The organism is Tenacibaculum bernardetii (genome assembly GCF_029125915.1).
In the GTDB taxonomy this organism is placed as follows: domain Bacteria; phylum Bacteroidota; class Bacteroidia; order Flavobacteriales; family Flavobacteriaceae; genus Polaribacter; species Polaribacter bernardetii.
Window position 1 is genome coordinate 1 of sequence record NZ_JAQJCU010000016.1, and the last position, 46,238, is coordinate 46,238.

Annotated in this window: 26 protein-coding genes and 1 pseudogene; 14 read left to right on the forward strand and 13 right to left on the reverse strand. The window is 33.0% G+C overall.

Annotation, left to right across the window (positions count from 1 at the left end):
- The 3 genes and pseudogenes from P2G10_RS11425 to P2G10_RS11435 form a co-directional block, all read right to left on the reverse strand.
- Positions 1-11,435, reverse strand: a pseudogene (locus P2G10_RS11425) (hypothetical protein); the annotation flags it as partial.
- Between the two features lie 41 nt (positions 11,436-11,476).
- The gene (locus P2G10_RS11430; protein WP_275316695.1) at positions 11,477-13,306 is read right to left on the reverse strand and encodes a PorP/SprF family type IX secretion system membrane protein; all 1,830 of its coding nucleotides are present in this window, start codon (positions 13,304-13,306) and stop codon (positions 11,477-11,479) included.
- Positions 13,307-13,315: 9 nt separating this feature from the next.
- Positions 13,316-15,541, reverse strand: a complete 2,226-nt coding sequence (locus P2G10_RS11435; RefSeq protein ID WP_275316696.1) for a T9SS type B sorting domain-containing protein — start codon at positions 15,539-15,541, stop codon at positions 13,316-13,318.
- 230 nt (positions 15,542-15,771) lie between these two features.
- On the opposite strand from P2G10_RS11435, the gene cmk reads away from it, so the two are divergent.
- Positions 15,772-16,458 carry a (d)CMP kinase gene (gene cmk, locus P2G10_RS11440; RefSeq protein ID WP_275316697.1) on the forward strand — a complete coding sequence of 229 codons (687 nt, stop codon included), beginning with the start codon at positions 15,772-15,774 and terminating at the stop codon, positions 16,456-16,458.
- A 39-nt stretch (positions 16,459-16,497) separates the two neighbouring features.
- Positions 16,498-16,920: a thioredoxin family protein gene (locus P2G10_RS11445; protein WP_275316698.1), complete on the forward strand. Its 423-nt coding sequence runs from the start codon at positions 16,498-16,500 to the stop codon at positions 16,918-16,920.
- 65 nt (positions 16,921-16,985) lie between these two features.
- On the opposite strand, the gene P2G10_RS11450 is transcribed toward P2G10_RS11445, so the two are convergent.
- Both P2G10_RS11450 and P2G10_RS11455 read right to left on the reverse strand, forming a co-directional pair.
- Positions 16,986-18,026, reverse strand: a complete 1,041-nt coding sequence (locus tag P2G10_RS11450) for an RluA family pseudouridine synthase (RefSeq protein ID WP_275316699.1) — start codon at positions 18,024-18,026, stop codon at positions 16,986-16,988.
- A gap of 15 nt (positions 18,027-18,041) precedes the next feature.
- The gene (locus P2G10_RS11455; RefSeq protein ID WP_218772744.1) at positions 18,042-18,617 is read right to left on the reverse strand and encodes a PASTA domain-containing protein; all 576 of its coding nucleotides are present in this window, start codon (positions 18,615-18,617) and stop codon (positions 18,042-18,044) included.
- 143 nt (positions 18,618-18,760) lie between these two features.
- Between P2G10_RS11455 and P2G10_RS11460 the strand changes: the two genes are divergently transcribed.
- From P2G10_RS11460 to P2G10_RS11485, 6 genes are read left to right on the forward strand one after another with little or no spacing between them, the layout of a single operon-like run.
- On the forward strand, positions 18,761-19,738 hold the full coding sequence (locus P2G10_RS11460; protein WP_275316701.1) for a D-alanine--D-alanine ligase: 978 nt from the start codon (positions 18,761-18,763) through the stop codon (positions 19,736-19,738).
- Positions 19,739-19,742: 4 nt separating this feature from the next.
- The gene (gene coaD, locus P2G10_RS11465) at positions 19,743-20,195 is read left to right on the forward strand and encodes a pantetheine-phosphate adenylyltransferase (RefSeq protein ID WP_275316703.1); all 453 of its coding nucleotides are present in this window, start codon (positions 19,743-19,745) and stop codon (positions 20,193-20,195) included.
- A gap of 6 nt (positions 20,196-20,201) precedes the next feature.
- A complete protein-coding gene (locus tag P2G10_RS11470; RefSeq protein ID WP_275316704.1) occupies positions 20,202-21,947 on the forward strand; it encodes a M14 family metallopeptidase in 1,746 nt (581 codons plus the stop codon).
- Between the two features lie 48 nt (positions 21,948-21,995).
- Positions 21,996-22,514, forward strand: a complete 519-nt coding sequence (locus tag P2G10_RS11475) for an RNA polymerase sigma factor (protein WP_275316706.1) — start codon at positions 21,996-21,998, stop codon at positions 22,512-22,514.
- Positions 22,515-22,574: 60 nt separating this feature from the next.
- Positions 22,575-23,498: a FecR family protein gene (locus P2G10_RS11480; protein WP_275316708.1), complete on the forward strand. Its 924-nt coding sequence runs from the start codon at positions 22,575-22,577 to the stop codon at positions 23,496-23,498.
- A gap of 31 nt (positions 23,499-23,529) precedes the next feature.
- Complete coding sequence (locus P2G10_RS11485) at positions 23,530-25,860, forward strand: TonB-dependent receptor plug domain-containing protein (protein WP_275316710.1); 2,331 nt, start codon at positions 23,530-23,532, stop codon at positions 25,858-25,860.
- Between the two features lie 30 nt (positions 25,861-25,890).
- On the opposite strand, the gene P2G10_RS11490 is transcribed toward P2G10_RS11485, so the two are convergent.
- Positions 25,891-27,066 (reverse strand): GlmU family protein, encoded by a 1,176-nt coding sequence (locus P2G10_RS11490; RefSeq protein ID WP_218772751.1) that lies wholly within the window; start codon positions 27,064-27,066, stop codon positions 25,891-25,893.
- Between the two features lie 114 nt (positions 27,067-27,180).
- Between P2G10_RS11490 and P2G10_RS11495 the strand changes: the two genes are divergently transcribed.
- The 3 genes from P2G10_RS11495 to P2G10_RS11505 are packed head-to-tail and all read left to right on the forward strand — an operon-like array spanning position 27,181 to position 28,801.
- The gene (locus tag P2G10_RS11495) at positions 27,181-27,564 is read left to right on the forward strand and encodes a 6-phosphogluconate dehydrogenase (protein WP_218772752.1); all 384 of its coding nucleotides are present in this window, start codon (positions 27,181-27,183) and stop codon (positions 27,562-27,564) included.
- A complete protein-coding gene (locus P2G10_RS11500; RefSeq protein ID WP_218772753.1) occupies positions 27,557-28,105 on the forward strand; it encodes an acyl-CoA thioesterase in 549 nt (182 codons plus the stop codon). The genes P2G10_RS11495 and P2G10_RS11500 overlap by 8 nt, the downstream gene beginning before the upstream one ends.
- 3 nt (positions 28,106-28,108) lie before the next feature.
- Positions 28,109-28,801 carry a cyclase family protein gene (locus P2G10_RS11505; RefSeq protein WP_275316712.1) on the forward strand — a complete coding sequence of 231 codons (693 nt, stop codon included), beginning with the start codon at positions 28,109-28,111 and terminating at the stop codon, positions 28,799-28,801.
- Between the two features lie 57 nt (positions 28,802-28,858).
- Here the strand turns inward: P2G10_RS11505 and P2G10_RS11510 are convergent, their stop codons facing one another.
- The 6 genes from P2G10_RS11510 to rpmH all read right to left on the reverse strand — a co-directional run bounded on the left by P2G10_RS11510 (position 28,859) and on the right by rpmH (position 38,206).
- On the reverse strand, positions 28,859-30,181 hold the full coding sequence (locus tag P2G10_RS11510) for a TolC family protein (protein WP_275316714.1): 1,323 nt from the start codon (positions 30,179-30,181) through the stop codon (positions 28,859-28,861).
- 15 nt (positions 30,182-30,196) lie between these two features.
- A complete protein-coding gene (locus P2G10_RS11515) occupies positions 30,197-33,355 on the reverse strand; it encodes an efflux RND transporter permease subunit (RefSeq protein WP_275316715.1) in 3,159 nt (1,052 codons plus the stop codon).
- 3 nt (positions 33,356-33,358) lie between these two features.
- Positions 33,359-34,489 (reverse strand): efflux RND transporter periplasmic adaptor subunit, encoded by a 1,131-nt coding sequence (locus P2G10_RS11520; protein ID WP_275316717.1) that lies wholly within the window; start codon positions 34,487-34,489, stop codon positions 33,359-33,361.
- An 11-nt stretch (positions 34,490-34,500) separates the two neighbouring features.
- Positions 34,501-34,956 (reverse strand): MarR family winged helix-turn-helix transcriptional regulator, encoded by a 456-nt coding sequence (locus P2G10_RS11525; RefSeq protein WP_218772758.1) that lies wholly within the window; start codon positions 34,954-34,956, stop codon positions 34,501-34,503.
- A gap of 130 nt (positions 34,957-35,086) precedes the next feature.
- On the reverse strand, positions 35,087-37,939 hold the full coding sequence (carB, locus tag P2G10_RS11530; protein WP_275316718.1) for a carbamoyl-phosphate synthase large subunit: 2,853 nt from the start codon (positions 37,937-37,939) through the stop codon (positions 35,087-35,089).
- Positions 37,940-38,044: 105 nt separating this feature from the next.
- On the reverse strand, positions 38,045-38,206 hold the full coding sequence (rpmH, locus tag P2G10_RS11535; RefSeq protein ID WP_058884776.1) for a 50S ribosomal protein L34: 162 nt from the start codon (positions 38,204-38,206) through the stop codon (positions 38,045-38,047).
- Between the two features lie 229 nt (positions 38,207-38,435).
- On the opposite strand from rpmH, the gene P2G10_RS11540 reads away from it, so the two are divergent.
- Positions 38,436-40,049 (forward strand): CTP synthase, encoded by a 1,614-nt coding sequence (locus P2G10_RS11540; RefSeq protein WP_275316722.1) that lies wholly within the window; start codon positions 38,436-38,438, stop codon positions 40,047-40,049.
- Positions 40,050-40,237: 188 nt separating this feature from the next.
- Positions 40,238-42,109 (forward strand): membrane protein insertase YidC, encoded by a 1,872-nt coding sequence (gene yidC / locus P2G10_RS11545; protein ID WP_275316724.1) that lies wholly within the window; start codon positions 40,238-40,240, stop codon positions 42,107-42,109.
- Positions 42,110-42,165: 56 nt separating this feature from the next.
- Here the strand turns inward: yidC and P2G10_RS11550 are convergent, their stop codons facing one another.
- Positions 42,166-43,173: an isoaspartyl peptidase/L-asparaginase family protein gene (locus tag P2G10_RS11550; protein WP_275316725.1), complete on the reverse strand. Its 1,008-nt coding sequence runs from the start codon at positions 43,171-43,173 to the stop codon at positions 42,166-42,168.
- A gap of 225 nt (positions 43,174-43,398) precedes the next feature.
- Between P2G10_RS11550 and P2G10_RS11555 the strand changes: the two genes are divergently transcribed.
- Positions 43,399-45,861: a TonB-dependent receptor gene (locus P2G10_RS11555; RefSeq protein WP_218772763.1), complete on the forward strand. Its 2,463-nt coding sequence runs from the start codon at positions 43,399-43,401 to the stop codon at positions 45,859-45,861.
- The last annotated feature ends 377 nt before the right edge of the window (positions 45,862-46,238 follow it).

Consider the following 46,238-nt stretch of genomic DNA (forward strand, 5'->3'; position numbering starts at 1 on the left):
ACTGCTTCACAATTTGCACTATCTACAATACGTACATAATAACTACCGCCTGCAAGATCGCTTATTGAAAATTCATAAACTGGTAATGTTACCGTTACGGTGTTTACTAAAACATCGTCTGCTGTGTTTGATAAATTATCTGCCGAGTTATCTGCATTTACATCTTGGTATAATTCTACAGTTGTATAAGTACCTGTTCCTCCTGAAACTCCAAATGTATCTTCTGCTCTTATACTTAACGTAGCATTGTTTACATCGTTACCTGTTGTACATCCAAACTGAACTGCTGTTGGTGCAGTTACTGTTAAGGCTGGATTATCATTTACTGTTTCTGTTTCTTCTGAAAAACACCCATTAGCTCCTGTTACTCTTACTGTATAGGTATCTGCTGGCAAGTTAATAAATGAATTGCTTGCTGCATCCCATGTTCCTGCTACTGGAGCTATACTATATGTTAACGGTGTTAATCCTGCGGTTACATTAACTGCGATACTTCCGTTGGCTGCACCATTACACGTTGCATCTGTTTCAGATATTGTAAATACGGGTACTACAGCTGGTGCAACTGTAAACGTTTTTGTGTTTGTACAGTTTTCTGCAGTATCTGTAATTGTTATGGTGTATTCATCTGCAATTGCAGTGCTAAATACAAATGGTGTAGCTGGTAAAGTTGTACCTGCAAGCACTATGTTTCCACTTACAGCACCATTTATTTCATAGGTATAAGATCCACTACCTGTTACATTCTCTATTCTGTAGGTTGCTTCTGTTGGTGCAGGATCACAAGTTAAATTTTTAGTTAAATCTAAGGTGTAATCTAAATCTGGTTGAATAGTTGTAGTACCTGCGTTATTTACTTCACATCCGTTAGCATCGCTTACCACTATATCATAGTCTCCAGGTGACAACCCTGTTGCTGTATATGTTGTGTTAGTTGTTGGTGCGCTAAATGTTACTCCGTTATCTATTGAGTAACGGTAGGGTGACGTACCACCGGCTGCAACTATTGTAATAGTGTTATTAACTCCACAACTACTTGGCGTTACACTGGTAATTGTTGGTGGTTGACTTACTGTTAAATCTACCGTACCTATACTTACAGGGCCACAACTATTAGAATCTTGTGCAAAAACTTCAACAGTTACTGGTGTTCCTGTAACAGTACTCTCAGCAACAGTAATAGTATTTCCTGATAAAACACCAGTACCATTTGTTACATTAAATGTATAGGTATAACCAGGAAAACCTCCTGTTACATTCTCTATCCTAACCTCACCATCTACACTACATGTAATATCTCTTACTTTAGATACTTGACCTGTAATCTCTGTTCCTTCATTAATTAAAACATCTGTACTACCAAAATCACATGTTCCAATATCATTTGTTAATACAATATAATACGTACCTGCTGCTAAACCATTAACAATAATATCTGCAAGACCTGTTTGAGATATATTTGTATAAGCAGCTACTGCATTTCCTAAATTAGTTACCAGGTCTCTTTCATATAGTGTCCAAGTAAAATTATTAGATAAATCCATACTTGTATTATCTATTGAAAATGTTATTTGACCAGCATCTACACCAAAACAAGATTGATTATCTACTACACTCGTAATTGGTACTGAAGGAGTATAAGTTATATAAAGATCTTCATTATTTTGTTCAATACACCCAGTAACTGTATCTCTTACGTAAAATTCATACGTTAAACCAGGAGTTAAACCTGTAAATGTATGAGTTCTATCTGGATCACCTGAAGTTCCATTATTACCATTGTTATCTGGCCCTACCCATCCTGAAGGTGAATTTATAGCAAATTCAAAAGGCCCCGCACTATTAAGAGCTTCAACAGTTACTGAAAAACCTACCGCACAGTTTCCTGGGTTTGCAACTGGATCTACAATTAATCCTGTTACATTATACAATATTTCATATTCACCATAAGCTACTAAACAAAGTTGGTTAGCTGAACCGTCAATAGTTCTTAAAACGGGTTCTACTTTATCTCCAGAATTTAAATTTCTTACTTGACCATTTGTTGATGTAAAATCTATCCAATTTACTCCATTATCAATACTATATTGTAAGGTATTTGGTAAATAATCATTAGGATCAATATTGATAAAATTAAAACCTGTTAAAGAAGGGTCTACAGCACAACCTGGAGGTAAAACCCCTTCAATATCCATTACAATAGCTGGTGGATTCGCTAAAGTTAATGGAGTTACAGTACTTATACATCCTAAAGCATCTGTAATTTCAACCGTATATGTTTCGGCTGGTAAATTATTAAAGCTAAAAGTACTTGCTGTATAATTTGTTAATGTTTCTGCTCCTATAATACCTCCGCTATTTGCAAGGGTAATTGTGTAGGGAGCTTGTCCTGTATTAGCTGTTACTATACCATCAATACTTCCGGTATCTCCATTACATGTTGGCTCATTGGCTGTTGCTGTAATAGCTACTGGTGTTATAGCATTTACAATAACATCTTGTACTATATATTCACAGCCGGCATCGTCTTGCACATACACATCGTATGTACCTGCAGCTCCTGCCGCAATTACAATAGGGTTTGTTGCTGAAAATGCTCCTGCAGCATTACCATCTGGCACTGCTGAGAACACATACGTACCAGAACCACCTGTTGGGTTTACTAGTATTTGACCGTCTGCGCAACTTATATCAGTTGGTGTTGCAGAGGCAACTAAAGCATCGTTTATAGTAACGTTAGCAGTTTCTGTACAACCAGCAATATCTCTAATAGTTACCGTGTAGGCAATACTAGATAAACCTGTAATACTAAATGTTATAGCATTGGCTGGTGCAAATGGCGTAAAGTTAGTACCGTCTAAACTGTATTCGTAAGTTCCGTTACCATTAGTAACATCTAAATCTATAATTCCGTTAGCCCCGTCGTAACATTGCGGAGTTGCCGTAAATACAATTGTTTGCCTTGGTGGTACATTTACCAATACTGGATCTGATGTACAACCCTCTGCATCTGTGGCTACTACCCAGTAATCTCCTGCGGTATCAATATCTGTAAAAGGTGCGCCTGTTTGAACTGAAGTTCCTGGTACTCCTGCGTTATCATCAAACAATTCGTAGGTATAAGGGCCTCCATTTCCACCTGATGTTGTTGGTGTTATGGTAATTGTTGCTCCGTCTAATGTAGGATCAGCATCACACGTAATTTGTTTGGTTACTGTTGCTGCTACATTTATTACTGATGGATCTGATAAAGTTACCGGATCTAACGTGATATTACATGCTGCTGGTGAGCTATTATCTGGTCGTACCGATATATTATGGGTTCCATCTGCTAAATTTGGTATTGTAAACGGATTTGTTGCTGCTGGATTCCAAGTTGTTCCTCCATCTAATGAATACTCAAAACTTGTTGGTGCTACTGATGGAAATGCTGCTGTTATTTCAATACTTCCGTTAGTATCATCAATACAAACAGGATTCGATTGGTCGGTTACTTGTGCTGTAAACTCTTGATTGTCTAAAACATCTATATTAGTCGCATCTATTTCACAATCGCTTCCGTAATCTACAGTTACTGTATAATTACCAACTGGTACATTTGTAAAAATGTTTGCATTTGCTCCATTTTGTACAACTGGGGTTCCTGTATTTAGTGTGTATGTATATGAAGCATCAAAAGGACTTATTGTTATTACTCCTGTACCGTCGCAATTATAAGTTACCGCACTTGTTAAGGTTGGTGCTGTTGGTAATGGTGCTATTATTATATCTGGCGTTACCGTAAAACTACACGTATTTACATCTGTTATTGTTACGGTATAAGTTCCGTCCGTTAAATCTGTAAATGTATAAGTGTCATTTGTAGTTGTAAATGTTGTAGCAGTAGTTCCATCACTTAATGTATAGGTATATGGTGCTGTTCCTCCTGCTACATTTTCTATTGTAATTTCTCCTAATTGAGCACACGTATAATCTTGCGATTGCGCTGCTGTCCCTGACAATGCATTTGGTGCAGCAATTGTAATTTCTGCTGTATCTGAACATCCATTAGCATCCGTGGTTACAATATCATAGGTTCCGTCAACTAAACCATTAAAAGAAACGCTAACATCTGATGATGTACCTGATGTTAGTGAAGTACCTGGTGCTCCTCGTAAGGTTATGGTGGTTGTATAATCTGCTGTTCCGTTACTGATAGCAATACTTACCGAACCTGTGTCTCCACTACAATCTGGTTGTGTTTCGGTAGCTACTATCGTAGGATCTGCTATTCTTGTAATGGTTACATCTTCTGTGTACTCACAAAATCCTACTGCTCCGTTTTGATCTCTTACACTTACTGTATAAGTACCTGCGGCAACATCAATTGGACTTGTAGTACTTGTTATTACTGCACCTGCTGTTGGAGCAATTGGTGTTACTACATATTGGTAATTACCATCTCCTCCTGTTGGTGTAATTGATATTTGACCTAAAGCGTTACAATGCTCGTTGGTAGTTGCAATAGTAGCATCTATTTGCGGATTAATTACGGTTCCTGTTACTGTTGCCGTACAATTAAAGCCATCTGTTACAGTTACATCGTACGTACCGTCTGTTAAACCAGTAAATATGTTTGATGTTTGCGTGGTCGTTCCTCCATCTAAACTATATAAATAGTTACCGTTTCCTGTTAGAATATTAACTGTTAGCGTACCGTTATTGCTAGTCGCATTATAACAAACTTCTGGCGTTACAGTAAATGTTACAAGTATTGCATCTGGCACATTTACTGGTACTGGTGCTGATGTACAACCTCGTGCATCTGTAGCTACTACCCAGTAATCGCCTGCGGTATCAATATCGGTAAAAGGTGCGCTTGTTTGAACTGGTGCGCCTGTTCCTGCAGCATTATCAAACAATTCGTAGGTATAAGGGCCTCCGTTTCCTCCTGATGTCACTCCATCTATACTTATTGTTGCTCCATCTAATGTAGGATCAGCATCACACGTAATTAGTTTCGTTACTGTTGCTGCTACATTTATTACTGATGGATCTGATAAAGTTACCGGTGCTAATGCAATATTACAATCTGTAGTTGCTCCTGATGGTCTTACTACAATATTGTATGTGTCATCTTCTAGATTTGGAATTGTAAATGGATTTGTTGCTGCTGGATTCCAAGTTGTTCCTCCATCTAATGAATACTCAAAATCTGCTGGTAAGGTTGTTGGTGCAGGGAAATAAGCGGTTACTTCTATACTTCCGTTGGCGTCATCAATACAAACAGGATTCGATTGGTCGGTTACTTGTGCTGTAAATTCTTGATCTGCTAATACATCAATATTTGTAGCGTCTATTGTACAATCGCTTCCGTAAGCTACACTTACTGTGTAATTACCCGCTGGAACATTTGTAAAAATATTTGCATTTGCTCCATTTTGTACAACTGGTGTTCCTGTATTTAATGTGTATGTATAAGAAGCATCAAAAGGACTTATTGTTATTGTTCCTGTTCCGTCACAATTATAAGTTACCGCACTTGTTAAGGTTGGTGCTGTTGGTAATGGTGCAATGATAATATTTGGCGTTACTGTATAACTACAGCTATTTGCATCTGTTATTGTTACCGTATAAGTTCCGTCCGTTAAGTCTTCAAATATATGATCAAAAGTTACCGTGTCTGTTGTAAATGTTGTAGCAGTAGTTCCATCACTTAATGTATAGGTGTATGGTGCTGTTCCGCCTTCAACATTATTTACCGTAATTTCTCCTAATTGAGCACACGTATAATCTTGCGATTGTGCTGCTGTACCTTCTAAAGCATCCGGTGCTGCAATTGTAATTTCTGCTGTATCTGAACATCCATTGGCATCGGTAGTTAAAATATCATACGTTCCATCAGCTAAAGCACTAAAAGAAATGCTAACATCTGATGATGGACCTGATGTTTGTACTGTACCTGGTGCTCCTTGTAATGTTATAGTGGTTGTGTAATCTGCTGTTCCATCAGTTATAGCAATACTAACCGAACCTGTGTCTCCACTACAATCTGGTTGTGTTTCGGTAGCTACTATCGTAGGATCTGCTATTCTTGTAATGGTTACATCTTCTGTGTATTCACAAAATCCTACTGCTCCGTTTTGATCTCTTACACTTACAGTATAAGAACCCGCGGCAACATCAATTGGACTTGTTGTACTTGTTATTACTGAACCTACTGTTGGAGCAATTGGTGTTACTACATATTGGTAATTACCATCTCCTCCTGTTGGTGTAATTGATATTTGACCTAAAGCGTTACACGTTTGGTTTGTTGTTGCAACGGTAGCATCTATTGGTGCGTTTATTGTTGCAGCTATTGGTGGTATTGTACATCCTAATCCGTCTTGAACGGTTACATTATAAGTACCTTCTGTTAAATTAGAAAATACATATTGATTTGGTGTGGTTACATCTGGAGTTTCCCACGTTGCACCATTATCTATACTAAATAAATAATCATCGTTTCCTCCTGTTACATTTACGGTTAAAGTACCATTATTACCATTGTAACAAGTTTCTGGAGTTACGGTAAATTCTACTGCGTCTGGTTCTTGTATTGACACATTTACTGGTACACAATTGTTTCTTAGAATAGTAATTTTAACGTCATCTATAAAATTACCTACACTTAAACTACCTGTTGCTGTAGAAAAAGCATCAAAAGCAATAACTGTGGTTGATTGTCCTACAGGTACAGTATATGTTCCACTGTAATCTCCCCAAGCTGAATTACCGTCTGTCATTGTTTCCACAATACCTGCTGTTGCTAAATCATCTCCTATTTTAACAGTAGCAACATCTACCCCCGATCTTCCTCTATGAGAAACCGACCAATTTATTTCATCGCCTGGTTGCGTACAATATTCTTGAAACAACGAACCTGGATTTCGTGAGTTTAATTCGGCAAAAGCAACCCCCTCTTTAGCAGGCACTCCTTGAAAATTATTATACCATATTTCTATTGTATTTGAAGGATCTGTAGTATCCCAACCAGGTACATCATCTTCATCTCGTTGGTTAAAACCTCTTGTTGCTCTTGTTGGTTGCTCGAAACTACCATTTTCGAATAAATTTGAAGTACAACCACATTCGTTACAGTTTCTACTATCACGAATCATTACTATGTAGTCTGTTACTCTTCCTGGTACGTCATTAAATATATTAGATGATTGCCATGTAGCACCATCATCTATACTAAATTCATAAGGTGGTACCCCACCCGAAGCTGTTGCTATAATGGTTCCTGTTGGTGGGCCTGAACATGTTGGTTGCTGATCTACGGCTGCTGTTAATGTTAACTCATCTGGCTGTGTGATTGTTACATCTCCTAAATCTATTACACAAGTTGTTCCGCCATCTACTTCTCTAATAAAAACATCGTAAGTATCTGCAGCTAAACCTACAACTCTGTAAGGGTTGTCTGCTGTAAAAGACCAAGTAGTTCCGCCATCAACTGAATATTCAAAACTTGTGCCTATAACATTACTTGCTCCTATTGTAATACTACCATTATCAGAACCAAAACATTCACTATCTGAAGTTGCTCTTATATCTCCAGAAAAAGCATTACCTCCTGCAACAGTTACCGGAATATCTTCTCTACAGTTTCCGAAATAATTTACTCTTACTGAGTGTGCTCCTACTGCTACCTCTGTAAAAACGTTTGCATTTGCACCTGTTTGCACTACTGTACCGTCTAAGGTATAGGTGTACGAAGCATCAAATGGAGTTATTGTTATAGCTCCTTCTCCTTCACAATTATAAACTACTGTGTGGTTAAATGTTGGTGCACCCGGAATTGGGTCTATAATCACATCAGCTAAATCTCTTGGACATCCGTTAGCATCCTCTACTCTAATATTATAGGTTCCTGCTGCTAAATTAATTACTGGATTACTTGTAGCTGCTGTATAGCTTGCATCTGTATCTAATTTATAATAAAAAGTATACGCTCCTGTACCCCCTGTTGGATCTGTAAAAGTTATGCTACCCCCTATAGTATTACCGTTAGCATTACAACTGTCATCGGTATGTGTTGTGCTACCACCTGTTAATGCAGCTGGTTCTTGAATTTCAATATTTTCGATATCATATATACATTGATATCCTGTTTTAGATGCTCTAACCCTTACTGTATAAGATGGGTTTGCTGCAAGGTTAGAAAACACCCCTGTTGCGTTCCAATTAGCACCTGCATCTATGCTGTATTCAAAAGTATACCCTAAATCTGGCCCATTAATACTTACCGCTATTTGTCCGTCCGTTAAACCATTACACGAAATATCGGTTGTATTGGTTGTAAATTGAACTTCAGGTTCTACAACAACTGTAGCAGTTGCTGTTGTAGCACAATCATTACTATCTATTACTTCAAAAACATAAACTCCCTCATCACCTAAAGCCACATTATATGTTGTATCAGAGGTATATACTTTCGGCGTAACTAAGTTACCATCAATTGAAACTAATGCAAACGAATGTGTTTGTCCTGCGTCTAAAGTTCCTCCGCCTGGGGTTAACGTAATAATACCATCAGAAGATCCATCCACACATGAAATATTTTTTGTGGTGGTTGCTGTTAAAGTAACTGGTGGTGGTTTATTTATGATACGTGTTTCTTGCGCTGTACAACCGTCTACTGTAGTTACGGTGATTACAAAAGTACCTCCGTCATTAAAATCATAGGTTTGACTACTGTTTGCTATAAAACCACCTGAACTAGCTTCAGGAACACCGTCTCTAGTAATTTCATAAGAATACTCCCCTGGAACGCCACTAATGCTTGCTGTTATTTGTATATCATCATCTGAACAATCAGGAACTACTTCTGTTACGTTTAATTGTATTGATGGCGATTGAATGTTAATATTTTCTTGTGTGTACGTACATGAACCGGCTGGCGCACCAATTAAACGTATTGATAAATCATAATCTCCAGCATCAGTTATTGAAAAAGTAGCATTTGTTGAAAATGGTTCATTAAAACCTCCTGGGCCAGTTAAACTGTATTCGTAACCATCAGGAACGTTGGTAATAGCTATACTACCTGGTGTATCACAAACAATATCTTGGGTAGTTATTGTTGGATTTAACGTAGCCTTATATACGTTAAAGTAATAAGTTTGCGGACATCGACCATCGTATAATACCTCTAAACGGTATTCACCTTCGGTATCGAAGTTTTTATCTAGCTCTGTTCCTATATTTGTCCAATCACAATCTGTATCTAAGTTAGCACACCCTTCAATTGCATTAACTGCACAGTTAGATGGTTCGTCTAGCTTAAACCAATTTACTGTAGTAGCACCTGTAAATGGCAAATCTATATCTACAGAGCTATTAATACCACATAAATAAATCTCTGCTAATTCAAACCCATTACATTCAGGTAAAACTTGTGATGCAAAAGGTGCTAAAGGATTTGGTTCATCATTAAAACTAACAACATTTACTGTTTCGGTTGCATCAATACAACCCACTGGTGCTATTTTAGTTACAATATATGTTCCTGCTTGTGTTACTGTTAATGTTTGCGCTGTTCCGATAACAACACCAGGATTACTTGCTTCTTCCCAAGAATAAGTTGCAAAACCATTACCTGCAACAATATCTATACTTGCACCACAAAGCACTTCTGATCTTTCGAAAGTACAACCAGAGGTGTCAACCAAAAAGTTTGAAGTACCTGCAATTCCAAAATTACAACTATCAAGACCAGCAAAGCTTTCTTCTCCATTAACACGAGGTGCACCACCTACATCACTTCCGTAATTTGCAAATGCCTGATTTTCAATACTATTAGAACACACATCTCTTAGTTGATTACAATCACTTACTACCTGAACTTTTATTTTTATGTCATAAAGATCTCCACCTTCTTCTACAAGATTATCTGGAATTTCGAATATTAAACGCCCCCTAAATCCATTACCTGCTGATGGTGGCTCATAATTATTTAAAATATCTGTTCGTGTACTTTCTAATTCCTCTGGTAAGATTAAATCTGCTGGTAAAAAATCAACATTTTTTGGTAACACATCTATAATCTCTGTATTTGTTGCACCATCTGTTCCTACATTTTGAAAACGTATATTATAAAAAAGTTCAGAGCCTAAACCAACCGTTGTCCCTGAAATATCATTACCTGCAGCATCCTCAATTGTTTTAATTAATTGAACTTTTGGTTCTATAATTTCAACAGTCATTGCATTTAAGAATGGAAAATAGGCATCCTGAGCTGTTGTAAACCTAAGATCAATTGAGCTCTGTCCATTACCGATAACCGAATTTGAAGGATTACTTAGGTTAAATAAATCAACATCAAAGCCTAAAGTATTTGTACTTGTTGGTGCTCTATCATTAACAAAATTATTAAATTTGGTTATAGAACTATTAAAAAAGTTATTAGTTTGATTATTGTTACCTGTAGTTATGTCTACATAGTTGTTTGATTGATTTAATATTTGAAAACTATCCCCAACAAAAGGCTTATCACCTTCTAAGGCTGCCGTTAGTAACTGAACCCTAACAGGACCTGAAGGAATTGTAGTAAATCCAGAAAATGTTACATCTGTACTTACAACTCCATCAATAGTAGAAAAACCATCAAATAACGAAATATTTTTACTCGATTGCCCTTCATTTTCATAAATAATTACTAAAACCCAACCTGCTGAAGAACCTAGTCCTTGACCAACTGAATCTTGTCCTAGAGTAGCTTTAATATTCGCACCAAAATAATCTCCATTATAATTAGTTCCTAATGATTGCACTATTGAAGTCACATCACTGTAACATACGTAAGGTAATTGAGTAGCTTCTCCATCATCATAAAGTACAGTTCCTGTTATATCTTGATACGGTTGACCAGGAGCTTTAAACTTCATGGTATTAAAATCACCATCTCTAGTGTTTATAGCATCAGACTCATCACTCCATTCATCATATGGATAAATAGAAGCCCAGTATAAACCTGCATATACAACTCTTGAACAACTAGGTAGGTTAAGTGAAGACATACTTGATGAAAAAGTAGTATTATTCCCAGGAATACCTAAATCATCATCAATATCAATATAGCCTAACTCGAAATCAGTGTTACTATTTCCTCCAAAATTAAAATCATCATTAGGTCCAATAAAATTAAATCTTGAATCGTCTATACTTAATATATTATTACCAACAAAGGTTATATTACCTCTAACATTAATCCCACCAACACCTAATCTGTTGGTAAAAGGAGTATCAGCTTTTTTATTAGCTTTAGATACCTCTTGAATTCTAGATGCTTTTTTTGCTTCTAGCTTAAATTCATTTGATACTCTTGAGTCATCGAATAAGTTAAGTTTCTCTTGGGAAAAAGTAATATTGGCAAAAAATAAAATTAGTATTATAAGTATTTTTTTCATCATCTTTTCTCGGGGATTAATTGCTTTAGAGGCTTACAAATTAATTATTTTATACGTACTATCGTTTTACGATCGTAAAACGAACCGTTTAAATTATTATTATACAACTTAATAGCTTCTTCTCTTGTTTCTGTTTTTGCTATATATGTATGCATATATCCAGTCCTAGGATTTATAAAGTATCCTGCTTCTATACCATCATTTCTTAATTCATCAACATTTCTGTCAGCTAATGCTTTATTACCATTTACATAAACTTGTAAATAGTATCCAGGTGCAACTCCTTGCATGTTAGACATGGTTCTTACTCTTGCTTTAGGCTGTGTTTTAGGTTCTTTGTAACTCTCGCCACTTGTACCTATGGTTAATTTAACCACATAAACTACGTCCTTACCACTTTTCTTTATTACTATTGATGACTTATCATTTTTATCATCACTCTCGAACATTCGTGTTTTATCTGTCAGCTCTTCTACTTTTTCAACGGCATCTTCTTCTTTTGCAAACCTATCTATATATACATAATAATATTTTTCTTTTGGTTCGAAAATATATTTTGCTTCAACATCCGATCTTTTCCATTTATCAATTAAAGGAAAAACATTTTCTTTATTCTTATACCTATCTGAAACAATATAATACATGGTACCTCCACCGCCACTACCTACAGTTGTAATAGTACTTTGTCTCCATGGTTTATCTGACCTTCTTCTTAATGATGTGTCTTTTGCTTCAGTAGTGTTCTTAACAGGAGCTGGAACTATTACTTTTTGTGGCGCTGGTTGATTTTTTAACAAGCGTAAAACCTCATCTACTTTTTTATTTAAAATATCTATTGAGTCTTGCGCTGTTTGAATTTCATCTGATAAATCGTTATGCTCTTCATTTTTATATTCATTTTTAGGCGCTCTTTCTGGTAATGTTACCTTTACATTACCAGATCGTCTTGTTGGTCTTTCTCTTGAATATGATTTTTTACCAAAATTGTAAATCAATCCTATTTCATTCGTTGCTGCGAAAGTGCTTTTCTCATAACTAAAGCCAACGGCTAGTTTATCTGAAATATTTACACCTATTCCAGCAGAAACACCATACGTTTTATCGTAACCTGCTTTTACCCAACCTGCTTTTGGTAAATCTAATATTACATTACCACCAACACTAAACTCATTTTCACCTGGCTTTCTTGCCATTACTAGAGTTCTTAAATCTGCTCCTTCAAAAATTCCTGAAGCGTAGGTAAATTCATATGAATACATTGCGTGTGCAGAAAATGTTTTTTCTCCAAAAGAAGTAGCCGTTTCGCTAGTCTTTAAATTAAAATCTACTAAATTCTCAAAAAACACTCCAACATCAAACTTACCAAACGATAAGGTAACTGCTGGTTGTAACATTACTAACGGTACATCCTGAAAGTTTGCTACTTGCGGATCTGGTACTGTTGAATTTACCTTTACTGCATCGGCACTTCTTCGGCTATATAAAAAATTAAATCCGAAAGTTAAATCCAAGTTTTCATTTAATTGTAATCGTTGTGCGTAGTTTATTAAGGCTCCAAAATCTTTAAACACGCCTACTTCTTGTTGATAAATAGCAACACCTGCGCCTACATTTTCTCGCATTTTGCCAGAATAGGTCCCAACATATAATCTTGGGTTGTCTTCAAAATCTACATTACTATTACGTACAATAGCAGTCATCTCTGTTTTACTTTCTCGTAAGGCCGAAAAAGTAGGAACCGTTAAAAAGCGGTTAAACTTCATAAAATTCCTTGAAGTAAAACTATTGTATTGCTGTGCATCATCAGACAATTGTGCTTCTACTGAAAACACACTTACTAATAACGCGATACATAATGTAATTTTTTTTATCATCTTAAATCTTTAATCTAATACAGATATTGTTCCTGCTTTAATTAATACATCTTCTTTTATAATTTTATAATAGAAGATTTTTTGATTTCCTAAACTTTCTAATGGCCAATCATTTTTATAATCGGTTGTATTTAAAATTTCTTTTCCACTCGAATCATACAATTGTATTACTACAGATGGTTGAAATGCGTATTTGTTTGATAATTGCCAAGTATCGTTTATTCCGTCTTCATTAGGTGTAACAATATTTGGTACGATAACCTGATCGTCTTGCTCTACAACTTCAACAGTAAGTATTACACTACAAGCACCTACTGAAGCTTCAACGGTATAAAAACCTAATGTAGTTACATCTAAAGTTTCGTTTGTTGATAAAACAGTTCCGGCAGTATCATCACCCAAATGCCAAACATAAGATTCAGCCCCCGATGCTGTTACAGTTACTGTTTGCCCTTGTATAAGTACTACTTTTTCTGATGGTGTTACCATTACTACCGATTCATCAAACAATACAACATTGATTGGTGCGTATGTTTTTTCACACCCAAATCCTGTTATTTTTAATGTATATTCACCAATTTCTGTAACAGCAAAATCTTTAACATCTGTTGCTGTTGCCGTAGTATCATCGTCTTTAAACCATTCGTAGGTATAACCTGCAACTAAAACATCTATTGTATATATGATATTGCCACCTGGGCATAATGAATTAGAAGATGATGTTGAGGTAATTTCTGGATCTTCAACAATAAGTTTTATAGCTAACTCATTAGAGTCTGTAGTTAATGTTCCTACACCTACTTGCAAGGTATAAACTCCATTATCTTGATAAGAACCAACATTATAGGTGGTTTCTGTAGCACCTGTAACAGCTACTCCATCTTTTTTCCATTGATAATTTAACATATCTATCTGATCAGCAGACAAATCATATTGCTCATCATCCTGACCTATAGCTGTAACACCTACAATACTTAAATCGGTTGTAACCGTATTACACTCTTCATAAGCTGTTTCGGTCCTAATAGTTACATCGAACGATTTTACAGCAATTAACTCATATTTTTCCGAATCGACGATAAGATTACACGAAGTAGCTGAAGTTTTGGTTACACGTGCAAAATACGTACCTGCCTCTGTAGCATTCATACACAATTGCGTTCTCGAAGCTAAAGGAGCATCATCTTTATACCATTGAATAGTAGCTGAAGTAGCATCATGTGTTATACAAAGCTCTCTTGTTTCTCCCGGAAGAAGAATAGTTTTTAAAGCACCTACTGTATTTACATTAAAATCGGGCGTTGTTTCTTGTGCCAATACAACATCGTTAGATTTTACTTCACAGTCGCCTAACTTTACTATCAAATGATAGGTACCAAACTGACCCGCTGTTGGTGTTGTGTACGTATTTGAATTAGATGTTTGTTTTAAAACATCATCTTGATACCATTCGTAGGTATAATTTGTATTGTTTGAACTAGCCGTAAACGTATGCGCTTCATCTCCACAAATCTCAACAGTAGCCGTACCTGTTATTTGCGCGTCTGAATTGCTGATTCCAATTGCATTAATAAATCTTGATTTTGGTCCACCACAACTTCCGTAGTCAATCACCACAAAATAAGTTCCTGCTTGTGTTATTGTAAAAGTAGGGTCTTGTGTTGTTGCTACCAATGTATCAACAGAGCCAACTCTTCTAAACCACTGATATTCTCCAACAATTGCTGTTGTTAGTGATACTTCTTTACTTTCGCCATTACACAATGCGAAATCTTCGTCATTATTAATTCCTAATTCCGAATCGACTACCATATCATGGTAAGCTTCAAAAGAAATTGACTCAGAGGTCATTTCTGGAGCAGTTGTACGAATTCTTATTTTATAATTTTTACCAAAAGTGCCATCTGGCAATTGTATTGTTGTGCTAATATTAAATGCCTGATTAAAATTATTAGCTGCTGTACTCTCTAATCTCCTTAATTCCTTCACTAAAGAAGCGTCTGCAAAGCTTCCGTCGACATCAGAAAGCTCTATAAAAAAAACATTCTCATCATCAAAAACACTACCACTAAAAGAAAAATCGACAGGAAAATCTGTTGCTCCAGAAGTATCACATGCAGAGCCACCACCTGCAATAACAGGGGTATTTAATGTTTGTGCTAACATTGTATTGCATTGAATACAAATAAGTAATATACCTAAAAGTATTTGTATGCTTCTAGTTATTTTGTTCATTTATAGAGGTACTTAAGGGGCGCTAAAAATACACTTTTTTTAAAAAAAAGCAGCATTAACACGATAATATTATAAGTGAATATATAAAAACTATATTAAACGAACAACTAAAGGCATAAAACTAAGGTAAAACACTTATTTACAAGCTCTTTAAACTTGCCTTAATTTTGAAGTTATTGACCTAAAAAAATAGATTTCTAATGTATATTTGTATTTTATCTTTATCATTTATGAAACAAAAAATCACCATTGCCATCGACGGATTTTCATCTACAGGAAAAAGCACTATCGCAAAGCAACTTGCAAAAAAACTAAGCTATATTTATGTAGATACTGGTGCTATGTACAGAGCTGTTACTTTGTATGCAATGCAACAAAATTACATTTCAGGTTCGCACTTTAATCCGGAAGAATTGGTTACAGATTTACATAAAATCTCACTCTCTTTTAAGTTTAATGAAGAACTTGGTTTTGCAGAAATGTATTTAAATAATACTAACGTTGAAGCCACTATTAGAAGCATTGAGGTTTCTCGTTTAGTTAGTAAAGTAGCCACTATTTCTGAAGTTAGAAAGAAACTCGTAAGCGAACAACAAGAAATGGGAAAAAACAAAGGTATTGTAATGGATGGACGTGATATTGGTACGGTTGTTTTTAAAAATGCTGAATTAAAATTATTTATGACTGCCTCTGCCGATAAAAGAGCTACACGTCGTTATAAAGAATTATTAGATCGTGGTGATAAGGTTAATTATGCCGAAATATTACACAATGTTCAAGAACGTGATCGTATTGATTCCACCAGAGAAGATTCACCTCTTGTTCGCGCCGATGATGCTATAGAATTTGATAATTCTGATATGGGCTTGAAAGAGCAGTTTGATAGAATTATGAGTTTAGTTAACATGCGACTATAATAATTTACCTATTTTTATAGAAAAATAAATTCTATGAAAATGAAAAAAATTATTTTAACCATTGCTTTTTTCACTTGTCTTCAATCTTTTTCTCAGGGTATTGATTGGCAAACAGATATTGACAGCGCCATAATGTACGGCAAAGAAAACAATAAAGATATTTTTATATATTTAGGAGAAAAAAAATGTGTGCCTTGCAGAGCTGTTCAGAAATACGCCTATGACACTAAAAAATTTCAAGATTTTTCTAAAAAATTTGTCATGGTAAAAGTTTACAACGATTTAGATAAAAGTAAAAAAGAAGCACTCGCCTATTTTAATAAAGCAAAAAAACGATTTAACACAAAAATGGTTCCTCGTTTTATTTTAATACGCAACGAAAAAGAAATTGCTAACTTTTTTGCTTATGTAAAATCACCCGAAGATTTAATTGATAAAATTACTCCTTATCTAAAAAAATAATTTTCTTAAACCGAAAACAAAAAAACCAGCTTCATGAAGCTGGTTTTTTTGTTTTATAATATATTTTAGACTTGTTCTTCGTGTTTCGAATTCTCTGAATAGGTTCTCCATTTTGCCAAACACGCTTCAATATCTGCAGGTATTTCTGTATTAAATCGCATAAACTCTCCTGTTGTAGGATGCGTAAAACCTAATGTCTTTGCATGTAACGCCTGCCTTGGCAATACTTTAAAGCAGTTATTTACAAATTGCTTGTATTTTGTAAACGTTGTACCTTTTAAAATGTCATTACCTCCATAACGCTCATCATTAAAAAGTGTATGACCTACGTATTTAAAATGTGCTCTAATTTGGTGTGTTCTTCCGGTTTCTAATTTACATTGTACCAAAGTAACATACGTAAGACGTTCTAAAACTTTATAATGTGTAACTGCATGCTTACCATAATCTCCGTCAGGAAAAACAGCCATTTGCAAACGGTTATTAAAACTACGACCTATGTTTCCTTCTATAGTTCCTTCGTCTTCTTTTACATCTCCCCAAACCAATGCGTAATACAAACGCTCTGTAGTTCTATCAAAAAATTGCTTAGATAAATGTGCCATTGCAAACTCTGTTTTTGCAACGACTAACAATCCACTTGTATCTTTATCAATTCTATGAACTAAACCTGGGCGTTCATTAGAGTTTGTTGGTAAGTTTTCTATATGATGAATTAATCCGTTAACCAAAGTCCCAGAGTAATTACCGTGCCCAGGGTGAACCACCATTCCTGCTGGTTTATTTACAACCATAACAGTATCATCTTCATAGACTATATCGATAGGAATATCTTCAGCAACCAATAAATTTTCGGCTGGCGGATACGCTAAAACGACACGTACAACGTCTCTAGGCTTTACTTTATGATTAGGTTTAACAATCTCGTCATTAACCAAAACATTTCCTGCTTTTGCTGCTTGCTGAATCTTATTTCGTGTTGAACCTTCAATAAAGTTCATTAAAAATTTATCTACTCTTAAAGGCTCTTGCCCTTCTGTAGCTACAAACCTATGGTGTTCGTATAAATCGTCGTTTTCAATTGCTAAATTTGCGTCTTCCTGCATGAATCAATTATATAATTAGTTACCATCACCTAAAATAAGGTTGATAGTTGTTTTCTTCGGTAATTTTGTTCCTGGTGTAATTCTTTTTCCTTCGTGCTTTAATCCTCTAACAACATCTTTTCCTATATCTCTTACATAAGTAACATCTCTTCCTACAATAAAACCTTGAGATTGTAAATGTGTCGTTGCTTGCCTTTTTGTTCGTCCGTTTAAATCAGGAATTATAATATCTCTGTATTTAGATGGATTTAAAGTTAAGTATATTTTACGGTTTTCTTTTACGAAATCTCCTACTTCAGGATCTTGTTCTATAACCGATTTTTTTGGATATGCAGGATTATATGTTGCACTATCAATTATAATAAAATCTAAATTAAGTGTTTCTAATTTTTTCTCAACCTCTTCTAAAGACATTTCATGCAAATTAGGCACTTGTATTTTTTGATTGTGGTTCGTTGTGGTTCCTAGCCACCATTGCAGCACAAAAACAACTATAAACAACGAAGCAATCGCTATTCCTATTTGAATAAAGAAGGTTTTACTTTTTAAAAATTGAAATAAATTTTTAAGCTTTTCAGAAAAATTACTCATATTATTTTTTTGTAAGGTGGCGCAAATTTACAGTAAAAATATTACTATTTTTAATTCATTAACTCTTAAACGAGTTTTTTTGGTAAGTTTGTATAAACTTAGACAAACAATTTTACATTATAAAACAATTCAAAAGCAGTAAAGTGAAAAAAAACATAGCTATTATTATGGGAGGATATTCTTCTGAAGTAGAAATATCTTTAAAAAGTGGTTCGGTTGTTTACAAGCATCTTGATAAAGAAAAATATACGGCTCACAAAATTCATGTTTTAAAAAACAAATGGGTTTTGGTTGATGAAGAAAATAATGAATATCCTATAAATAAACATGATTTTTCTGCGGATGTAAATGGCCATAAAATTGTTTTTGATTGTGTTTTTAATGCAATACATGGTATGCCTGGTGAAAACGGACTCATACTAGCTTATTTCGATTTAATCGGATTAAAACACACCTCTGCTCCTTTTTATCAAATGGCTTTAACCTTTAATAAACGAGATACTTTAAGTGTTATTAAAGAATATGGTATTGCTACAGCAATTTCGGTATATTTAAATAAAGGCGACCACATAAATATTGATGAAATTATTACCAAAGTTGGCTTACCTTGTTTTGTAAAACCAAACAATGCAGGCTCTAGCTACGGTATTTCTAAAGTTCATACGAAGGCTGAATTAATTCCCGCATTAGAAGTTGCTTATAAAGAAGATTCTGAAATTTTAATAGAAAGTTTTTTAAACGGAACAGAAGTTTCTGTTGGTGTAATTCAATACGAAGGTAAAACCAAAGTTTTACCAATCACAGAAATTGTTTCAGAAAATGATTTCTTTGATTATGAAGCTAAATACGAAGGTAAATCACAAGAAATTACACCTGCACGAATTTCTAAATTACAAGAAAAAAACGTTACCGAAGTAGCAAAACGCGTGTACGAAGTTTTAAATATGAAAGGTTTTACGCGCGCCGAGTATATTTTTATAAATGATGAGCCTCATTTCTTGGAAATAAATACCGTACCAGGATTAACAGAAGCAAGTATTTTACCACAACAAGCAAGTTGTGCCGGTATCTCTTTAACAGCACTATTTGGCAACGCTATAGAAACAGCATTAAAAAACTAAACTTATGAAAAAAGCAGTTTTTCCAGGATCTTTCGATCCGATTACATTAGGACATGTAGATATTATTGAACGTGGTGTTACCTTGTTTGACGAATTGGTTATTGCCATTGGTATAAATGCCGATAAAAATTACATGTTTTCTTTAGAGGAACGCAAACGTTTTATAGAAGAAACTTTTAAAGATCAGCCTAAAATTAAGGTAGTTACTTATAGCGGCTTAACAGTTAATTTCTGTAAAGAACAAAATGCTGAATTTATTTTAAGGGGTTTAAGAAATCCTGGTGATTTTGAGTTTGAAAAAGCCATCGCGCATACCAACCGTAAACTTTCAGAAATAGAAACCGTTTTTTTACTAACATCTTCTGGTAAAAGCTATATATCATCCTCTATTGTACGTGATGTTATTAGAAATAATGGTGATTATACAGGCTTAGTTCCCAGTACTGTAAAAAATTAAATTTTAATGAAAAAACTACTTATTCTACTTTGTTTAATTGCTTTCTTCGGATGTAAAAAAGAGCGCATCAATACGGATGATTTTACAACACTTTTCGAAAAATCAAACGGAACAGAAACTCCAGAATATAAAGACGTTATTTCTTTTTATGAAGATTTAGCGGAAACCTACACTGAAATATCTTTATTTGAAATAGGCAAAACAGATTCTGGAAAACCGTTACATTTAGTAGTTTTTAATTCAGACGGAAAAACGACTTTAAAAAACATAAAAGATTCGTCTAAAAGCAAAATACTTATTAATAACGGAATTCATCCCGGAGAATCCGACGGAATAGATGCTTCTATGTTGCTTTTAAGAGATATCGTTCAGAATGATTCTTTAAAAAAATTGTATAAAAATTCTTTAATTTCTGTAATTCCTGTATATAATATTGGCGGAACATTAAACCGTAACTCACATACTAGAGCCAACCAAAACGGGCCGAAAGAATACGGATTTAGAGGAAATGCTCGTAACTACGATTTAAATCGTGATTTTATAAAACAAGACACTAAAAATGCCGCTGCTTTTGCAGAAATTTTTCATTTAATAAATCCCGATGTTTTTATAGATAATCATGTAAGTAACGGTGCCGATTATCAATACGCGATTACACATTTATTTACACAACACAATAAACTAGGTGGTAAACTTGGTGCTTTTTTAGAAACAGAAATGCGCCCGTTTATAGAAAATTCTTTATCAGAAAAACAAATTCCCATTACTCCATATGTAAACGTTTGGGGAAATACTCCCGAAAAAGGATGGTCGCAGTTTTACGACTCGCCAAGATATTCTACCGGATATACAACCTTATTTAACACTTTAGGTTTAATGGTAGAAACACACATGTTAAAACCATATAAAATTCGTGTAGAGCAAACCTATGAATTGTTATTTTCTACATTAGATTTCACGGAGAAAAACACTCTTAAAATTAAAGATTTACGTAAAAAAAATCTTAAAGATATTTTAAGTAAAAAAACATATCCTATTACTTTTAAAGTTGATAAAAACAATCCTAGTTCTTTAGATTTCAAAGGCTATGAAGGTTCTTATATAGATAGTGAAGTAACCAACGGAAAAAGGTTATTTTATGACAAAAGTAAACCATATACTAAAAAAGTAACCTATTACAACAACTTTAAAAGCACCAAAGAAATAACAATACCCAAAGCATATATAGTACAAAAAGGTTGGTATAAAATTGTTAAAAGACTACAGCAAAATAAAATAGCTTTTACACGTTTTAAAAAAGACACACTTCTAACATTAGAAACACAACATATAACAAATTTTGACATTCGCAAAACAGCCTATGAAGGACATTATTTACATTATAACACTTCTGTAGCAAAAGAAACTAAACCTGTTAAAATTAAAAAAGGAGATATTTATATTTCTACGCAACAAGAAGGCCTTAGATATATTATTGAAACATTAGAAGCCGAGGCTACCGACTCTTTTTTTAACTGGAACTTCTTTGATACCATTTTACAGCAAAAAGAAGGTTTTTCTGCCTATGTTTTTGAAGATGCTGCGGCTATATTTTTAAAAGAAAATCCGTTAGTAAAAGAAGCGTTGATGGATAAAATAAATAACGACACCCTTTTTGCAAAAAACACCTATGCACAATTATACTATGTGTACAAGAAAACACCTCATTATGAAGAGGCGCATATGAAATTACCTATTTATAAAAAATACTAACTTAGCTCCCCTATTTTACGGCTTTGTTTGTATTAGAAAAATAACCCAATGAGTAAAGACCTTTTAAAATCTGTTTGTGAGCAAAAAAATTTCGAAGAAATTTTTAACAAACACTCTCAAACCCTAAGAAACTACATATATTATAAATGTGGTAACACTCAGCAGGCAGAAGATATTGTTCAGGAATCTTACATAAAACTTTGGGATAATTGCTCTAAAATAATCTTTGAAAAAGCGAAATCCTTTTTATATACTGTTGCCAACAATCGTTTTTTTAATGAAGTAGCACATAAAAAAGTGGTCTTAGAACATCAAAGAAGAAGTATTTCTACAGATAAAACTAACGAAACTCCACAATTTATTTTAGAAGAGGAAGAGTTTTATCAAAAGTTAAAAAAAGTAATTGCCGATTTACCTGAAAAACAACGAGAGGTTTTTCTTTTAAGTAGAATCGACAAGAAAAAATATGCTGAAATTGCTGAAATTGTAGGTGTTTCTGTAAAAGCAGTAGAAAAAAGAATGAGCAAAGCGTTGCTGATTATCAAAGAAAAAATTGGTAAAATATAATAAAAAGGTAGGGTAATTAGTAAATTAATTGTTCTTAATATAAATAGCAAGAAAACGAAAATGAAACAAGAATATAACGATGAAACATTTTTAGCTCGATGGATTGCGAATGATTTGTCGTCGGATGAATTAAATAAATTTAAAGACTCTGAGGATTATCATCAATATAAAAAAATTAATGATGCTTCTCAATTACTAAAAGCTCCTCATTATAATAAAGAGACTGTTTTAAATAAAATAAAAGAAGAAAAAAGTACGAAAAAGAAACCTAAAAAGGTTTTTAAACTTTCGCCTTCATGGATGTATAGTGCAGCTGCTTCAATTATTTTATTGTTAACTGTATTTTACATCAATAAAAATAATACCAGTAATTTTTCATCTGCATATGGTGAACAAATAATAATTAAATTGCCTGACAATTCTACAGCTTATCTTTCACCTGGTGCTAGTTTAGAATTCGATAAAAAGAATTGGAGCGAAAAAAGAGATTTATTTTTAACAGGTGAAGCATATTTTGAAGTTGAAAGAGGAAAATCATTTACAGTTAATAGCAAACAAGGTAAAGTGGTCGTATTAGGTACCAGGTTTACTGTAAATACTTCAAATAACTTTTTTGAAGTTCAGTGTTTTGAAGGAAAAGTAAAAGCTACCTCTAAAAACAATAGCCAAGCTATTTTAACAAAAGGAAAGGCGTTTAGAGTATATGATAATAAGAACGAAAATTGGGAATTTTCTAAAGAGAAACCATCTTGGTTAAAAGGAGAAAGTAACTTTAACAATGCTCCTTTACATAAAGTTATCTTAACACTAGAAAAGCGATACAATTTAAAATTTAATACTAATAAAATAGATGTAAACAGACGCTTTACTGGTGCTTTTACAAATAATGATGTTAATATCGCCTTAAAAACTGTTTTTGCTCCTATGAAAATTTCATTTAAATTAGCAGAAAATAGCTCGGTTGTGTTAACCTCTGATGAATAAAAAATTAAGTATTCTTTTTATATGCTTAACAATGTCTGTTTTTTCTCAAGAAAAAATAGACATTGCTTTTTTTGATGCGCCTATGTTAGACGTTTTAAAAAAAACAGAAACTGATTATAAAATAAAGTTCTCTTTTGACTCTGATATTACGAAAGGAATTCTATTTTCTTTTTCTAAAAAAGCATGTATTCTTGAAAATTTAATTGATGAAATAGAAGTACAAACTATCCTTAAATTCAATAAAATAGATGAACGATACTATTTTATTACTGTTCAAGAGCTCGAAAAAAACTTTAATGTTTTAAAAGAAATCTCAGTAAAAAACTATATTACTTCTGGTATCAATCAAAACAAACACGGTTCTATAGCCATTATACCTAAAAAGTTAGGCTTGCTTCCAGGGTTAACAGAACCCGATGTTTTAGAAACCTTAAAAATTATACCAGGTGTACAAAGTCCTAACGAAACAGCTTCTGGTATTTACATAAGAGGTGGAACTCCTGATCAGAACTTAATTTTATGGGACGGAATAAAAATGTATTATTCAGGCCATTTCTTCGGAACACTTTCTGCTTTTAATCCTTATACAACAAGAGAAATCACCCTATCTAAAAGCGGAACACAAGCAAGGTACGGTAATAAAATATCTGGCGTTATAGATATAAAAACAGAAGATGATATTCCTGAGCAAACAACTGGTGGATTTGGTTTTAACATGACACACGCTGATGCCTACATTAGAGTACCTTTAACTAAAAAAATAGCGATTACTACTTCGTTTAGACGCTCTTTTACTGATCTAATTAACACCTTTACTTTTAATAAATTATCAGACAGAGTATTTCAAACTTTCGATGCAAATCAAGAGAGAAACATTATAAACAATAACATTCCTTTTGTTAGAGATAATCATTTTTATTTTGCCGATTATTCTGCAAAAATAATTTTAAAACCATCTGTTAACGAAACTTTATCCGTAAGCTTTTTATACACTCAAAATAAGTTATCTAACAGCTTTAAAATACCTATTTATAAAGATATTTATTTAGATGATTTAAACATTAAGAATAATGGTTTAAGTTTTTTATGGAATAAAAGTTTCACTCCGAAATTAAAACAAGAATTAAAACTTTATTATTCTCATTTTAACCTAAACTATAAAGGTAATTACAATTATATTGATGATTATTTAATTAGGAAATCTATCAAAAAGAATTCAGTTAAAGATATAGGTTTTTCATACAGTCTAAATTATAAAACAAATAACAATACGAACCTTTTATTTGGTTACGATTTTCTTTCTAACAAAACGAAATACAGTTTAGAGTACCAAGCTGATATTAATAATGAAAATATAATAAATTCAATAAAAGAAGATGAAGGTACCAATAAAACTCATTCTCTTTTTACAGAATATATTTACGATACCAATAGTTGGAAAATAAATGCAGGTATACGTTTTAATTACTTTAATAAAATTAATAAATCGGTTATAGAACCGAGATTATATATAGAAAAAAGCATTACTTACGACCTTAGTTTTAAAGCTTCCTTAGAACAAAAAAATCAAACATTAGGCCAAATAGTAGAGTTTCAAACATCTAGCTTAGGGTTCGATCTAGAGAATGAAATTTGGGCGCAAGTAAATGATGATGATATTCCTCTTCAAAAAAGTTTTCAGGTTTCATCAGGTTTCCTTTACAATAAAAACAGATGGAAAGTAGATATTGAAACTTATTTTAAAAATGTAAATGGAATGACTTCTCAAACAAGAGGCTATAATGATCAAACGACTGATTTCTCTAAAGGAACAGGTAAGATATTTGGTATAGATATACTTGTTAATAAAAAATTTAATAATTACAGAACATGGATTAACTATTCATACTCTAAAAATCAATTCAAATTTTTAGATCTAGAAAATAAATTTTTCCCTTCTAACCACGATATTACAAATTATTTCTCTTGGTCTCATGCCTTTAAGTTTAATAATTATGAGTTTTCATTAGGTTGGATTCACAGAACAGGTAATGCATACACTCCTATTTCTAATTTTATTATTGATGCAAACACAGGATCACCTATTATTATTTTAGATACCGACAATATCAATTCAGAACGTTTACCTAAATACCATCGCTTAGATGCGTCTGTTACATACTCGTTTAATTTTTCTGATAAATGGAAAGGTAAACTTGGTTTTTCTATTCTAAACATCTACAACCAAAAGAATATAATTAATAGATCATATACTGCTGTTCCATTTATTAATAATACTAATGAAATTGATTACCGACTAGAAACGGTAGATAAGCGCTCGTTAGGTGTAACACCTAATTTAGTTTTTAGAGTTAGTTTCTAAAAAAAGCCTCACAATATTGTGAGGCTTTTTTTAATAATTTCTATTCTTTTTTGTTTCTTCAAATACGTGTTCTAGAATTTTTTTCTCTTTTTCATCAAATTCTATATTACGTCTTTTCATTACAACTTCTGCAACTTCAAAAACTTTTGATGTTTTATATTCTGTAAAACCTGATGCGCCTCCCCAACTAAAAGATGGTACAAAATTTCTTGGAAAACCACTACCAAATATATTTGCAGAAACGCCTACAACTGTTCCTGTATTAAACATAGTGTTTATGCCGCATTTAGAATGATCTCCCATCATTAAGCCACAAAACTGTAAGCCTGTTTTTGCAAAACGCCCAGTTTCATAACTCCATAATTTTACTTCTGCGTAGTTGTTTTTTAAATTAGAATTGTTTGTATCAGCTCCTAAATTACACCATTCTCCTAGTACAGAGTTCCCTAAAAAACCATCATGTCCTTTACTAGAATATCCCATTAAAACTGAATTATTAACCTCTCCTCCTACTTTACAATGCGGACCTAAAGTAGTTGCCCCGTATATTTTTGCTCCTAATTTTAATACTGAATTTTCACACATTGCTAATGCGCCTCTAACAACAACACCTTCCATTACCTCAGCATCTTTACCTATGTAAATTGGTCCTGTAGAAGCGTTTAAAATAGCATAAGTTAGCTTTGCTCCCTCTTCTATAAAAATATCTTTTCTATTTATACAACTAACTGTTTCAGGTATTGGTTCTGAATCTCTTCCATCTGTAATTAAATCAAAATCACTTCTAATTGCTTTATCATTTAATGAAAAAATATCCCAAGTATTTTTTATTTGAATAATTTCTTCATCAAACTCGATTTGCTCATAAGATGAAAAATCTACCTCTTCTTGTGAATCAAACGTATAAAAAGCAATCACATCTTCTCCTTTAAAAATAGCTTGATTTTTCGTTAAGCTTTTAACCATTTCAATTAATGGTTTCGTTGGTAAAAATGAAGCGTTTAACAAAACATTTTCTTCCATTTCAACCATCGGGTATTTTTCTTCTAAATACGCTTCAGTTACTGTAGTTGTAGTTAAACCTAAGTGTTTTTCCCATTTTTCTCTAATGGTTAAAATACCAACTCTAATATCGGCAACAGGCTTTGTGTATGTAAATGGTAATAATGCGTTACGTACATCACCATCAAATAAAATATAGTTCATTGTATTTCTTTTTTGAAGATAGACAAACTTACTACTTTCCTTTCATTTTTTAAGTCTAAAATTTAACATTACTTTTGTTCTAAACAAACCTCTAAAGGTTTTAACTTCTAAGCAATGAAAAAGATTTTAGCTTTAATTATTAGTGGTATTTTATTAGTCGCTAGTTTATATTACGCTTTTATATATTATGTACCTTATAGTGAAGGTGTTCGTTCTGGCGAACTAATAAAAATTAGTAATAAAGGAATGTTTATAAAAACATGGGAAGGAGAAATTAGCCAAGGTATTTCTGGCGCGCAAATTTTTTCTTTTTCTGTTGAAGATCAAGCAGAAACGGTAATTGCCGATTTGCAAAAATTTCAAGGTCGTTATGTAAAGGTTACTTATAAAGAACGTTACGATTCTTACTTTTGGCTAGGCGATACAAAATATTTTATAACTAAAGTAGAAGAAGAAGTTTCTCCACATTTTAGAGGCTTAAAACCAGCAAATGAATAACAAAAAACATAAATACGTAAAAGAGACTTATATTACAATTTCTGAGTTAATGCTGCCTTCACATGCTAATTTTAGTGGTAAAATTCATGGAGGATATATTTTGTCTTTATTAGATCAAATAGCCTTTGCTTGTGCTTCTAAACATTCTGGTGAATATTGTGTTACTGCCTCGGTAGACACGGTAGATTTTTTAAGTCCGATTGAAGTTGGCGAATTAGTTACCATGAAAGCCTCTGTTAATTATACCGGAAGAACTTCTATGGTAATTGGTATTCGTGTGGATGCTGAAAATATTAGAACAGGAAAAAAGAAGCACTGCAATTCATCTTATTTTACAATGGTTGCAAAAGACAATGAAGGAAAAAGTATTGAAGTTCCGGGTTTAATTGTAAAAAATGATATTGAGGTTGGTAGATTTTTAAAAGCCATAAAACGTATTGAAATGAAGAACAAACGTAAAGATGAATTTGATAGTGAAAACTTTGTACCTAACAATTACATTAACTATTTAGAAAAATATAACGTAAAAATTGAATTATAGTTTATGCCTGAAATTATAGATTTAAGTCAGGAAATTTTTGAAGGAATGCCAGTTTATAAGAGCCTTCCTCAAGTAAAAATGTCTGTTCATAATACACATGAAGAGTGGGATAACATTAAAAACCCAACAACCGAAACTCCCGCTGTTTATAAGTTAGAAATGTGCGAACATACCGGCACTCATGTGGATGCTTTAAATCATATGGCCGCAGAATATAAAGACGAATCTATAGACACAATGCCACTTTCTATGTTTTATACAGAAGGGATTTGCTTAGATTTTTCACATAAAAAACTACAAGAGTTAATCACTACTAAAGAAGTTAAATCGGCTTTGCTCAAAAGCAACCAAACCATAAATAAAGGAGATACCGTTTTATTATATACCGATCATTATCGTAAATATTTTAATACTGATAATTGGGGCAAAGGACCTGGAATTACAGCTGAATGTGCTCGTTGGTTAGGAGAACAAAAAATAGCCGCTTTTGGTGTTGAAACCATGTCGCCAGGTGTTCCAAAAATTTCTAATAGAGAAGTACATCATATTTGTGGAGAATTAAAATTCACACATTATGAGAATATGATTAATTTATATAAATTGATAAACAGAGGTCGATTTCGATTTATAGGTCTTCCTTTAAAAATAAGAGGAGGCACAGGCTCTCCCGTAAGAGCTGTTGCAATCTTTGAATAAAAAAACCCGAAGTTAACTAACTTCGGATTTTTTTCTATTTATGCTAAAATTCTATTTCTAGAAATTCTTATTATCTAATAAAGTTCCTGCTAATTGTAGCAATTGCAATTCAGCATTTTTTGCAGTGTACTTCGCATTACTTACACTTAATTCAGCATTAATTAAATTTACTTGAGCCTGACGAAAATCTATAGAAGTAACTTGCCCTAGTTTATAACGCTCATCAGTTCTATCAAAATTAAGCTTATTCGTAATTACATTCTTTTCTTGAACTTGTAATGAAAATAAAGCGTTCTGATAAGTTTCCCAAGCATTATTTACATTTCTTTCTAATAACTCTTCTTGTTGCTCCTTTTGAATTTCTTGTGTTTCTAAAGCTATTTTAGCATTGGTTACATTCGTTTTTGTACGTCCACCATCAAAAAGATTCCAAGACAAGTTTAATCCTGCATTTAATCCTTTTCTGGTGTTAGAAATCGGACTAAAAGCATTCGTGGCATCGTTGTTACTTTTATTCCAAGCATACGAACTTGTTAAGCCTACATTTGGCATCCAACCAGCTTTATTAATCTTAATATCTAACTGTCGGAGTTCAATATTCTTTTTTGATTGGAGTAAAGTCGCATTATTAGCTTTTGCCTTTGCTAACACGTCCATTAAATTCAAATCAATCGCGTAAGTAACATCAGTACTTACATCAATAGAAGTGTTTACATTTCGCCCCAATACAACGTTTAAATCTCTTTTTGCGTTGGCTAATTGTCTTTTTACACCTAAATAGGTAATGCTATCATTATTTACATCAACCTCAGCGTTTAAAACATCTAACTTTGTATTTTGTCCGTACTCAAAACTATACACAGCTCTTTTTAATCGGTTTTTAGAAATGCTAAGCGTTTCTTTTTGTGTTGTTTCATTTTCAGTTAATCTTCCTACTTCATAATATGCCAAAAACAGTGTTGTTAAGGTGTTTTCAATTACTTGTCGGGCTTGTAATTCGGTTAAATTATAAGATTCTTTTAAGCGTTTAAACGTGTTTTGTCTGTTAAAGCCATTAAAAATAGTATAATTTAACCCTACAGATGCGTTGTATGCCTTAGATTCTGCTCCTGTAACTGAATTTACTGTACCATCCTGAAACTCATTATCTGTATCATTACTACTATAGGTAGCTCCTGCATTTCCAACTACTGTTGGTAAATAACCGCTATTATAAATACTCTTATTATTTTTAGCTGTTGCTAAGTTGTTTTTAGTAACTCGTATATCGTAGTTATTCTCTAGCGTAACTTCTACCGCTTTTTCTTTCGTTAGTAGTTCTTGTCCGTAAAAAGAAATATTTACAAACAGAAATCCAATAATTAAATAAGTTGTTTTCATCTTTATATTCTTTTACTATGCTTCTTCAGCTTTTTCAGATTCCATTTCTTTAATAGCTCTTTCTACCGATTCTCTATTTGGTTTTTTACCTTCCCATAACCACAATGTATATACTTTAGAGTAATTAGCGATTGATAATAAAACTGGTAAAGTTAATAAGGTTAAAAAAGTAGCTATCATAATTCCGTATGCAATAGATATTGCCATCGGAATTAAAAATTGTGCTTGACGACTTGTTTCTAAAATTAAAGGCGCTAAACCAGCAACTGTAGTTATAGTCGTTAAAAATATAGCTCTGAATCTAGATTTTCCTGCAGCGAATATTGCTTCATCAAAACTCATTCCTTCTTTTAAATAGCTATTAAATTTACTAATCAACACCAAGCCATCATTTACCATAATACCTACTAAAGCAATGATTCCTAGAAGTGATAATATATTTACAGCAAAACCATGAAACCAATGCCCCCATGCAACACCAATTAAACTAAATGGCACCATAATTAACAACATAAATGGTTGTCCGTAAGATCTAAACGTAAATACAATTACAATATAAATTAGCAATAAAATTACAGGTCCTACCAATGCTGCTGAACTCGAAACTTTTGCTGCTTCTCTATTCTGCCCTTCGTACAATGCCGTTACAGATGGATATTTAGCTTTAATTTGAGGCATTATCCTTGCTTTAATATCATCTAAAACATCTGTAGCACTTCCTTGAGCATCTTTCATATCAGCATCTACTTTTATTTCACGTTGCCCTTCTATGTGATTTATAGATATTTCTCCTCGCTCTATTTTATAAGTCGCTATTTCCGATAACGGAACTCTACTACCTGTAGGAGTAGAAATTCGCATATCGTCTAAATTTTTAATCGACGAACGTTCATTTTTATCATAACGAACCCAAACTTTTATTTCGTCTTGTCCTCTTTGAAAACGCTGTGCTTGTCTACCAAAAAAACCACTTCTTATTTGCGACATTACCTCATTTAAATTCAAACCTAGTAAATACGCATTGTCTTTTAACTGAATGTTGATTTCTTTGATTCCCTGCGGATCGTTATCTGTAACATCTTTTAAATTCTGATTTTTACTTAATTCTGATTTTAATTCGGTTTTAGCCGCTTTTAACTCAGCAATGTTGTTACTTAATAATGACACTGAAACCGGACTTCCACCAAAATTACCTCCCGAACCAAAAGTTAACGATTCTACGCCGTAAATCTCTCCAACTCTTTTACGTATTTCATTTGTAATTTCTCTCGAGCCAAAAGTTCTTGTTTCTCCTGGTAATAAATTTATTCTTAAGGATGCTTTTGCCGATCCTGGTCCTATTTGTTTTAAAATATTTTCAACAACTGGCTCATCTGTAATTGCATATTTCTCTGTAAATTCTTTTTCAACTTCCCATGTTTTTGCTTCAATTACAGAAATAATACTATCCGTAATTTTTTCGTTAGTTCCTTGCGGCATGGTTAAATTTACTGATACTCTATCACTCGCTATCGACGGAAAAAAAGTTCCTTTTATGATTCCTCCCTGAAATGCACCAATGGTTATTATAAATAAAGCAACCGGAATTATCAATCCGAAGAACTTATTATCTAAAACAAATCGCAATGCTGGCGCATATAATTTATCTCGCATAAAATCCATAAAATCTTCTGCATATTTATTAAATGCATACAATTTCTGATTTCTATCTAATGCTTTTGAATGTGCAACGTGTGCAGGCAAAATAATTAAAGCTTCTACCAACGAAAGAATTAAGGTAAGTGCAACTACGGTAGCTACTTCTCCAAAAAACTCTCCTATATTTCCTTCTAAGAAAAAGAATACTGAAAAGGCTAAAACTGTAGTAGTAATTGCCGATATAATTGGCGGAACAACTTCCATCGTACCATCAATGGCAGCTCTAATAGGGTTTTTCCCCATTTCATAATGATGATAAATATTTTCAGCAATTACAATTCCGTCATCTACCAAAATACCAATAACGATAATCATCCCAAATAATGATAATACGTTAATGGTAATATTAAAGTATCCTGCCAACATAAACATTCCGAAAAATGCTACTGGTAATCCTGCTGCTACCCAAAATGCCAATCTAGGACGTAAAAAAAGCGATAAAAATAACATTACCAACATCATTCCTTGCCATGCGTTTTTAAACAATAACTCGGTACGCTGATTTAATGTGATTGATGAATCTCTTGTAATTTCAATCTTTATATTGTCATGTTCTTTATTAAACTTGGCTATATATTCATTTATTTTTTTAGCTGAAGTTAATAAATCTTCATTATTGGTATTACTTACCTGAATTCTTACCGCTAAGTTTCCGTTGTAAAAATTTCTATTCGGTGTTTCATTCCAAATATCTTTTACCGTTGCAACCTCTTTTAATCTGATTATTGTTCCGGAAGCATCTGCTTTTACAACCAAATTGTCTAACTCATCACCATAATAAGAGCGATTTTTTGCTCGAATTAAATACTCTTCTGCAACTGTTTTTACAGAACCTCCTGAGGTTAATATATTTGCCGTAGAAACTGCTCTTGCAACATCATCAAATGTTAAATCGTATGCTCTTAAATCATTTTCTTTAACAGCTATTTCAATTTCTTCTGCTGGATACCCTGAAACAGAAATCTGAGAAATTCCGTCTATTCTACGGATATCATTTTCTATATCTCTTGCGATATTTTTTAATGATTTTAAAGGGATTTTATCTCCTGTAACCACAAAACTAATCGTTTCTGCAATGTTTTCTATTTTAGCAACCACCGCAGGTTCCATTCCTGATGGAAAGTTAGGTACTTTATCTACCGCGTTTTTAACATCAGCTAAAACCACATTAATATCATAGCCTTTTAATATTTCTACTGAAATACTAGCTGAGTTTTCTGATGATGTAGATGTTACTCGATCTACACCTACCAATCCTTTTAAATTGTCTTCAATTTTCAAAACCACTCCTTCTTCCATCTCTTGCGGAGAAGCTCCTGGATATGCTACATTTATATTGATAAATTTAGCATCCGTTAGTGGAAAAAATGATGATTTTAAAGAAGAAAAACCAAAGGTTCCTAATACGACAAAGGCAATAATAATGATATTTACCGCCACTGGATATTTTATAAAATATGCAATTACTTTTTTCATATCTTATTTTTTTGCAGCGTTAGTTGTTTCTGAAAATATCTTAACAGGCATACCTACATAAGCACCTGCAACCGGTTTATTAATTAATTGAGCACCATTTTGCAATCCTTTTATAACCACCGTATTTTCATTAAAATGTACTGGATTGATATTTATCATATCTAAAACGTTATTCTTTACAACATACACCGCTTTATTTTCAACCAATAGTTTTCTATTTATCTCAATAGCTTCTGTCATTGTTTTTACAGGTACGTTTGCTTCTAAATACATACCTTCTCTTAACTCTTTTCCTTTTACCTCGATAAAAACTTGAACTGTTTGTGTAGCTTGATCTAATTTCCCGTTAATTCGGGCAACTTTACCTGACCACATTTTATTCTTTTCTAAATTTTGAAGTTCCACCGTTTTACCAACTTTTAAAATATCAGCAAAGCTTCCGTTTACAGACAAAGCCAATTCAAAAACTGAAGTATCTATAAATTCACCCATTTTCTGACCAACCCTTACCAAAGTTCCATTAGTAACCAAAGCTTCTGTAACTACACCACTAAAAGGAGCTCTAAGATTGTATTTTCCTAACCTCGACTCTAAATTTTTAACATTATAATACGTTGTATATATATTCTTACCAGTTACGAAATACTTCTCTTTGTCTGAGTTTGCCTCAGGAAGTGGTTGTACTGTTTTATTTATATCATAGTTTTTTAAATAGGTATTCCATTTTTCAAAAGAATTTGGATAGTCTAGTCGTAAATCTGGCATAATAGAAGCTATTAAATTTTGTAATGAGCTCCTTTGAGATTGAATTGAAGCATAAAACTCTTGACTATTAATATGCAATAATGTTTGTCCTTTGCTATATGATATACCGGCTTTAAATGGTTTTGATGTAGGTTTTAAAATTCCTTGCACCTCCGAATAAATATCCACTTTATTCTTAGCTTGCAAATTCCCGTTTGCAATAATATTTATAGCAACATCACCATTTTTAACTTCTTTTACAAAAACAGTTTTTTCTACCTTTGTAACTTTCTGTACAGGAAGTTCCTTACTGTCTTTTAAAATATTGGAGATTATAAATGACAATCCGAGTACTACGACTCCTGCTCCTACAATAATTAGTTTTCTCATGGTTTATTTGTTTAGCTGTTACTACAACTTTTAGCTGATTTTATATTTAAGTTTTCTTGTATTTTTTTAATCACATTAATTGTTTGTGCAATTTCTTCTTCTGATATATTTTCTTGTAATGAGGTTACAAATTGCGCCATTATAGGCAAGGTTTCTTTAAATAAAACATCACCCTTTTTAGTGATATAAATATTATTAATACGTCTATCTAATTTAGAGGGAATTCTAGCAACTAAACCTTTTTTTTCCATCGTATTTACTAATCGCGTTAGCGATGTTTTATCTCTACCTGTTAAAAAAGCTAATTCCTGTTGTGGTACTCCGTTTTTTTCTTGTACTTTTTTTAAGAATACCCATTGTATTTTTGTCAATGAAATATTATGTTCAAAAAACAAGTCATGAACATGGTTTTCAATCATTTTGGTCGTTTTTCCTAACCAAGGAGCTAATGTATTTTCAATACCCATACATATTCTTTAATTGCTGCGAAATTACTAGAAACAAGTATTTTAGTTGCATATACAACAGGTTAATTTTTTGTTAAAAAAAAAGCCTATCAATAAATATTGATAGGCCCTTAATAAATATGTTTAAAATCTACTTTGTCAAATACATTTTACGTCTTGAATATAAATCGTAAAATTGATCGTCTTTTAAATCATCAATAAATAAAATACTTTCTCCGGTTGATTTCATTTCTGGCCCTAACTGCTTATTAACATTCGGAAACTTATTAAATGAAAATACAGGTTGCTTTATCGCATAACCTTCTAACTGCGGATTAAAAGTAAAGTCCGTTACTTTTTTCTCTCCTAACATTACCTTGGTTGCATAGTTTACATACGGTTCTTTATAGGCTTTCGCAATAAAAGGAACTGTACGAGATGCACGCGGATTTGCCTCTATAATATAAACAATATCGTTTTTAATTGCAAACTGAACGTTTATTAAACCAACTGTTTTAAGCTCTAAAGCAATTGTTTTTGTGTGATCTTTTATCTGTTGTAATACTAAATCACCCAAGTTAAACACTGGCAAAGTTGCATTAGAATCTCCAGAGTGCACTCCACAAGGCTCAATATGCTCCATTATTCCGATAATCTGCACGTTTTCACCGTCACAAATTGCATCTGCTTCTGCTTCAATTGCTCCATCTAAATAATGATCTAATAATAATTTATTACCAGGCATTCTTCTTAATAAATCTACAACATGCTCTATTAATTCTTCTTTATTGATAACAATTTTCATTCCTTGCCCACCTAAAACATAAGATGGTCTTACTAGGATTGGAAAGTCCAATTTATCTGCTAAAGCTAAGGCCTCATCTGCAGTTTCTGCTATCCCGAATTCTGGATACGGAATATTATTATTTTTTAATAAGTCAGAAAAACTCCCCCTATCTTCTGCTAAATCTAAAGCTTCGAAAGAAGTTCCTAGTATTTTAACACCATATTTGGTTAATTTCTCTGCTAACTTTAAAGCAGTTTGCCCACCTAACTGAACAATAACTCCTTCTGGTTTTTCATGTTTAATGATATCATAAATATGCTCCCAAAAAACAGGCTCGAAGTATAATTTATCTGCCGTATCAAAATCGGTAGAAACCGTTTCTGGATTACAGTTAATCATAATCGTTTCGTAACCACATTCGGCTGCAGCTAAAATTCCGTGCACACAACAGTAATCAAATTCAATTCCTTGCCCTATTCGGTTTGGTCCTGAACCTAAAACTATAATTTTCTTTTTTGGTGTAACTTCACTTTCATTTGCGATTATCGTAACGCCTTCTTTGGTTACAATATCACTTTCGAAAGTTGAATAATAATACGGAGTTTTTGCTTTGAATTCAGCAGCACAAGTATCTACTAACTTATAAACTCTATTAATATTTAACTCTTCTCTCTTTTTATATACTTCACTTTCTAAACATCGTAGCATATGTGCAATCTGACGATCTCCATATCCTTTCTGCTTTGCTTCTAATAACAAATCTCTATCAAGCATATCAACACTGTATTTAGAAATTTCTTTTTCTATTTCGTGTAATTCTTCATATTGCTTTAAGAACCACATATCAATCTGCGTAATTTCGTGGATTTTACTCAACGGAATTCCCATTTTAATGGCATCATAAATAATAAAAACACGATCCCAAGAAGCATGTGTTAACTTCTCTATAATTTCTTCGTAATTTTTATTTTCTTTTCCATCAGCACCTAAACCATTACGTTTAATCTCTAATGATTGAGTTGCTTTGTGCAATGCTTCTTGAAACGAACGCCCAATTCCCATTACTTCACCTACAGATTTCATTTGTAACCCTAAAGTTCTGTCAGAACCTTCGAATTTATCGAAATTCCAACGTGGAATCTTTACGATTACATAATCTAATGTTGGCTCAAATAAAGCAGAAGTAGATTTTGTAATTTGATTATCTAACTCATCTAAATGATATCCTAATGCTAACTTCGCTGCAATTTTTGCAATTGGGTAACCAGTTGCTTTACTCGCTAAAGCGGATGAACGTGATACACGTGGGTTAATTTCAATTGCTATTATATCTTCCTTTTCATCAGGAGAAATCGCAAACTGCACATTACATCCACCTGCAAAATCACCAATATTACGCATCATATGAATTGCCATATCACGCATTTTTTGAAAAGTTTTATCAGAAAGTGTCATTGCAGGAGCTACGGTAATAGAATCTCCTGTATGAATTCCAATAGGATCCATATTTTCAATAGAACAAATAATAACTACATTATCATTTGCATCTCTTAATAACTCTAACTCATATTCTTTCCAACCGATAAGTGCTTTATCAATCATTACCTCATGAATAGGAGAAACTTCTAATCCACGAGTTAACAAAGCATCAAAATCTTCTTCTTTATATACAAAAGACGCTCCTTCACCACCTAAAGTAAAAGATGCTCTAATAATTAAAGGAAAACCAAACTCTTGTGCTATCTCTTTTCCTTTTAAGAAAGAGGTTGCTGTAGCTTGTGGTGCCATCGGAACTCCAATATCTAGCATTAAGTTTCTAAACTTCTCACGATCTTCGGTAATATTAATAGCATCAATATTAACTCCTATAATCTCTACACCAAAATCTTCCCAAATTCCTTTTTCATCAGCTTCAATGCATAAATTCAACGCTGTTTGACCACCCATTGTTGGTAAAACGGCATCAATTTGCGGATGCTCTTTTAAAATTTTTATTATTGACTTTGTGTTTAAAGGTAAGAGATATACATGATCGGCCATTGTTGGGTCGGTCATGATTGTTGCAGGATTTGAATTGATTAAAACAGTTTCAATTCCGTCTTCACGTAAAGAACGTAAAGCTTGTGTTCCAGAATAATCAAACTCACAGGCTTGTCCAATAACAATTGGTCCCGATCCGATTATTAAAATAGATTTAAGGTTTTGATTTTTAGGCATTTTGTTTGTTGTGTTGTGTTGTTGACAAAAATAAAAAATGTTTATATACAAAAAAAGGTGTTACTAAAAAATAGTAACACCTAATATATTAATGATAATTAATCATTATTTTTTTGGTCTTGGAGCTGAAGATACACTTAAGTTCTTTCTTCCCTTTGCTCTTCTTCTTGCTAGTACTTTACGTCCGTTAGCAGATGCCATTCTTTCTCTGAAACCGTGTTTGTTTCTTCTTTTTCTTTTCGATGGTTGGTAAGTTCTTTTCGGCATTATTTATATTTTTAAAAATGGTCTTTAATTATACGTTGCTTTTATGAAATTCCGTCTGCTAAAAGCGTGGGCAAATATACAACAGTTTTTTTGTTTAACAAATACTAGTTTTACTTTTTTCTAATATTTTTTCACTTGGCAAGAATAGTGAATTTTTATATATCTTTTATCACTTTTTTATTTGTTCGAATAGTTAGACTTCTTACTTTTGCCCAAACCTAACAACACCATGAACAACACTAAATACGTTTTTGTAACAGGAGGCGTAACTTCATCACTAGGAAAAGGGATTATTGCCGCATCTTTAGCTAAGCTATTACAGCAAAGAGGTTTCTCTGTAACCATCCAAAAATTAGACCCATATATAAATATCGACCCAGGAACATTAAACCCGTATGAACACGGTGAATGTTATGTTACTGATGATGGTGCTGAAACAGATTTAGATCTTGGGCACTACGAGCGATTTTTAAACATACCAACCTCTCAAGCGAATAATGTTACTACTGGTAGAATATATCAATCTGTAATAAATAAAGAGCGTAAAGGAGAATTTTTAGGAAAAACTGTTCAAATAATTCCGCATATTACAGATGAAATTAAGCACCGAGTCCAAATTTTAGGAAATACAGGAGATTATGATATTGTGATTACTGAAATTGGTGGAACCGTGGGTGATATTGAATCACTACCTTATATAGAAGCTGTTCGCCAATTACAATGGGAATTAGGAAATGACAACGTTATTGTTGTTCACTTAACACTAGTACCTTACTTAGCTGCTGCGGGTGAATTAAAAACAAAACCTACACAGCATTCTGTAAAAACATTAATGCAAAGTGGTATTAGCCCTGATATTTTAGTGTGTCGTTCTGAACACGAGATTAGCGATACTATTAAAAATAAGCTAGCTTTATTTTGTAATGTTAAAAAACAAGATGTAATTCAGTCTTTAGATGCTGAAACTATTTATGATGTTCCAAACCTAATGTTTAAAGAAGGTTTAGATTATGTGGTTTTAGATAAATTAAACTTATCTACTCGTAAGCAACCTAAATTAAAAGCATGGAATCAGTTTTTAGAACGTCATAAGAACCCTACTTCTACCATAGAAATTGGTTTGGTAGGTAAATATGTTGAATTACACGATTCTTATAAATCGATTACCGAGTCTTTTATTCATGCCGGTGCTACCAACAAAACAAAAGTAAATGTACGTTGGGTTCATTCTGAAGAATTGACTCCTGAAAATGCGCCTTCAAAGTTAGCCGGATTAAATGGTGTTTTAGTAGCACCTGGTTTTGGAGATCGAGGAACTGAAGGTAAAATAGCTGCTGTACAATATGTTCGTGAAAATAATATTCCTTTTTTAGGAATTTGTTTAGGGATGCAAATGGCTGTTATTGAATACTCACGTAACGTTTTAGGTTTAAAAGAAGCAGAATCTACCGAAATGAATAAAGATACTGCACATCCTGTTATTAACTTAATGGAAACTCAAAAAGACGTTACTCAAAAAGGAGGAACCATGCGTTTAGGTGCTTGGGATTGTGAAATCATCGAAGATTCTAAAGTATTTAAAGCCTATAAATCGAAATTAATTAGTGAGCGCCATCGTCATAGATTTGAATATAACAACGATTATAAAGAACAATTAGAGAATGCTGGAATGAAAGCTACAGGAACCAACCCTAAAACAGGCTTGGTAGAAATAGTTGAAATCCCTACACATCCTTGGTTTGTTGGTGTACAATATCACCCAGAATATAAAAGTACGGTGTTAAATCCACATCCACTATTTGTGAGTTTTATAAAAGCAGCTTTACAGCAATCAAAAAAATAAATTTAAAATCCTGTAATTTTTAGTTACAGGATTTTTTTTATTAAAACGGAATACTATTTGAACTATTAATCTTATCAAAATTAATCACAGTAAAACCTCATAAAATATATAAGGTTTCGCTACATTTGTCGGGTTTTTCAATAATGAGAAAAACAAAAAATGACAAGTTGACATTATAATTCATATCAATGGAACAAAAAAAATTTGATTTAAATTCCTTTATAGGAATGCTTTTATTAGGAGGAATATTACTATGGTGGATGAACACTCGTGAGCCAGAAGTAACTCCTGAAACAACGAAAACAGAACAAGTTTCTGAAACAGCAACTACTCAAAACAATTTAGCAGAAACAACTGTCTTAAATGACTCTTTACAGCAAATTGCTTTAAAAAACAAATTAGGTGCTTTTGCATACGGAGCTTCAACTAGTAAAAAGGGAAGTACCTCTATAGAGAACGACCTTGTTAAATTAACTATTGATAATAAAGGTGGACAAATTACTGAAGCTTTAATTAAAAATTTTAAAACATACGATTCGCTTCCTTTATATTTAGTAAAAGATAATAATGCATCTTTTAATATTAATTTCGGAACAACCGATAACCGTATTTTAAACACTAAAGATTTATTATTTACGCCTACTTTAACTAAAAACGGAGATACTCAAATACTTTCTATGAAACTGAAAGTGTCTGAAACTAAATTTTTAGAATATCGTTACGAAATTAAAAAAGACGATTACCGTGTAGATTTTGCTGTTCGTTCTCAAGGATTAAATTCAGTAATAAACAGCTCTCAAGCAATTAATTTAGATTGGAGTTTAAAAGGTTTTAGACATGAAAAAAGTTTAAAAACCGAAAACATGTACTCTTACTATTATTATAAAGCGGATGATGAAGTTGATTATTTACAAATGAACGACGATGAAACGGTTAGTGATGTAAATTGGGTTGCTTATAAACAACATTTCTTTTCTTCAATTTTATCTTCTGATACACCTTTTAACGAAGCTAGTTTAAAATCTGTTGATTTTGATGGCGAAGAAAAAGATAGTGTTTTCACAAAATCATATGGTTTAAAAACGCCGTTAGCTTTAACGAGCGGAGAATTAAATTATAATATGCAATGGTTTTACGGACCAACAGATTATAATTTATTAGAGTCTTATGAAGGTACTGGTTTAGATGAGATTTCAGATTTAGGCTGGGGAATTTTCGGGTTTTTAAACCGTACTGTATTCTACCCTGTATTTAACCTGTTAAAAGGATTTATTGGTAACTTCGGATTGATTATTATATTAATGACAATTGTTGTTCGTATTATCATGTCTCCAGTACTTTATAAATCGTATTTATCGAGTGCAAAAATGAAAGTGATTCGTCCAGAAATGGAAGAAATCAACAAAAAATATCCTGGTAAAGAAAATGCAATGAAACGTCAGCAAGAAACAATGGCGGTGCAACGAAAAGCTGGTGTAAACATGATGTCGGGTTGTATTCCTGCATTAATGCAAATGCCTGTATTCTTTGCTTTATTTAAGTTTTTCCCTACCAATATAGAGTTCAGACAAAAAAGCTTCTTATGGGCGAATGATTTATCATCATATGATTTAATTTATCAATTACCTTTTAATATTCCTTTTTACGGAAACCATATAAGTTTATTTCCAATATTAGCTTCGGTTGCTATTTTCTTTTACATGAAAATGAACCAAAGTCAGCAAGCAAATATGCAAGCTCCTACGCAAGAAGGAATGCCTGATATGCAAAAAATGATGAAGTATATGATTTACTTCTCTCCTATTATGATGTTGTTTTTCTTTAACAACTATGCAAGTGGATTAAGTTTATACTACTTTATATCTAACTTATTAACCATCATTATTATGTTAATTATTAAGCATTACGTAATTGATGAAGATAAGATTCATGCAAAGATTGAAGAAAACAAAAAGAAGCCTGAAAAAGCTAAAAGTAAGTTCCGTGAGCGTTTAGATAATGCTATGAAACAAGCACAAGAACAACAAGCTGCTCAGCAAAAAGCAAAAAAGAAAAAATAAGCAAAAAGTATTGTTTAGAAATAAAAAAAACCGAAACTTAACAGTTTCGGTTTTTTTTATGCTTTCTGTTTATTAAAATAATCTGATTTAATATTTTTATTTTCACCCTCCTTATACAAGTTATAACTAAACCATTCGTGAATTGAGTAAGCACCCGTTTCTCCTTGTTTATTCACAGCAATATAACCTACCTGAAAATTATTAAAATCTTTCCCTGGTTTATTTACAATTCTACCAATAGCAATTTCGCAGGCTTCTTGTGGCGATTTTCCTTGTCGCATTAATTCAACTATTAAAAAACTACCTACCGTTTTTAATACTTCCTCTCCTAAACCAGTAGCCGAAGCTCCTCCTATTTCATTATCAACAAACAATCCACCACCAATAATTGGAGAATCTCCCACTCTACCAGCCATTTTATATGCCAATCCACTTGTGGTACAAGCACCAGAAATATCTCCGTTTTTATCAATCGCTAACATACCAATAGTATCGTGATTTTCTATATTGATAATCGGCTTGTATTCCGATTTCACTTTCCATTGTTCCCAAGCTTTCTTAGAAGAATCCGTTAACAAGTCTTCTCTTTCAAATCCTTTAGAAACGGCAAACTGCTCTGCTCCTTCTGCCACTAACATTACATGTGGCGTATCTTCCATTACTTTTCTTGCTACAGAAATTACATGCTTTATATTTTTAACACCTAAAACTGCTCCGTAATTCCCTTTTTCATCCATAATGCAAGCATCTAAAGTTACATTTCCTTCTCTATCAGGTAGCCCACCTTTCCCTACAGATTGTCCTTTTTCATTTGCTTCTTCAATTCTACAACCTTGTTCAACAGCGTCTAATGCTACCCCTCCGTTTTGCAAAATTTTGGCTGCAGTTTCAACCGCCAATGGCGTATTCCATGTTGCAATTACTACTGGTCGTATAGGCTGTAAAACCGTTGTAGAACCTCTTTCTTCTTTAACCGTTTTATTACATGCCATTATGGTTGATGATACCGCTACTAAACCTAAACTAGTAACAGATAATCGTTCTATAAACTTTCTACGCTTCATTACTCTTTTATTAAAAAATTAAAATTGATTATTATAATTAAACCTTATAAATTAATTACAATGTCTCCAATTAAAATAAGCCTTATTTTTTCTTGCTCCTAATCTACAAATTTTACATTTTACCTTGATTTTAACTTTAGGTTTTATTTAACAATCCTTTAACTAAGCAAGATTAAACCTTTAAAGAACTTCGCAGTCTTATCTCTTTAAACAATAAACTACTCAATGAAAAAAATAACATTTCTTTTTGCATTACTAATCGCTGTTTCTGCATTTGCACAAAAACCTACTCGTAAAAAAAATTCTAAAGTTACCTTAACAGGTAAAGTTATAGAAGCCAGTTCTAAACAACCTTTAGAGTATGCTACTTTAGTATTAACTCATCTTCAAAACAAACAAGTTTCTGGAGGAATTACAGATTTAAACGGAAATTTTTCTATTACAGTTCCTTCTGGGGAGTATGCTTTAAAAGTGGAGTTTATAGGGTTTAAAACTAAAAACCTTCAACAAAGACAAATAACAGAAAACATCAACTTAGGTACAATTACGCTTTCTGAAGATGCAGAAACCTTAGATGAAGTAGAAATTATTGCCGAAAAATCTACCGTAGAAATACGTTTAGATAAAAAAATATACAATGTTGGTAAAGATATGACTGTAAAAGGTGGTTCAGCTTCTGATGTATTAGACAATGTTCCCTCTGTTAATGTAGATGCACAAGGAGCGGTTAGTTTACGTGGTAGTGAAAACGTACGTATTTTAATTGACGGAAAACCTTCGGCACTTGTTGGTTTAACAGGTACAGATGCTTTAAGAAATCTTCCTGCTGATGCTATTGAAAAGGTAGAAGTAATTACCTCGCCATCGGCACGTTATGATGCTGAAGGAACTGCAGGTATTTTAAATATTATTCTAAGAAAAGGTAAAATAACCGGTTTTAATGGTTCTGTAAACCTTACCGCTGGTAATCCAGATATGTTACGAGTTGCTCCAAACCTGAATTACCGAACAAAGAAAATTAACTTATTTTCTAATCTTGGTTATTCGTACAGAAAAGGTCCTGGTAATTCACAAACCGAGTTTTCTTATTTAACAAACGGCGTTTTAGACAGCACACAAACCGAGGACAGAACCTTTGATAGAAAAAGCAAAAACTTCAATGCTTCAATTGGTTTAGAATATTACATTAACGATAACAGCTCTATTACAGGTAATTTTGTATATAGAAAATCTGAAGGAAATGATATTGCAACCAACCTAACAGACAGGTTTTTATTTAACGACCCTAATCAGGTTTTACTTGAAGAAATTAGAGTCGAAAACGAAGATGAAGATGGAGTAGACAAGCAATACTCTATAAATTATACTAACAGGTTAAATGATAATGGTGAGAAATTAACGATCGATTTACAATACGGAGACAGTAATGAAACCGAAAATTCACCTATTAGTGTAAACGGAATTCCGTCTGAAGACAATTCACAAATCACTAGCTCTAAAGAAAAGTTAGTTCAGGTAGATTATGTGTTACCAATCGGAGAAAACAGTCAGTTTGAAGCTGGACACAAAGCTACTTATCAAGATTTAAATTCAGATTTTAGAGTAAATATTTTAGACCCTAATATAGATTTTAACCCTTCTAACGATTTAACTTTTAAGCAAAACGTATATGCCTTTTATACTCAGTATGGTAGTAAAATAAATAAGTTTTCATACCTTTTAGGTTTACGTGCTGAAATTACAGATATCGATATCGATTTACAATCAGACACACAAAATAAAAATTCAGACAAAAATTATACAGAATGGTTTCCTACTGTAAACCTTGGTTACGAATTAAACGACAATGAAAATGTAACTTTAGGGTATAGCAGGCGTTTAAGAAGACCACGTCACTGGTTTTTAAACCCTTTTGAAAGCCGAAGTTCTGCGACAAGTGTGTTTAGAGGAAATCCTGATTTAAACCCAACATTTACCAGTTCTTTCGATTTAGGTTATAACACTAAAATCAGAAAATTTAATTTAGGAGCTTCTATATATTATCAAATTTCTACCGATAAAATTGAGAGAGTTTCAATAATCGAAGAAAGAAACGGAACCAATGTATTTGTTAGTCAGCCTTTAAATTTAAATAGCGAAGATCGTTACGGGTTTGAATTTACAAGTAATTACAATCCAACAAAAAAGGTGCGTTTATCTGCTAGTTTCAACTACTTTAAGTTTAACACAGATGCTTTTTCATACACTTACACAGCGCAAGACAATTCGCAAGTTACTACCAATCTAGCAGAAGTAAACCAAGACAGTTGGTTTGCCCGTTTTAATGCACGTATAACGTTACCTGCTAAGATAGATTGGCAAACACGTATTATGTACCGTGGCCCACAAACAAATGCACAAAGCGACAGAGAAGGTATGTTTATGGCAAACCTAGCATTTAGTAAAGACATCTTAAAAGACAAAGCATCGGTTGTTTTAAATGTAAGTGATTTATTTAACTCACGTAAACGAGAAAGTACTACATATTATGGCGGTAGAGAAAATCCTTCAACAATTTCAAATGGAGAATTTCAGTGGAGAGAGCGTCAAATTTCATTAAGTTTTACATATCGTTTTAATCAGAAGAAAAAAAGAGAAAGACCTGAAGGTGGTGGTCAAGAAAATGGTGGAGGAGATTTTAACGGCTAAAATTTGGGCGTTCGAGCGGGCTTTCATTACTCGCTTTTTAGTTAGTATGTTCTATAAACACACAAACTAAAAGAGCTCAAGCAAACCATTCAATCCCTAACGCGATTATCTAATATATACCAAAAAGCTCGTTCTTATTCAACGAGCTTTTTTATTTCTTATATTTTTAAAAAAAACATACATATAATGGCTACACGTCATTGCGAGAAACGAAGCAATATCTCCCATACAAAAAGCATAAATGTGTTAAGGATTGCAGAGACATCCTTTTTTAAAACTTTATAAATCTCCGTCATTGCGAGGAACGAGGCAATCTCTTCCTCATAAAAAATACACACGCGTTAAGGATTGCAGTGGCATCCTTTTTTAAAGCTTAA

Excerpts from the sequence above, each read along its gene's own strand:
- P2G10_RS11430 (WP_275316695.1), bottom strand. The coding sequence starts at position 13,306 with ATGATAAAAAAAATTACATTATGTATCGCGTTATTAGTAAGTGTGTTT.
- P2G10_RS11435 (WP_275316696.1), bottom strand. The coding sequence starts at position 15,541 with ATGAACAAAATAACTAGAAGCATACAAATACTTTTAGGTATATTACTT.
- cmk (WP_275316697.1), top strand. The coding sequence starts at position 15,772 with ATGAAACAAAAAATCACCATTGCCATCGACGGATTTTCATCTACAGGA.
- P2G10_RS11445 (WP_275316698.1), top strand. The coding sequence starts at position 16,498 with ATGAAAAAAATTATTTTAACCATTGCTTTTTTCACTTGTCTTCAATCT.
- P2G10_RS11450 (WP_275316699.1), bottom strand. The coding sequence starts at position 18,026 with ATGCAGGAAGACGCAAATTTAGCAATTGAAAACGACGATTTATACGAA.
- P2G10_RS11455 (WP_218772744.1), bottom strand. The coding sequence starts at position 18,617 with ATGAGTAATTTTTCTGAAAAGCTTAAAAATTTATTTCAATTTTTAAAA.
- coaD (WP_275316703.1), top strand. The coding sequence starts at position 19,743 with ATGAAAAAAGCAGTTTTTCCAGGATCTTTCGATCCGATTACATTAGGA.
- P2G10_RS11470 (WP_275316704.1), top strand. The coding sequence starts at position 20,202 with ATGAAAAAACTACTTATTCTACTTTGTTTAATTGCTTTCTTCGGATGT.
- P2G10_RS11475 (WP_275316706.1), top strand. The coding sequence starts at position 21,996 with ATGAGTAAAGACCTTTTAAAATCTGTTTGTGAGCAAAAAAATTTCGAA.
- P2G10_RS11480 (WP_275316708.1), top strand. The coding sequence starts at position 22,575 with ATGAAACAAGAATATAACGATGAAACATTTTTAGCTCGATGGATTGCG.
- P2G10_RS11485 (WP_275316710.1), top strand. The coding sequence starts at position 23,530 with ATGTCTGTTTTTTCTCAAGAAAAAATAGACATTGCTTTTTTTGATGCG.
- P2G10_RS11490 (WP_218772751.1), bottom strand. The coding sequence starts at position 27,066 with ATGAACTATATTTTATTTGATGGTGATGTACGTAACGCATTATTACCA.
- P2G10_RS11495 (WP_218772752.1), top strand. The coding sequence starts at position 27,181 with ATGAAAAAGATTTTAGCTTTAATTATTAGTGGTATTTTATTAGTCGCT.
- P2G10_RS11500 (WP_218772753.1), top strand. The coding sequence starts at position 27,557 with ATGAATAACAAAAAACATAAATACGTAAAAGAGACTTATATTACAATT.
- P2G10_RS11505 (WP_275316712.1), top strand. The coding sequence starts at position 28,109 with ATGCCTGAAATTATAGATTTAAGTCAGGAAATTTTTGAAGGAATGCCA.
- P2G10_RS11510 (WP_275316714.1), bottom strand. The coding sequence starts at position 30,181 with ATGAAAACAACTTATTTAATTATTGGATTTCTGTTTGTAAATATTTCT.
- P2G10_RS11515 (WP_275316715.1), bottom strand. The coding sequence starts at position 33,355 with ATGAAAAAAGTAATTGCATATTTTATAAAATATCCAGTGGCGGTAAAT.
- P2G10_RS11520 (WP_275316717.1), bottom strand. The coding sequence starts at position 34,489 with ATGAGAAAACTAATTATTGTAGGAGCAGGAGTCGTAGTACTCGGATTG.
- P2G10_RS11525 (WP_218772758.1), bottom strand. The coding sequence starts at position 34,956 with ATGGGTATTGAAAATACATTAGCTCCTTGGTTAGGAAAAACGACCAAA.
- carB (WP_275316718.1), bottom strand. The coding sequence starts at position 37,939 with ATGCCTAAAAATCAAAACCTTAAATCTATTTTAATAATCGGATCGGGA.
- rpmH (WP_058884776.1), bottom strand. The coding sequence starts at position 38,206 with ATGCCGAAAAGAACTTACCAACCATCGAAAAGAAAAAGAAGAAACAAA.
- P2G10_RS11540 (WP_275316722.1), top strand. The coding sequence starts at position 38,436 with ATGAACAACACTAAATACGTTTTTGTAACAGGAGGCGTAACTTCATCA.
- yidC (WP_275316724.1), top strand. The coding sequence starts at position 40,238 with ATGGAACAAAAAAAATTTGATTTAAATTCCTTTATAGGAATGCTTTTA.
- P2G10_RS11550 (WP_275316725.1), bottom strand. The coding sequence starts at position 43,173 with ATGAAGCGTAGAAAGTTTATAGAACGATTATCTGTTACTAGTTTAGGT.
- P2G10_RS11555 (WP_218772763.1), top strand. The coding sequence starts at position 43,399 with ATGAAAAAAATAACATTTCTTTTTGCATTACTAATCGCTGTTTCTGCA.